We start from the raw sequence: 57671 nt of genomic DNA on the forward strand, positions 1-57671 counted from the left end.
CCGCCACCCCCTCCTCCTCCGTCGTCAACGCCGCCGGCGCCTTCGCCCGAGCCCTCCCCGACGCCGGTACCGAGCCAGACGGTGACGGAGTCTCTGAGCGAAGTTCCGTCGACGCCGGCCGCTCCCTCCCCCACCGTGGCTGAGAGCGTGACGGCCAGCGCTGAGGCGTAGCCCAAGTAAGTTCCTGCTCAGTCGTTGAGCCGGGCGGCCAACCAGTCCACCAGCGGCGCTGACCCTCGCCAGATCTCGCGGACCTCCTCGGCGAACGCCTCCACCCCCGTGGCCGTGACCTCGCGCATCGCGCTCAGCGACCGGTGCCGCAGCAGCCTGATCCGCGGATGCGCCTTCGTGAAACCTCGCGGCGCAGTGGCGAGGGTCTGCCCCGTGATCAGCCACCCGTCGCGCTCGAGGCCCTCAATCATCGCCTGGAGCTGGCCGCCCGAGCGCTCGTCGTCAATCGCGGCGCGGAAGCGGGCCAGCGCCTCCGGCTCCGCGCGGTAGAAGCCGCCCCCGGCGAAGGCCTCCTCGGCGTTGACCTCGACGTAGAAACCGCAGGCCGGCGCCATCGCCACGTACGCGCCCTGGTGGGTCTTGTAGGGCGACTTGTCCTTGGCGAACCGCACATCCTTGTGGGGGCGGTACACCTTGGCCTCCCCGAACTCCTCGGCCAGCGCGGCCACCACCCGGGACAGCGGGCCGCGCACCTCGTTGTCGTAGCGCGCCTTGTTGGCGAGCCAGAAGTCACGGGTGTTGTCGAACTCGAGTTCGCGGTAGAACTCGGCGGCAGGGAGGGGGAACGTGTCCATGTCCCAGATTCTGCCCCCTGGCCGGCCGACGGTGCCCTCCGGCGGTTCGATCACGCGCCGATCTGCGGCCCTACGGCCCCCCGAGGGATAGGGGACCACGTCTCAGCCCCCGTTGGAACGCCCAAACGCGCAATAAGTGCGAATGAACGCCCATCCTGCGTCGTTAATGCGTGGTTTTGCGCGCACTCGCGGTAGTATTGGCACGTTCAACGGCGCTGGGGCAATCCCGGCGCCACTTTGTGTGGACAGGAGCAATGTGTCGGACGACGTGACCATGGATGAGGACCTCACCCCCCAAGCGCGGATGGAGGGACTCCAAGATTCAGCAGACATCACCGTCTCCGGATCTTACGACGCCGACCAGATCTCCGTCCTCGAAGGCCTTGAGGCGGTGCGCAAGCGCCCCGGCATGTACATCGGTTCCACCGGTGAACGCGGCCTGCACCACCTCGTCTACGAGATCGTCGACAACTCCGTCGATGAGGCCCTCGCCGGGTACTGCGATTCCATCGAGGTTGAACTCCTCGATGGCGGCGGCGTCCGCGTCAAGGACAACGGCCGTGGCATCCCGGTCAAGGAACACCCCGTGGAGAAGATCCCCACGGTCACCCTCGTGCTGACAGTCCTGCACGCAGGCGGCAAGTTCGGCGACGGCGGCTACAAGGTCTCCGGCGGCCTCCACGGCGTGGGTTCCTCCGTCGTGAACGCGCTGTCGGAGCGCATGATCGTCGACGTGCGCCGCGACGGGTACCGCTGGCACCAGGAGTTCGAGTACGGCACGCCCGTCACGGAGCTGGAGCGGATGGAGGCCACGGACGAGACCGGCACCACCATCGCGTTCTACCCCGGCCACGACATCTTCGAGACCACGTCCTACAACTACGAGACGTTGTCCACCCGGTTCCGCGAGATGGCTTTCCTGACGAAGGGGCTGCGCCTCTCCCTGCTCGACCTGCGCGCCGAGCGCCAGGTGGCAACGGGCGATGACGGCGAAGTCGACACCCCCTACGACGAGTTCCTCTACAACGACGGCCTCATCGACTACGTGAAGTACCTCTCGGGCAGCAAAGAGGCCATCCACCCCACCGTCATCGACGTCGAGGCCCACGCCCCCGAGGCTGGCATGGGCGTCGAGATCGCGATGCAGTGGAACACCTCCTACGCGAGCAGCGTCTACACCTTCGCCAACACCATCAACACGCATGAGGGCGGCACCCACGAAGAGGGCTTCCGCGCCGCGCTGACCGGCACGGTGAACCGCTGGGGCGAAACCTGGGGCCTCATCAAGAAGCGAGAGGACCGCGTCTCCGGCGACGACATCCGCGAGGGCCTCACCGCCATCCTGTCGATCAAGGTTTCGGAGCCGCAGTTCGAGGGCCAGACCAAGACCAAGCTGGGCAACACCGAGGCCCGCACCTTCGTCCAGCGCGTCCTCAACGACCGCCTGGGTGACTGGTTCGAGCGCAACCCCGCCGAGGGCAAGGACATCGTCCGCAAGTCGCAGGCGGCGGCCGCGGCCCGCATCGCGGCCCGCAAGGCGCGCGACATGGCCCGCTCCCGCAAGGGCCTGCTGGGTGGCTCCGGCCTGCCCGGCAAGCTCGTGGACTGCCAGTCGACGGACCCCTCCGAGTGCGAGCTGTTCATCGTGGAGGGCGACTCCGCAGGCGGTTCCGCCCGCGGTGGTCGTGACCCGCGCACGCAGGCGATCCTCCCCATCCGAGGCAAGATCCTCAACGTGGAGAAGGCCCGCATCGACCGCATCCTTGCCAACAAGGAGGTCGAGGCCATCATCAACGCCCTCGGCGCGGGCATGCAGGAGGACTTCGACCTCAACAAGCTGCGCTACCACAAGCTGATCCTGATGGCTGACGCCGACGTCGACGGTGCGCACATCCGCACGCTGCTGCTGACGCTGTTGTTCCGCTTCCTGCGCCCCATGATCGAGGCCGGGCACGTCTTCCTCGCGCAGCCGCCGCTGTTCCGCATCCGGTGGTCGAACTCGGCGCACGAACTGGCCTACAACGACACCGAGCGCGATGCGCTGCGCGACGCCGGGCTCGCCGAAGGCAAGAAGCTGCCGCAGGTCAACCCCATCCAGCGCTACAAGGGCCTGGGCGAGATGAACGCAGATGATCTGTGGGATACCACGATGGACCCGGAGAACCGGATCCTGCTGCAGGTCACGCTCGACGACGCCGCCATGGCGGATCAGATGTTCTCGATCCTCATGGGTGAAGACGTCGAGCAACGCCGCACGTTCATCCAGCGCAACGCCAAAGACGTGCGCTTCCTCGACATCTAGCCGTTCCCGGCCGGAGCCCCCACACTTTCACACTCCCCTCAAGCCCCGAAAGGTTCACTGACGCATGGCTGACGACGTCGACAAGGACGAACTCAAGGCACCCGCGCTGGGCCGCATCGATCCCATCGACCTGCAGGTCGAGATCCAGAACTCCTACCTCGACTACGCGATGAGCGTCATCGTCGGGCGTGCGCTGCCCGACGTGCGCGACGGGCTGAAGCCCGTCCACCGCCGCGTGCTCTACGCCATGTGGGACGGCGGCTACCGCCCTGACCGCGGGTGGAACAAGTGCTCCCGTGTCGTCGGTGAGGTGATGGGTCTGTACCACCCCCACGGTGACTCAGCGATCTACGACGCCCTCGTGCGTCTCGCACAGCCGTGGGCCATGCGCCTGCCGCTCGTGGCGGGTCAGGGCAACTTCGGCAGCCAGGGCAACGACAAAGCCGCAGCCATGCGGTACACCGAGACCAAGATGGCCAACCCCGCCGTCGAGATGGTGCGCGAGATCGAGCAGAATACCGTCGATTTCCGTGCGAACTACGACAACCGCGAGCTGGAGCCGACGGTGTTACCGGCCCGGTTCCCGAACCTGCTGGTCAACGGCTCCACGGGTATCGCGGTGGGCATGGCCACCAACATCCCCAGCCACAACCTGCGTGAGGTCAACGACGCGGTGCAGTGGGCGCTGGCCAACCCCGACGCGTCGCGCGAGGAACTGCTCGAAGCCGCCATCCAGCGCATCCAAGGGCCAGACTTCCCCGGCGGCGCACTGATCGTCGGGCGTTCGGGCATCGAAGAGGCATACCGCACCGGGCGCGGCTCGGTGACGATGCGCGCGGTCATCGGCATGGAGGAGGACCGCAACGGTCGCCAGCTCCTCGTCATCACGGAGCTGCCCTACATGGCCAACCCCGACACGCTGGCGCTGCGCATCGCAGACCTCGTCAACTCTGGCCGCCTGACGGGCATCGCCGACATCCGCGACGACACGTCGGCGCGCACCGGCCAGCGTCTGGTGATCGTGCTCAAGCGCGACGCACAGCCGCGTGTCGTGATGAACAACCTGTACAAGCACACGTCGCTGCAGGACACGTTCGGCTGCAACATGCTGGCCATCGTCGAGGAGGTGCCCCGCACCCTTCGCCTCGACCAGTTCATCTCGCTGTGGATCAAGCACCAGCTCGAGGTCATCCGGCGCCGCACGCAGTGGCAGTTGGATGAGGCCGAGCGCGCCGCCCACCTCGACCGCGGCCTGGTCAAGGCACTCAACATGCTCGACGAGGTCATCGCCCTCATCCGCGCCAGCGCCACCGCTGATGCGGCCAACCAGGGCCTGCAAGAGCTGCTCGACATCGACGAGGTGCAGGCGCGCTTCATCCTGGACACCCAGCTGCGCCGCCTGGCGTCGATGGAAATCCAGAAGATCGTCGACCGCTTGGCCGAGCTGGAGCGTCGGATTGCCGACCTGAAGGACATCCTTGGCGACGAGGCCCGGCAGCGTCGGATCATCGCAAGCGAGTTGCAGGAGATCGTCGACAAGTACGGCGACGAGCGCCGCACCCGGATCGTCGCGGCTGATGGGGATTTTTCCGATGAGGATTTCATCCCCAACGACGACGTCGTGGTCACCATCACGCACGGCGGCTACGCCAAGCGCACCCGCGCGGATCTGTACCGCGTGCAGAAGCGCGGCGGCAGGGGCGTGCGCGGTGCGTCGCTGCGTGCCGACGACGAGGTGGCGCATCTCTTCACCACCACCAACCACCAGTGGATCCTGTTCTTCACCAACTTCGGCCGCGTATATCGCAGCAAGGTCTGGCAGTTGCCGGAGGCTGGTCGGGACGCGAAGGGCGGCCATGTCGCCGGGCTGATGAGCTTTCTGCCCGACGAGCGGATCGCCCAGGTGTTGACCATCGACTCCTATGAGGATGCGCCCTACCTGCTGCTGGCCACGAAGAACGGCCTGGTCAAGAAGACGGACCTGAAGGCGTACGACTCGCCGCGCCAGGCCGGCGTCATCGCGATCAACTTCCGCGAGCAGGGCGACGAGTTGATCGGCGCGTCGCTGGTTTCCGAGTACGACGACGTCCTGCTGATCTCGCGCAAGGGCCAGGCCATCCGCTTCCGGGCAGACGACGAGCAGTTGCGTCCGATGGGGCGCGCCACGTCCGGTGTGACGGGCATGAAGTTCCGCTCGGGCGACGAGTTGCTGTCGATGGCTGTGCTCCGCGCCGATGAGGATCAGTCTGAACAGTACGTGTTCACGGTCACCGACGGTGGCTACGGCAAGCGCACCTCTGTCAGCGAGTACCGCGTCCAGGGCCGTGGCGGCCTCGGCATCAAGGCCATGAAGCTGAACGAGGACCGCGGCAAGCTCGTCGGTGGCCTGATCGTCGGCGAGCATGACGAGGTCATCGCGATCAAGGTCTCCGGCCAGGTCACCCGCTCGGCCGTCTCCGGCGTGCCGGCGAAGGGCCGCGACACCATGGGCGTGAAGTTCGTCGGTGTCCGCGGTGAGGACGAGGTCAGTGTGATCGCTCTGTACCCCGAAACTGAGGTCACCGAGGACCAGGTGGCTACCGAGGAGCCGGCAGACGGTACCGTAGGGGAAACCGTGGTCGAGGAGGCGACGGAAGTGAGCCCGGAGGAGACCGTCGATGAGTGATGCGCCGCGCTGGCCCGGGGCCGACGGACGCCCCGGTCTTGACTTCTCGCCCTACCGGTCGGACAAGCCGGCTGAGCCGGCGAAGTCGTCGCAGTCGGCTCCTGAGCCGGACACCCGCGCACAGCGCCCCGTCGGGCCGCCGGCGGAGCAGGGCAAGCCTGCCGACGACGGGAACCCTGCGTCGGTGGCGCCCCGGGTCGCCGAGCGCGCGGCCCGTGCCGCCCAGGAGTGGGCGTCGATGCCGGTGACGCCGGCGTTCGGTTCCGCGCCGACGGCCCGCACCGCACCGGTGCCGCCGCCCGGCGCCAAGCAGCCCCCCATGCAGGGCCGCCCCGGCGGCCCCGCACCCCTCGGTGCCCCGACGCGGGGTGGCGCCACCGTCGTGCCCCCGGGCCGTCGTAGCGCGAGTCAGGCCGAGGACGCGGATCCGCTGCCGCTGGCTGAGGTCGCCGAGCCGAAGGTTGAGAAGGGTGCGGCGCCGGTTCGCACCACGCGTCGCCCGCGCCGCACCCGCAAGGCTCGCCTGCGGCTGGCACGGATCGACCCGTGGTCCGTCATGAAGACGACGTTCCTGTTCGCGATCGCCTTCGGCATCATGCTCGTGGTGGCCACGTTCGTGATCTGGTCCGTGCTGGCAGGGGCCGGCACGCTGGAGTACGTCAACACGCTGCTCAACCAGCTGCTGGGCGACCAGGACACGGAGTTCGACGTGACCCAGATCCTGAGCGTGAACCGCATCCTCGGGTTCTCCTCGATCGTCGCGGCCATCAACGTGGTGATCATCACGGCGTTGGCCACTCTGTTCGCCTTCCTGTACAACTTGGCGGCCACCGTGATGGGCGGCCTCGAGGTCACCCTCGCCGAAGACTGATCCCTGGTCCCTGGAGGACCTTCAGCCGCAACCGGCCGTGAGCACTTGGAAAGCCTCACGGCCGGTTTTGCGTCGTTTTCTCGGCGTGTCGCGCCGTGACCCCATCCAATTGCTCGTCGCTGGCCTGAGTTTGCAGGGAGCGGAAGTCATCCGCTACAGTTGGTCGTCGGTAAGCGGGCCTATAGCTCAGGCGGTTAGAGCGCATCCCTGATAAGGATGAGGTCGCTGGTTCAAGTCCAGCTAGGCCCACCAATCAACCCCTAGGCGACTAGGGGTTTCGTAATTTTCACTGGAAGTTGTACCGGATTTGTACCGGATGCGTCGCGGGAATTGGTCCGCGCGCGAGCCTATGACAGCCGCGTAGGCGCTCGGGTTCGCAAGCCCAACCGCCGGCACCGAGTACGAGACCATCTCCCCGGCCTGTAGCGCACTACAGCTGGATCCCCCGCCTAGGCCTCGGGGCCCACCGACGATACCCACGACGCGATCGCGTCTAAGGCCTTCGGGCCATGACTGCCGAGCTGGGCCGCGCCGAAGCGAGCCAACCACAACGTGAAGACGCTGCTGCCCTGCCTGGTCCGAGCGCGTGAACTGGACGCGACGACAGCGCGAGATATGAACCTTCTCGCGCTGGAGGTGTCTCGATGGGGTTCCTAAAGTTATGAGCGACACACAGACAGCACCAGTCACGGGTGCCCACTCATCGACAGATGACCATCTCGCAGACGCGGGGGGCCAAGGGCGGCGTTCCCTCTTCGACCTTCTGTACTCGGTCCGGGTGGAGTGTCCTCTGTGCGGCAGGGCCCACGGGCTGCCCCTGTACAGGGATGACCTCGAGAGGCTCGCAAATGCGGCGGGCGACGGGGCGCTCGACAAGCGACTGAGGCTCTGTCGTTCGACAGGCCCCCTTGTGCGCTGCCCGGCGTGCCTCGTGCGCTAGGGAGGAGAGGCTCCTTCTGCATGAACGAGCCCTGGTCGGGATCCCTGGCGCCGGAGATCTTGACGGAATCTGCATTGAACGCTTACCCGGGGCAGAGGTCTCAGGCGCACTCTGGTCATGCTGTTTTGACAAATAATAAGGAGAAATCCAGTGATTCGCATTTCCCATCGGGGATGGCTTCGGCCAGCCGCCCTCACCGTTGCTGCCGCGGCGGCATTGGCGTTGAGCGCCTGCGGACAGGGCGGAGCCATCGAACCGAATCCAGCACCTGGGCAAACCATCCCCGAGATGGCCGTGGATGGCGCCACCACCGCCGCCGGGGCGTCACAGCAGGCGGTGGCTGTTGCGGGAACCGTGTGGGTCGCCAACGAGGAGGGGGACTCACTCAGCGCAGTGGACGCCGCTTCGAGCGAGGTCGTGACCACCGTGACAGGACTGGAGAGCCCACACAACGTCCAGGTGAGTCCCGACGGCAGCACCGTCTGGGCCGTCAGCGGGCACAACAACGCGTTGGTGGCGCTGGACGCCGCGACCTACGAAGTACGCGGCACCGCACCCACGGGCGCGAGCCCCGCGCACGTGATCCTCGCACCGGACGGCCAGACGGTCTACGTCACCAACGCCGGCGATGCCACCTTGAGCGTCTACGACGCCGGCTCCTTGGAGCTGCGGGCCACCGTCGAACTCAGTGAGGGTCCGCACGGGCTCCGCCCCAGCCCGGACGGCTCGACCGTGGTGGTCGCCAACACCACCGCTGGGGCCATTGACGTCGTCGACACCGCAACCAACAAGGTCAGAGCCACCATCCCCGTGGGTGACTCGCCGCCGCAGGTGGCGGTGAGTCCGGACGGCCGGTTCGCATACGTGACCCTCATCGGGTCCAGCTCGGTGGTGAAGGTCGACCTCGGGGAGCAGAAGGTCGTTGGATCGGTCCCGGTCCCTGCACCACCCGTCCAGCTGTACCTCACCGCAGACGGGACGCGGCTGCTGTCTGCGGACCAGGGCACCGATGACGCTCCCGGTAGCACCGTGACGGTGATCGATCCCGTGTCGATGACTGTCGAGACCACCGTGCCGGCAGGGTCGGGCCCCCATGGCGTGGTCATCGAGCCCACCGGGCAGCGAGCCTGGGTCACCAACCTCTACGACGACACGGTCTCAGTGATCGACCTCGCCGAGAACGCCACCGTGGCGTCCGTGGCGGTCGGCGACAAGCCCAACGGGATCAGCTACAGCCCGCTGCCGCCGGCGGCTGGTCCGGCTACCGTCGAGATCAGCGTGCCGGAGTATCCGAGTGGCGGTGGGACTGGCCACGACCAGCACTGACAGGCCGGTCATCGCATCGTCGGCGAGGGCATGAAGGAATTGCACTCCCCACGGGGTGCGGTTTCTTGGGTTGCGGCGGCATGGCCGGTCGGTGGAGTCACCTGTTGGGTGCTTCGAGCCCTTGGTAATAGGCCCAGCGTTCGTCGATGTCTCGCTGCATTTGGCTGAGGAGGTGCTCACTGCGCCCAGGATCACTTCGTTGGAGCCGTGCGAATCTGGTCTGGCTCAGGGCGAACTCACGCACGGGTCGCGTGGGTGGTTTGGAGTCGAGGGCAAAGTCGGCGGGCCGGTCGTCGGTGGCTGGTCGGGCCCGATAGAGGGGCCAGTGGCCGCTGCTGACTGCAGCTTTCTGGTGCTGCAGAGACTGGCTCATCTCGATGCCGTGTTCGACGCAGCTGGCGTAGGCGATGACGAGGGACACTCCTGGCCATCGTTGTGCCTCCTGCAAGGCTCGCACAGTCTGGATTTCGTTGGCACCCAGCGCCACTTGTGCAACGTAAACGTCCCGGTGGGTCATAGCAAAGCGGCCGAGGTCCTTCTTCTGGGTGCCCTTGCCGCCTGAGGCAAACTTGGCGACGGCGCCACGCGGGGTTGCTTTGGAGGCCTGCCCGCCGGTGTTCGAGTAGACCTCAGTGTCGAGCACGAGGATGTTGACGTTGCGTCCGGAGGCCAAGGCGTGGTCCAGTCCTCCAAATCCGATGTCGTGGGCCCAGCCGTCGCCTCCGATGATCCACACGGTGCGATCGACGAGCTCGTCGGCAAGTCTGTGTAGACGAGCCAAGTCGGAACCTTCGGCGGGGGCGAGGTCGTTGATCCGGGTCTTGAGGCGCGAGATGTTGCGCCGTAGCCGCGACAGGTCCTCAGCGTCGGAGTCGGCGTCGAGGATGCTGGTTGCGAGATCGGTTCCCAGGGCGTCGCTGTTCTGCGCCAGCAGCTTCCGGGCCTGCTGGTGCTGATGGTCGGCGGCCAGGCGGATCCCGAGCCCGAATTCGGCGTTGTCTTCGAACAGGGAATTCGCCCACGCGGGGCCGCGTCCGCAGGCATAGGTCGACCAGGGGGTGGTGGGCAGGTTTCCTCCGAAGATGGAGGAGCAGCCGGTGGCATTGGCGAGGATCAGCCGGTCGCCGGTCAGTTGGCTGAGAAGCTTGAGGTAGGGCGTCTCGCCGCATCCTGAGCAGGCACCGGAGAACGTGAACAGGGGTTCCAGCAGCTGGGAGCCTTTGACGGTGTCGGTCTTCAGTGCGGAGCGGGGTGGCTGGGGAAGTTGAGGCGGTCACCGAGGGGTTCCATCAGCAGTGCCTTGTGGGATGGGTTGATCTTGTCGGCTACCGGGCACGCTTCGACGCAGAGGCCGCAGGCGGTGCAGTCCAGGGGTGAGATCGCGAGGGTGAGGCGATGGCCGAGCAGTTCGCGTGAGGTGAATCTGGTGGACGGGAAGTGTTGGGGGAGTGGCTGTTCTCCGGCTGGGTCGAAGATGGCCATCCGGATGGCGGCGTGGGGGCACACGATGGTGCACTTCCCGCAGCCGGTGCACAGGTCGGCGTCCCACACCGGTGCCTCGCTGGCGAGGCCGCGCTTCTCCCACCTGGCGGTGTTGGTGGGGAACATCCCGTCAACCGGCAGGGCGCTGACGGGCAGCAGGTCGCCGTCGCCGTCAAGCATGGGACCCGTGACCTCGCGAACGAACCTCGGCGCGTGCCCCGGCAGCGGCGCCATCCGCCGCACCGCGCCCTCGACCTGGACGGGGATGGTCACCTGCTGCAGGCCGCCGAGGGCGGCCAGGATGGCGGCCACGTTGTGGGCGACGACATTGCTGCCCTTGGATCCGTAGGCCTGAAGTGCGGACGTGCACAGGATCTCCTCGACGTCTGCGTCGGGCAGCAGGTCGACCAGCCTGAAGAAGCATGTCTGCATGACGGTGTTGATGCGGCCGGCGAGGTGGTTCTCGCGGGCGATCCGGTAAGCGTCGACCACGTAGACGCTCAGGTCGCGATCGATGATGTCCTGCTGGACCTCCCGGGGCAGGTGGGACCAGACCTTGTCAGCCGGATGAGGCGAGTTCAGGAGGACGGTTGCGCCTCGTCGGGCGGTGTCGAGGACCCGTCGTCGGGTCAGCAACGGGAACTGGTGGACGGCAATGAAGTCGGCCCGGTCGATCAGATAGGTCGATCGGATCGGTTCCGGGCCGAAGCGCAGGTGCGAGACGGTGATCGAGCCCGCCTTCTTCGAGTCGTAGACGAAATACCCCTGCGTGTGCAGATCGGTGTGTTTCCCGACCATCTTCACCGCCGCCTTGTTCGCCCCGACCGTCCCGTCAGAGCCCAAGCCGTAGAACACGGCCTGCAACGGCGCCTTGGGAACCGTGAACGACGGGTCGGGCTGGACAGACAGACCGGTCACGTCGTCGACGATCCCGACGGTGACATGCCGCCGTGGCATGGCGCGTAGAAGTTCGTCGAAGAGGCCCTTGACCATGGTGGGGTCGAACTCCTTGCCCCCGAGGCCGTAGCGGCCGCCCGTGACCGAGACGTCGCCGCGACCCCCTTCGGCGAGCGCGGCGAGGACGTCGGTGTACAACGGGTCGCCGACCGCTCCAGGCTCTTTCGTGCGGTCCAGCACCATCACCTGTCGCGCCGTCGCGGGGAGCGCCTCCAGTAGCTGGGCGGCGGGGAAGGGCCGATACAGCCGGATGGTGCACACGCCGACCTTCTCCCCTCGGGCGACAAGCTCCTCCGCTGTTTCGGTGGCGGCGCCGACCCCCGAGCCCATGAGCACCAGGATCCGCTCCGCATCCGGTGCACCGGTGTAGTCCACGAGCCGGTATCGGCGACCCGTTCTGCCCGCCAGATCGTCGAAGAGCGCCTGAACGGTCTCCGGGACGGCGTCGTGAAAGCGGTTCGCGGCCTCGCGGGCCTGGAAGAACACGTCCGGGTTCTGCGCGGTGCCGCGGAGGGTGGGGGCGTCCGGGCTGAGCCCGCTGGCGCGGTGGGCAGACACGGCGCCCTCGTCGACGAGGCCGCGCACATCCTCCCTTGCCAGGAGGTTGATGCGGTCGATCTGGTGGGAGGTTCGGAAGCCGTCGAAGAAGTGGAGGAACGGGACACGGCTGATGAGGGTGGCGGCGTGGCTCACGGCGGCGAAGTCGTGTGCCTCCTGCGCCGATGACGCGCAGAGCATGGCCCAGCCGGTGCCGCGGGCTGCCATGACGTCGCTGTGGTCACCGAAGATCGACAGGGCGTGGGTGGCGAGGCTGCGGGCCGCGACGTGGATCACGGCGGGTGTCAGTTCACCGGCGATCTTGTACATGTTGGGCAGCATCAGCAGCAGGCCCTGACTAGCGGTGAAGCTGGTGGCCAGCGTCCCCTTGAGGATTGCCCCGTGCAGGGCGCCGGCGGCACCCGCCTCGGATTGCATCTGCACCACCTCCGGCACGGCGCCCCACAGATTGGTCCGTCCTGCGGCGGACCAGGTGTCGGCCAGCTCCCCCATCGTGGAGGCGGGCGTGATCGGGTAGATCGCGATCACGTCGGAGAGCAGGTGGGCGATCTGCGCGGCGGCTTCGTTTCCGTCGACGCACGCGGTCTGCGGGGCAGTCGTCATGATGTCCTCCTGGGGAGTGGCCTGTGGTTGAGATGGTCTCAGGTGTCGGTGCGGGTCCAGACGGCGCCCCTCACATGCGATGAGCCATCGGGAGGAGGAACAAGACGACGTTGACCACGCCAAGGAACGTCACCAGGGCAGCCATCGGCACGAACGTGCTGGTCCGGCGCTTCGCCGTCTGGTAACGACGACGGGTGATGCGCCACGCGGTGTACAGGGAACCGGCGATGCCCAACGCGAGCAGGGCGAACTGCAGGATCTGGATGGTGAGGTTGCTGGCCAACGCCGGCGACTCGGCGCCGTAGGTGATTCCGAACAGCGCCGCGACCGTGGTGATCACCGATCCGCCCTCGGCCAGGAGGTGGAACAGGTTGTGGGAGATGTGGCCGGCGACGTCGAGCGGGATCAGGGCGTAGCCGAACCGGGCGAAGTTCTGCATGGTGGTCTCGAGGTTGCGGCCCGCCGCCAGCCGTGACGCACCAATGAGCAGCCCGACCGGGAGGCTGACCGCGATGGCGAATGCGACGGTGAAGATCAGCGCGTAGTTGCTGATGCCGGTGGTGGCCTCCAGCCATCCCAGCGCCGTGTTCCACACCTCCAGCATGGTGACGTTCTGGACGATGACGATTCCCATGATGGCCATCGCGAGGAAGGACTCCTCCACCGAGGGCTTGTTGATGAACCACAGCTCGCTGGTGGGCTTGCGGAGCCGCACCTGGATCGCGTCATTGGGGCACGCCTTGATGCAGTTGGCGCACAGGTTGCAGTTGGCGTTGGTGTCCATCGTGCGGGGGAACGTGAACAGGGGGCAGCCAGCGACCTTGTCGTTGCCGTTGTAGCAGGCTGCGCGCGCCTTGCAGGTGCGGCAGATGGCTGAGTCGGCGCGAAGTTCGACCATGCCGGTGCGGGCGTAGTTGCCGGACAGGCCGCCCAGGAAGCATAGGTAGCGGCAGAACGTGCGTCGTTGGAACAGGGCGCCGGAGACGATCACGGCACTGGTGAGGAGCAGCAGCAGGACACCGGAGCCCCACGGTGATTCCACGATGCCCCACACATGATCTGCCCAGGTGATGAGCAGGAAGGAGGCGTCGATGATCCAGATGCCGTACTTCTTCAGGAAAGCGGGGACCGGCTGGTTCACGCCCACCAGCTTCTGGACCTGGTCCGAGAGCCATCCGAACGGGCACACCGCGCACCAGAACCTGCCGAGCAGGACGAACACGATCGGGATCAGCGGCCACCACAGCACCCACATCAACGCGGTGCCGGCGTTGTCGTGGGCAGAGTCGGGGCCCACCAGCAACTGGTACGCGACCAGGCCGAACACCATTGCTACAGGGACTTGGATGATGCCGGGGTACAGCCGGCTCCGCAGCATCCGCGCCACCCACGGGATGCTCATCAGGTTCCGACCCGCCGGCGGGGGAGTGAGGTCCGGCTTCTCGTCGAGATCGACGAAGACCGGACCCGGCCTGTCCCCGGGCTTCTCGCCGAGGCCTTCCAGATTCGGCACTGTGGGAGTGCTCATGCGGACTCCTTCGCGAACGTCTCGGTGTCGGTGGCAAGTGCCGAGAGTCGCGCGACCCGGCGGCGCTCGCGGTCGGGGGCCTTCCTGCGACGCAGTAGCGCGGCGTACACCAGCACGGCGCCGTTGAACACCATGAACCCACCCAGGACCGCAGCCCGAGGCCGCTCAGGAGCAGGCGCCTCACCGTGCTCGTCGGCGGCCCCGACGTGCTCCTCAGCTGCGGCCTCACCGTTGCCGCCCGCCCGCTCTGACGTCGCAGCGTCGTGGTCCTCGCGATGATCAGAGTGCTCGACATGCTCAGAGTCCAAGCCGGGGATGGATTCCGGTTGCGGTGTGGCAGTCACGGTCGCCGAGGGTATGGTGCCTTCGGCTACCGTCTCATGCCCATGCCCAACCGTGTGCTCGCCTGCCTCGCTGGAAGATTGGCTGCTGGTAGCCGGGGTTGCAGTGGGAGGTTCAGGCGCTTCGTTTGCCACCGCGAACGGTGCGAGACTGAACATCGCCCACACGATCACGGCGATGGCGGGTGCTGTGCTTAGGGTGCGTCTCATTAAGGAGTTCCTCCGGGTGGATGACCGCCCCATCTTGGCGAACCACCAGTACCCCAAATCGCCAAATTCCGGTTCTGAAGGGCATCTTGAGAAGACCTTGACCAACTCTGTACCTCTACTGCCTACAGAACCCGGGACTTGACCCCCGCGAAGTGTGGGATGGCGGGGCAATCCACCGGCAAGGGAAGAGCCCGTTGGACACAGCGCTGGAAGCTGACCAGTGACGCACGATCTGCGAGCCCTTCAGGACGAGCTATAGGCCACCGAGGAACTCCACAGTCTGGGGACTACCCTGCCGTCCCGCTGCGCAACCGGAAGGCGGCCAGTTCGTTCCCGTCGATCCCGTAGCAATGCTCAGGGGCCGGGTAGGAGCCGTCGCGCACCTCGTCGGCGAACGCGCGCAGACCGCCGACGGCCCGACTGTGCAGGTCCGCGTACCTCTTCACGAAGCGGGCCGAACCGCCGGTTCCCAGCCCCAGCAGGTCGTGGAACACCAGCACCTGGCCGTCGGTGGCCGGCCCGGCGCCGATGCCGATGACGACGATGTCGAGCATCTCCCTGATGTCGGCCGCCACCTCGGCGGGGATCGCCTCGAACACCACGGCGAAGCAGCCGACGTCCTGCAGCTTCCGGGCCTCATCGGCGACCCTCAAGGCACTGGCAGCGGTCCGCCCCTGTGCCTTGAACCCACCCAGAGCAGTGGCGGTCTGCGGGGTCAGCCCCACGTGGCCCATCACCGGGATCCCCGCGGCGACGATGGCGGCAGCGCGCGATGCGGGCATGGCGCCGCCCCCCTCGAGCTTCACCGCGTCGCTGCCCGCTTCCTTCATGAAGCGCAGGGCCGTGGCCACCGCCTGTTCGTCGCTGACCTCGTAGGAGCCGAACGGCAGGTCGGCCACCAGCAGAGGAGTGGTCAACCCGCGCCGCACCGCTGCGGTCAGCACAAGCATCTCGTCCACAGTCACCGCGGCAGTGTTCTCGTGACCGAGCACCGTCATGGCGCCGGAGTCGCCCACCAGCACGACGTCGACCCCGGCCTCCTCGGCCGCCAGGGCCCCCGGGTAGTCGTAGGCCGTGACCATGACGATGCGCTCACCATCGCGTTTCATGGCCGCCAACGACGGTGGGGTCACGCGGCGGCGGGCGGCGTCGTTCTGCGGCGGGCGGCTCGACATCCGTGCCTCACTGTTCTTCGGTCAGGAGGGTCGCGACCTCGGCGTCCACCGCGATCATCGCGTTGGTGCCGCGCTCCACATGCACGACGACGGGCTCGTGCTGCGCGATCTCCTCTCGGCTGTACTGGCCGTACGAGATGACGATGATCGTGTCGCCCCGGTGCACCAGCCTGGCGGCGGCGCCGTTGACCTTCATCTGGCCCGTGCCGCGTTCACCGGCGATCGTGTAGGTCTCGAAGCGGGCGCCGTTGTCCACGTTGACCACGCTGACCTGCTCGAACTCGAGGATGTCGGCGGCCTCCAGGAGGTCCGGGTCGATCGTGATGGAACCCACGTAGTGGAGATCGGCGTCCGTGACCGTGGCGCGGTGGATCTTGGACTTCAGCATGGTGCGCTGCATCAGGAGGGCTCCTCAGCGGTGGATCGGGGGGGCGATGGGCAGGTTGTCGATGAGCCGCACCCCGCCCACCTTGGCGGCGACGACGGCGAGGCTGGGGCGCTGCAGATCAGAGGCGGGGGAGAAAGTCTCGGGGTCGACCAGCGCGAGGTATTCGGGCTCCACGCCGCGCTTCCGCATCGCGGCGACCCCGGCGGCTTCGGCTGAACGGGTGTCCCCACCGTCGGCGACCTCGGCGGCGACAGCGTCCAGACCGGCCTTGAGGGCGAGGGCCCGCGGACGGTCCTCGACGGCGAGGCGGACGTTCCGGCTGGACATCGCCAGGCCGTCGGCTTCGCGCACGGTGGGCGCGGTCTTGATCCGCACCGGCAGGCCCAGGTCGGCCACCATGCGCCGCACGACGGCGACCTGCTGGGCATCCTTCTGCCCGAACCACGCCACATCCGGCGCCACGGCCAGCAGCAGCTTCGTCACGACGGTGGCCACGCCGTCGAAGTGCGAGGCCCCCCGGTGCGCGCCCTCGAGGGGCTCGCTGACGCCACGCACGTGGACGGTGGTGGCGAACCCGGCGGGGTACATCTCCGCGGCATCGGGGGCGAAGAGGATGTCGGCCCCCGCGCCGGCCGCGAGTTCCGCGTCGCGCCCCTCGTCGCGGGGGTAGGCGATGAGGTCGGCCGAGTCGTTGAACTGCGTCGGGTTCACGAACAGCGAGACCACCACCGTGTCGCAGGCCGCACGCGCCGCCGACACCAGCGAGAGGTGACCGGCGTGCAGGGCGCCCATCGTGGGGACGAAACCGACGCGCTGCCCGTCGCCGCGGGCCTCTTGCAGGGCGTCGCGGAGGTCCGCGACCGTACGGATGATCCTCATGCGGGGTCCTTCCGGTGGGCGAGTCGGTGGGTGGCGCTGACGAGGGCGTCGAACAGCTCAAGGTCCTCGGGTGCCCGCTCGGCGACGGCGGTGCGCTGCCTGGCGACCGTAACGGCGTCGCCGCGCGCGACGGGGCCGGTGAGCGCCGCCGGCGCGCCGTCGGTGGCCCAGTTCGCGACCGTGGCCCGCACCATCGGCAACAGGCGCTCCCGCGGCAGGCCGGCCGACGCGGCGAGGCGCTCGGCGAAGTCCTCCAGCGTGAGGAGGAAGTTGGAGGCGATGGAAGCCGCAGCGTGGTAGGCCGCCCGGTCGTCGTCGCGGACGCGGACGGGCACCATGCCCAGCGCGGTCGCGAGGCGTTCCGCGACCTCCAGAGCGCGGGCCGTGCCACCGTCGACGGCGGCCGTGGCGCCCGCGAAGTCTGCGCCCGCCCCGGGCACCGTCATCAGCGGGTGGAGGCCGAACGCTTCGTGCGGGTGCAGTAGGGCGAGTGTGGTTGCGCCCGAGCAGTGACCCACGCGGCGCCCTGATCGCGGCGTGATGGCGGAGGCGGCCGCAGCGATCTCGCGATCCGGCACGCACAGCAGCACGATGGGGGCCTGCGGATCCGCCCCGCGCCCCAGCGGCTCCCCGACCGTGCAACCTGCCGAGGCCAGCGCCTCCGACAGCGCCGAACCGAGCCGTCCCCTGCCGACGATGGCGACGGCGTCGCGCGGCAGGACGGCGTCCTTCATCGGCTGGTTCTCCTTCGATTCCCGGGCAGTGGTGACGACTGTAAGCCACTCGGCGCCCGGTGGAAAGCACCAGCTACTGATCCCTGCCCATTCTGAGATGCCGGTGGGACTGAGGGGTCGAGGTCGTCGGAGCCGGCCTGACCACTAGGACCGTGGGCCCGGGGGTGCCGTCGATTCACGGACCACCAGTGTGGTGGTCAACTCTATATGGCGTGCTTCAGGCTGTTTCCCGCAGTGAATGAGGTAAGCGGTCTCCACCGCCCGGCGTCCCATGTCAGCGAGAGGTTGACGTACCGCGGTCAACGCTGGTGTCGCCCACGACGCCAAGAGCGTGTCGTCGTAGCTGATCACGCTCAGGTCGCCGGGGATGTGGACGCCGGCGGTGTGCGCTGCCCGGAGGACGCCGACGGCCTGGGTGTCGCTGCCGGTCATGATGGCGGTGGGACGCACGACGGCGCTCAGCCACTCGCCGGCGACGGTGTTGGCCTCGGCAGCGTCGAAACGGACCCGTCGGATCCACTCATCCCGGACGGGGGAGCCGGCGTTGCGGCAGACGGAAAGGAACCCGTCGATTCGGGCCGAGGCGCTCAGTGAGCGGGCCGGTCCGGACATGACGGCGATGTCCCGGTGGCCCAGCTTCAGTAGATGTTCGGCTGCCGAGCGCCCTCCCAACCAGTTGGTCGCGCCCACCGAGATCATGTCCGGGTGGGCCGAATCCAGGGGGTCGATGACCACCATCGGCAGCCTCGCCTCCACCACGCTCGAGTAGGCGTTGCCGCGAACCCCAGCGGTGAGCACGACGGCACCGATCCGGTTGGCCGACAGGAGACGTTGCGTCAGCGCCGCGGCCGTTGGAGTGCCGTCGGGATCAGTGCTTCTGTGTGTGCGTTCGACGACCAGGTCCACCCCCAGTTCCTCCGCGGCCTCCGTGGCACCCCGAAGGACCTCCATTGCGTAGGTGCTCGTGATCACATCAGCCAGGAAGGCTATCGACGGGCGGCCGGACTCGGGTGCCTTCCTGCTGGTTTCGTACCGTAGCTCCGCAATGGCGCGCTCCACCCTCTCCCGTGTCGCAGTCGCAACGTCGGGCCTGCCATTGGCCACCTTGGAAGCGGTGGCAAGCGAGACCCGCGCGAGGGCCGCCACTTCCGCCAGGGTGGCCTTGGCGTCGGTGTGTGGGTGGGTCATGGGCATGCTCCTCGAAAGTTTCGACCAGTCTAGCCCCATGTCCCGAGCGTCTACGGCGCTCTCGGGATGGGATGAGATTTTCAGTCGCCGAAGTGTTGCACTCCGCGGATCCACGTTGTAAGCTGGCGAAAGTTTCGGATACCAGAAGAAACTTTAGAAGGAGAACTCAATGTTGAGGTCCAAGAAAATCCTCGCCGTCGTCGGCTCCCTGGCGTTGCTGGGGGCAGGTTGTTCCGGCGGAGCGCAGCCCGGTGGCACCGAAGACACCGCTGACGCGAGCGCGCCGGCAGGCAAGGGCGGGGTTGCCGCCAGTGCCTGGGCGGTCCAGAGCTCGCAGTCCGATTCGTTCATCGCAGCGGTGGACCGCTGGAATGCGGATCATCCGGAAGCGCAGATCGATCTTCAGGTGATGCCTGACAACGGCTACAAGGACAAGGTCCGCGTCGCGTTGGGCGCAGGCGAAGCCCCCACCCTCATCTACGGCTGGGGCGGCGGCGGCCTGCGTGACTACGTCGATCAGGGTCTGGTGGAGTCCCTGACAGAACTCACAGCCGACGAGTACCCGGAGATCATCGACCGCTACCTCCCTGCCGCCATGGGCGCGGCCAGTGTCGATGGTGACGTCTACGGTGTCCCCGTCAGCAACATGCAGCCTGTCGTCTTCCTCTACAACAAGGAAGTGATGGGCAAGCTCGGTGTCGAGCCCCCCGAGACGTGGAGCGAGCTCATGGAGTTCGTCGACGTCGCCAATGAGGCAGACATCGCCCCCTTCGCGCTGGCCGGCCAGAGCAAGTGGCCCCAACTTCCCTGGTTGGCCTACCTGATCGACCGTCAGGGTGGTCCGGAGGTGTTCCAGGCCATTGAGGCCAATGAGCCCGACGCGTGGAAGGACCCCGCGATCCTCGAGGCCGCCACCAAGATCCAGGACCTCGTCCAGGCAGAGGGCTTCGTCTCGGATTACGCAGCCATCTCCTACGAGAGCGGCGCGGCTGATGCGTTGGTCTACACCGGCAAGGCAGCCGCCATCCTGATGCTGAGCAACGCCTACTCCAACATCGGCAAGGCCGCGCCGGAGTTCGTCGAGTCCGGGAACCTCGGCTTCTTCACCTTCCCAGAGGTCGAAGGTGGCGCGGGTGATCCGGCCAACGTCACCGGTAACCCCGCCAACCTCTGGTCCGTCACCTCCGCGGCGTCGGAAGAGGAGAAGAAGGTGGCGCTCCAGTTCCTCGATGAGCAGGTCATGAACGACGAGTATGTCGACGAGATCATCGGTCGCTCCGGCGTCCCCGGCGTGAAGATCGTCGAGGAGAAGCTGGCCGACTCCGATGACGAGTTCTCCAAGTTCGTCTTCGACATCGTCGCAGAAGCTACCTACTTCCAACTCTCACTGGATCAGGCGCTCTCGCCGGAGCAGGGTCAGGCCCTCAACACCGCGCTCGACCAGCTCTTCCTGCTCCAGACCACGCCGGAAGAGTTCGTCGAAACGATGAACGCCACCATCCGGTCATGACGATGTCCGCCACTGTTTCGGAGCCGGGAGCCAGGGGGAGGGCCCGACGCGTCACGCGTTCGGGGCCGAGCCTCTGGCTCCTGGCCCCGGCCGCCGGCCTCTTCGTCCTGTTCGCCATCGTGCCACTGTTCGGAGCCGTCTGGCTTTCGCTGACCAAGTGGAACGGGCTGGGCACGCCCGCTTGGGCGGGCTTCTCCAACTGGGAGGCCATCTTCAAGGATCCGGTGACGTGGGGAACCGTCGGGCTCAGCTTCAAGGTCATGATCGGTTCCTGGCTCGTGCAGACCCCGCTCAGCCTGCTGCTCGGCGTCTGGGTGGCCAGGGAAGGCCGCAGCCGGGCCTTCGTGGCCGTGATCTACTTCCTGCCGCTGCTCCTGTCGTCGGCTGCCGTGGGTCTGACGTTCAAGAATCTCCTCGACCCCAACTTCGGGCTCACGGCGATGGATGGGCTCGGCCCCCTGTCCCACAATTGGCTGGGAGACCCGAACACGGTGCTGTGGGTGGTGATCTGGATCATCGGCTGGCACTTCATTCCGCTCCACACGCTCCTGTACCAGGCGGGGGTGCGGCAGATCCCGAAGGTGCTCTACGAAGCGGCGGCCACTGACGGGGCCAGCGGCCTGCGCCAGTTCTTCTCCATCACGCTGCCCCAGCTGAAGTACACCATCGTGACGTCATCAACCCTCATGTTGGTGGGCTCACTCACGTACTTCGACCTCATCTTCGTGCTCACCGCAGGCGGCCCTGGCTACGCGACGCGCATCCTGCCGCTCCACATGTACCTCACAGGCTTCCAGGCCGCAGACATGGGCAAGGCAAGCGCCATCGCGGCCCTCCTGGCCTTCATCGGTCTGGTGCTGTCCCTCACCCTCACCAAGGTTTCAGGTTTCACCAAGATGCAGAGCCAGCAGGCAGGAATGTGACCATGACTGCAACAACGCTTGAACAACCCGGTGCGACGACGAAGACCAGCCGACGCGGGTCCAGTCCCACAAGGAGGGGAACCCGGCGCTTCCTGCCTGGCCGCGTGCCTGGGTGGGTGGGCGCGGTGCTGTGGTTGGGCGTCGTCATCGTCCCCATCTACTGGGTCCTCATGACGAGCTTCCGCAGCCAGCAGAACTTCTTCGTCGACAAGCCTCTGGACCTTCCTTCGGATCCGTCGCTGGCCAACTACGGCCTGGTCTTCGAGATGGGGTTCGCCCGCTACTTCCTCAACTCGGCAGTGGTGACCGTCGGAGCCGTGGCCATCACGATCTTCGTCTCGCTGCTCGCCTCGTACACGATCGTGCGCAACAACACCCCGTTGTCGCGGCGCTCCCTCAACCTGTTCCTGCTGGGGCTGGCGATCCCCGTGCAGTCAGCCATCATCCCGATCTTCTACATGATCACCCGCATGCAGTTGTACGACACCCTGCTGGCGATCATCCTCCCGTCGGCCGCTTTCGCCATCCCCATCACCATCATCATCTTCACCAACTTCCTCCGCGACATCCCCTCGGAACTCTTCGAATCCATGCGGCTCGACGGAGCAAGCGAGATCAAGATGCTCTGGCGTCTGGTGCTGCCACTCAGCGTGCCGGCCATCAGCACGACCGCCATCTACAACGGGGTCAACGTGTGGAACAACTTCCTGTTCCCCCTCGTGCTCACCCAATCCCCGGAAACGCGGGTGCTGCCGCTCGCCCTGTGGACCTTCCAGGGGGAGCTGACCATCAACGTGCCCGCAATGATGGCAGCCATCGTCCTGTCCGCGCTGCCGCCCCTGACGCTCTATGTCGTCGGTCGACGACACCTCATCGCCGGCATGACCGCGGGCTTCGGCAAGTAACTCCACCACACCTCACCTAAGGAAACCCATGAGCACCCCCCAGCTTCCAACCTCGGCATCCTGGCCCATCGCCGCTGCCATGTTGCCGTTCCCCGATTCGCAGGAGGCGGACCCGGCCACGTGGCGCGCCCAACTTGATCAGGTGGCACGCGAAGGGTTCACGGAAGTCGACCTCACCGACAACTGGCTGCGCATCGGAGACCTCGAGGAGGACCGTCTCCAGCAACTGGCGGACGTCTTGGCCAGCGTGGGGCTGAACCCCATCGCCGTGTCCGCGATCCGCCGCAGCGTGATCGACCCGGAAGCCGGCGACGCCAACCTCGCATACTCGCACCGCGTGCTGGAGGCCGCCAAGGTGATCGGGTCCAAGGTGGTGTCCTTCGGCCTGCACCGCCCCCTGACCCCAGAGCAGCGCGAGGCGTTCTGGTTCTGGACGGCTCCGGGACCCGTGGACTCCACCGACGAGGAAACCTGGCAGCAGGCAGTCACCAGACTCCGGGAGCTGGGCTCGCACGCCGCGGAGCTCGGCCTGGAGATGTCGCTGGAGATGTACGAGGACACCCTTCTCGGCACCTCAGAGTCCGCCGTGCGGCTCGTGCAGGACATCGACCTGCCCAACGTGGGGCTCAACCCGGACCTGGGCAACCTCTACCGGCTGCACCGCCCGATCGAGGATTTCCTCACCGCCGTCGAGCGTTGCATGCCGCACGCCAACTACTGGCACGTGAAGAACTACTTCCGAAGCGAGGACGCGGCCGGCAACGTCGTCAGCCTCCCTGCCCCCATGGCCTACGGCAGCGCCAACTACCGGCGCGCGATCCAACTCGCCGTCGAAGCGGGCTTTGACGGCCCCTTCTGCGTCGAGCACTACGGAGGCGACGGGTTGTCTGTGTCCGCGGAGAACCGCGACTACATCCGCCGTATGCTGGCCGTCTCCCTGAAGGAGCCGATGTGAGCGACGTGATTGCTGTTCTGGGGCTGGGCGCGATGGGGCTGCCCATCGCGGCGCGACTGGCGGAGCGGTGGGAAGTGCGCGGGTTCGACGTCTCCGCCGAGCGACGCGAGCTGGCCGCCGCGGACGGAGTGCTGCCCGTCACCACCGTGCGCGCGGCCGTCGAAGGTGCCACGCAGGTGGTCGTCGCCGTGCGTGACGGAGCACAACTCGAAGCCGCCCTGTTCGGCGACGACGGTGCAGGCGACTCCCTCGCCCCCGGCGCAGCCGTCATCATCACCTCGACGGTGGGCTCGGCCGTCGTCAACGGCGTGGCCGCACGGCTCGAGGAGAGGGGCGTCGGCACCATCGATGCCCCGGTCTCGGGCGGCGCCGTGCGCGCACGGGCGGGTGACCTGCTCATCACTGTGGGTGGTCAGCCCGATGTGCTGAAGCGGTCTGACGAGGTGCTGGGCGCCATGGCGTCGACCCTCGTGGTGATGGGTGGAGTGGGCGACGGACAGAACATGAAGGCCGTCAATCAGCTGCTCTGCGGAATCCATACCGCCGCCGCCGCCGAGGCGCTGGCCATGGCCGACGCGATGGGGCTTGATCTCGACCGCTGTATAGAGATCCTCAACAAGGGTGCTGCGGCGTCGTTCATGCTGGCTGACCGCGGTCCCCGGATGGCGCAGCAGTTGAGGGGCGAGAAGCCTGAGCTGCGCTCCCGAGTCGACGTCATCGCCAAGGACATGGGGATCGTCGGCGACCTCACCCGCGGCCACCAACTCCCCACCGCGGTCGCGCAGGCGGCCGAGAACCTGTACCGCATGGCGAAGAAGGCCGGCCTCGACGGCGAGGACGATTCGGTCATCGCCGCCTTCCTGACCCACGGACCCACCCACTGACAAGGAGCTTGACCATGGATATCCACGTCTCGAAACACGGCACAGATGCCAACGACGGCACGGCCGATTCTCCCCTTGCCACCATCAACGCCGCGGCTGCCCGCGCACTGCCCGGCGACACCGTCGTGGTCCACGAGGGCGTCTACCGCGAATGGGTCAATCCGCCGCACGGCGGGCTGAGCAACAACCGTCGCATCACGTTCACCGCGGCTGCGGACGAGCATGTGGTGCTGACCGGTTCCGAGCAGATCACCGAGTGGGAACCGACAGGCGACGGCGTCTGGCGCACGGTCGTGGACAACGCCATCTTCCAGGGCTTCAACCCGTACGCAGAGATCATTGCGGGTGACTGGTTGCTGCGCCCCGCGCAGGACGATCCCGATCTGCACCTGGGCGAGGTGTATCTGAACGGCACCGCCCTGCTCGAGGTGGCCTCCATCGATGCCGTCGCGAAGCCTGGACCCCAGGAGACCATCGTCGATGACTGGACCGGCATTCCCCAGGCCGGTACCGAGGCGCCGAGTCGCATGGTCTGGCATGCCGAGGTCGCCGATGAACACACCACCATCCACGCCCACTTCGGTGACGCCGACCCCCGTAGCGAAACCGTCGAGATCAACGTGCGCCGCTCGGTCTTCTACCCCGAGGTCAACCACGTCGACTACATCACGGTGCGTGGCTTCGAGATCCGTCACGCGGCCACCCCCTGGGTGCCCCCGACGGCGGACCAGCCCGGCATGGTCGGCCCGAACTGGGCGAAGGGCTGGATCATCGAGGACAACGTCATGCACGACTCGAAGTGCTCCGCGATCTCCCTGGGCAAGGAGGGCACCACCGGGCACAACTTCGCCACTGTGCGAAGGGACAAGCCGGGCTATCAGTACCAGCTGGAATCGGTCTTCGTTGCCGAGGACTACGGCTGGAGCAAGGAGCGGATCGGCTCCCACGTGGTGCGTCGCAACACCATCTACGACTGTGGCCAGAACGGGGTCGTCGGGCACCTTGGTTGCGTGTTCTCCACCATCGAGGACAACCACATCTACAACATCGGCATCCGCAGGCAGTTCTACGGGCACGAGATCGGCGGCATCAAGCTCCACGCCCCGATCGACGTGCAGCTGACCGGCAACCACATTCACGACTGCTCGCTCGGCCTGTGGCTGGACTGGCAGACCCAGGGCACCCGCATCTCGGGCAACGTGTTCCATTCCAACAGCCGCGACTTCTTCGTCGAGGTCAGCCACGGTCCCTACATCGTGGACCACAACGTGTTCGCGTCCCCAGTCTCGCTGGAGAACTTCAGCCAGGGCGGCGCCTACGTCGGGAACCTGTTCCTCGGCAGCCTGCGGATCGAGCCGGTCCTCGACCGTGCGACGCCGTACCACCGTCCGCACAGCACGCGGGTCTCCGGCTACGCCGTGATCGTCGGGGGCGACGACCGCTTCATCGGCAACGTCTTCGGCGGCGACCCGCAGCGCGAGAACTACCGGACCGAGCTGCCGGAGGCCGCGAAGGTGGGCTATGGCACCGCGGTCTACGACGGGCACCCGGCCAGCTTCGAGGAGTACCTGGAGCGGACCGAGACCCGATCCGGTGACCACCGCCGCTTCACAGGTATCAAGCAGGCCGTCGTCGCTCGCGACAACGTCTACCTGGGGGCCGCGCGGTACTTCGAGGGCGAGTCGGACCCGGTGCGGATCGACGGCGGGCACATCGACCTCCGGGTTGGCGCCGACGGTGCGGTCACCGTCGTCTCAGACCTGCCGGCTGATGCGAGCCGGAACGAAGTGGTCCGGAGCTCCGAGTTGGGTCGCGTCCGTTTCGTCGATGCCGACTTCGAGGCACCCGATGGTTCCGAGCTTGTGCTCGCGCCCGACGCGGTGAGCGCCGTCTCGTCGTTGCCAGCTCGTCACCACACCACCGTTGTCTGGCCCCGGAAGGAGTCACAGTCATGACCACCATCTACAACGACCCCGCGGAATTCACTGACGAGGCCGTGGCAGGATTCGTCGACCTCTATGCCGATCGTGTGCGCGCCGTCACGGGCGGCGTCGTGCGCGCCCAGCGGCCTGCCAAGCCCAAGGTTGCAGTTCTGGTGGGTGGCGGTTCAGGACATTACCCCGCCTTCGCCGGCGTGGTCGGCCCCGGTTTCGCCGATGGTTCGATCATCGGCAACCTCTTCACCTCGCCGTCGGCCTCGCACGCCTACTCGGTGGGTCGCGCCGCACACTCGGGCGCCGGCGTCATCTACACCTACGGCAACTATGCAGGCGACGTGATGAACTTCACCACTGCAGGGGAGCGCCTCCAGGCGGAAGGCATCGACGCGCGGCACGTCATCGTCACCGACGACGTGGCCAGCGCCGGTGCCCACGAGAAGGACAAGCGCCGCGGTATCGCGGGCGATTTCGTGGTGTTCAAGGTGATGGGTGCTGCCGCGGAGCGCGGCCACGACATCGACGAGGTCGAGCGCCTCGGCAACCACGCCAACGAGCTGACCTTCACCGTCGGGCTCGCGTTCTCCGGCTGCACCTTCCCGGGAGCGGATCATCCGCACTTCACCGTCCCCGAGGGAAAGATGGGTTTCGGGCTGGGCATCCACGGCGAGCCGGGGCTCAGGGACGTGGACTGGCTGCCGGCCAACGAGTTGGCGGACCTGATGGTCGACCGGCTGCTCGAGGAACGGCCCGACGGCGCGTCGGGCCGCGTGGCCCCCATCCTCAACGGTCTGGGCTCCACGAAATACGAGGAGTTGTTCCTCCTCTGGGGCATCGTGGCGGCGCGGCTGCGCGACCACGGGCTCGAACTGGTGGCCCCCGAGGTGGGCGAGCTGGTCACGAGCCTCGACATGGGCGGTGTGTCCCTGACCCTGTGCTGGCTCGACGACGAGCTCGAGGAGCTCTGGCTGGATCCGGCTGACACCCCGGCGTGGAAGCGCGGCAGCCTCGCGCCTGAGGGGTGGGCCACGGGCGATGCGCCAACGGCCGAGCAGGCAGACGCGGTGGAGGTGCCGGTGGTGGGCTCCGACGCTTCCCGCGCGGTGGCCGAGACCGCCGTCGCCGCTCTCGAGCGCATGAAGCGCGCGCTCCACGACGCCGAGGACGAACTGGCCCGCATCGACGCCGTAGCCGGTGACGGCGACCACGGCCGCGGCATGGTGCGGGGGATCGACTTCGCCACCGACGCAGCCCACGCGGCACTGGCCGACGGATGGGGCGCCGCGGGCGTCCTCGCCGCGGCGGGCGACGCTTGGGCGGACAACGCCGGCGGCACATCGGGCGTGCTGTGGGGTGCCGCGCTGCGGGCCCTCGGCGCGGCGCTCGGCAATGAGGAAGCAGTGGATGCGAGCAGGCTCGCGGACTCCGTCGAGGCCTACGTCGGGGCCATGACAGCCCTGGGCAAGGCCGACGTGGGGGACAAGACCATCATCGACGCAGCCGTCCCCTTCCGCGACTCGCTGGCCGCAGCCGCCGAACAAGGCAGGAACGTGGCCGACGCCTGGGCGGAGGCCACAGCGGTGGCACAGGAGGCCGCCGACGCGACCGTCTCACTGAGCCCCCGGAAGGGCAGGGCAAGGCCGCTCGCCGAGCGCAGCGTCGGCCATCCGGATCCGGGCGCTGTCTCGTTCGCGCTATGCGTTCGGGCTGTCTCGGATGCGCTCAGGAAAGAGGAGTGACATGGGATACAGGATTGTGCTGGCAGCAGACCAGGCCGGGGTGGGCTACAAGGACGCCATCGCGGCCCTGTTGGCCTCAGATGACCGCGTCGATCAAGTGATCGACGTCGGCGTGAACGCCGACACGGACCCGACCGCGTACCCGCACCTCGCGGTCGAGGGCGCACGCCGAATTGCGGCAGGAGAGGCCGACCGCGGCATCTTCGTGTGCGGGACTGGAATGGGCGTCGCGATCGCCGCCAACAAGGTGCCGGGAATCAGAGCCAGTACGGCGCACGACCCCTACTCAGTCGAGCGCCTGGTGAAGTCAAACAACGGGCAGGTGCTGTGCCTCGGCGAACGGGTCATTGGACGCGAGCTCGCCCTCAAGTTGGTGTCGGAGTTCCTGGCTCACAGTTTTGATCCGGAGTCTCCGTCGAATGCGAAGGTGCAAGCCATCGATTCATACGAGCACCCGTAGTTCTCCGTCAGCCGGAAACAGAGGGCCACCCGCGGTAACGCAGGGGGCCCTCTGGTGTTCCTCAGTAACAGGGCAGTTCAGCTGAGCCGGGTTCATCCCATGGGACTGACCAAGCTCTCTGCATGGAGCAGCGGCCGGGAGAAGGGGATGTCCCGGCCGCTGCTGATTCGGTTGTAGAGCCTCAACCGGGATTACTTACTCGCCGATCTCGTTCTCGAGGTCGGTCTGTGCCTGGTCGAGGGCTTCCTGGACAGGCGTGTCGTTCTCGTACACCTCGTTGAGCGTGACCGTGCGGAACCAGTTGTCCACTGCGGGCAGGTTCGGGTTGGCGAAGGAGTTGAAGTGACCGATGCCGTCCTTGACGGAGTTCAGCACGTCGAACAGGTTCGTGGTGAAGTACTTGTTGAACTTGTTCTCCGGGTTGTGGGTCACGGCGTCGTCTTCCCAGACCGACATGTTCACGGGATCGAAGCCGAGGACTTCCCAGACCGCGACGTTGGCGGGGAGGGACAGCTTGGCGAAGGCGTTGAACTCGGTGGCCAGTTCGAGGTTCTCCGACTTGGCGGACACGGCGGTACCCGTGCCACCGCCACCGATGGTGAGCGTCTCGGAACCCTCGATCTGAGGTGCCGGTGCGATGGCGATCTTGCCGGCGAGGTCAGGCATGTAGTCGACGAACCTGGAGGTGTACCAGGCGGGGTAGACGATGGCCGCGTAGTCGCCGTTGTTGATGGCGCCGTAGGCCTCCTCAGCGTCCGGGCTGCCACCCGCGATCGGGCTGAGCGCCCCGGACTTCTCCATGTCGGCCATCAACTCGAGCGCCTTGACGGCCTCGGGGTTGTTCACGGACACCTTGCCCATGCCGTCGTCCTCGAACACCTGACCACCCATCTGGGCGGTCACGAGCGGTTCGACGAACCACACGCCGGTGTTGGCGGTGCCGAAGGCCTTGTCGGTGGCCTCGTGGTACTTGACGCCGGCTTCCTTGAAGTCGTCCCAGGTCTTGATCGTCGTGTAGTCGATGCCCTGGGCTTCCAGGAGCTCCTGGTTGTAGAACGCGACGAAGGCGCCGACGTGGGTCGGGTATCCGTAGATCTTTCCGTCGCGGCTGTAGAGATCGAGACGGGCCTGGACGATGTCGTCGATGTAGGGTTCCGCCGCGGCGGAAAGGTCAGCCAACGGAGGGTTGTCGCCCTTCACGAAGTTCGAGAACTTGTTGACCTCGATGTCGACCAGGTCAGGCATGCCCTGGCCGGCGTTGGCCGCCAGCAGCAGCTTGTCGTGCATGTCCTGGTACGGATAGACCGTGATGTCGAGGTCGATCGCCTTGTCAGGGTTCTCCTCGTTCCACTGGATGGCCATCTCGTCGTAGACGGCGGCGTGAAGTTCGGCGAACACCCACATGCTGAGCTTGGTTGCGCCTTCAGGTGCGGGCGCGCCGCTGACGACCTCGCCCGAGGCCGACGGTTCCGACGAAGTGCCGTCACCCCCGCCGCCACAGGCGGCCAATGCCACCACCGATAGACTGACTGCAGCGAGTGTCGCTGCAAATTTGCGGATTCTCATGTGTCCACTCCTTTGTGTTGTTCCTACTAATTGCGGGGATGTCTCTCTGTTAGCCCTTGATCGAACCTGCCGTCATTCCTTCGATGAAGAATCGCTGGAATGCCAGGAACAGCAGGAGGATCGGGATCAGGGAGAAGAACGCTCCGATGATGAGCAGTTCATAGTTGTTGCCATACGGGGTCAACAGCGTGTTGAGGCCGATCGGCAGGGTGAACTTCTCGGCGGAGCGCAGGACCAGCAGTGGCCACAGGAAGTTGTTCCAGATCATCATGCCGTTGAGGATTCCCATGGCCGCGAATGCCGGCTTGGAGATGGGGACGATGATTCTGAAGAACATTCCGAACTCGGAGACGCCGTCGACGCGGCCGGCCTCCAGCAGTTCGCGGGGAATGCCGATGAAGTACTGACGGAAGAAGAAGATGGTGACGGCCTGCGCCAGGAACGGCAGCACGACGATCCAGTACTGGTCCGCGGCGTTGAAGTTGTTCACCTGGACGTAGAGGGGGAGCATCAGCATCTCGAACGGGATGGTCATCATGACCAGGACGAGGATGAAGCCGACGTTCTTGCCAGGGAAGTCGTACATTGCGAAGCCGTAGGCGACGAAGGAACTCACGAGGAGGGTCCCTGCGACCTGCACCACAGTGAGGATCAGGCTGTTCCAGAACCACCGGAAGTACAGCCCCGAATCGGTGAAGAGCATTTCGTAGTTGTCGAAGCTGAGGTCCGCCGGATCGACGAGGAAGGAGATGCCATTGCGGATGATCTCCCCGCCGTCCTGGAAGGTGCCGATGACGATGGCGGCCAGGGGGATGAGCGAGATCAGAGCGATCACCAGGAGGAAGGTGCCCTGGAGGATCGCAGCGGCCCGACGGCGGGGCTGTTGCCTCGGCTCCTCGCCCAGGGCTTCAGCCATCCGGGTCGAATCAGTGGCTGTGGTCATCTCAGGCCTCCTTCTTGAAGGTGCCGGTTGCGGTCAGTTGCGTCAGGTTGATGACGAGCACCAGCGCCAGGAGCACCACGCCCACCGCGGAGGCGAAGCCCAGGTCGTTCTCCTGGATGCCCTTGCGGTAGAGGTACCCGACGATGGTGAGGCCCTGGTTGTTCGGCGAGCTGTTGCCCGCGTACAGCATGAAGCTCTCGAGGAACATCGCGAGGCCGCCGTAGACGCTGATCGTCGTGACGTACACGATGGTGGGCTTCAGGCCCGGAAGGGTCACGAAGAAGAACTTCTGGATGGCGTTGGCGCCGTCGATGGAGGCCGCTTCCAGATGTTCTTCGGGAATGGCCTGCAGGCCGGCGAGGAAGTACATGGTGTTGACGCCGGTCCAGCGCCACAGCGCCAACAGCAGGAGGGCCGACAGACCGGTCAGGTCGTTGCGCAGCCACCGGACGGGCCCGAAACCGAGGAAGTCCGCGACCTGGTTCATCATGCCGGTGTCGCTCTCGGAGAACATGAGACGGAAGATGATGCCCGCAACGACGACCGACGTGAGCGCGGGCACGAAGAGCGACGCCTTGAAGAAGTTCTTCAACTTCTTGCTGCCGAGCTTCCTGTTGATGACCACCGCGAGCAGCATGGGGATGGGGATGAGCAGCACGAGGGTCAGCACCATGTAGCGGAGGCTGTTGAACAGCGCCTTCCAGAAGATCTGGTCTCGCCACAGCCGCTGGTAGTTGCGGGCGCCGATGAACTCGGCCTGGCCGTACACCACTTCCTGGAAGCTCATGATCACCGACTGGATGACAGGGATGAGCCAGAAGACCGCCACCGTGAGCAGGAAGGGCAGGATGAACAGGTATGGAGCCAGGCGCTTGGAATAGAGGAGCTTGGTCATTCTCAGTGGTCCTCCTTGATCGTGACCATCGGCCCTTCGGCTCTAATGGCCTTGCCTTAGGGCCGCCGGCGCGTGACACCACTGTCCACGTGACCCCGTTTGTTTTGAGTAACAACTAACTGGGTAGAGGCTAATGGCCGCGGGTGTGACCGGTCAACGTTTCCCGCGAAGCGTTCCGTGATTGTTATGAAAACGTCAGTGGGCCCGAGGGGGAATCCCCTCGGGCCCACTAGGCGGCTCACTTGGTGGTGAGAGTGATCATCGTCCAGGAAATCGGCGGCAGAGTGACGGTGAGCGTCGTGCCGTCCAGGCGCGCGGATTCGTTCGGCAGGACCCCGACGCTCGAGTCGTCTTCGGCGCTGGCCTTCCAGTTGTGATCCTCGTGGTGCAGGGTCACGGCCTCCTTGATGGTGCAGCCTGAGGGGATCTCGATCTCTGCCGGCACCGATTCGGTGGTGTGTCGGTTGACGACGAAGATGGCCGCGTTGTCGTCGGCCCAGGTGGCGACAGCGTCGACAGCCTGGACGGCACCGAACTGTTCGCTCTCGATGGTGGGGCCGTCGATGATCACGCGCAGGACATCACCCTTGGCGTTGGCCGAGGTCAGGGCGAAGGGGTGGAAGGTGGTCTGCTTCCAGACCGGTCCTCCCGGCTCCGCCATGATCGGGGCGATGACGTTGACCAGCTGCGCCTGGTTGGCGGACCAGACGCGGTCCGTGTGACGCAGGAGCGAGATCAGCAGGTTGCCCACCACCACGGCGTCCGCCACGGAGTAGTTGTCCTCCAGGAGCCGCGGCGCTACGGGCCAGTCGTCTCCCGACGGCGGCTTCGACGGATCCCTGTCGAGGTACCAGACGTTCCACTCGTCGAAGGAGATGCCGATCTTCTTGTCGGTCTTCTTTGCCGTGGCGACCGAATCGATGGTGGCGCCCACCTGGTTGATGAAGCGGTCCATGTCCTCGGCGCTCACCAGGAACTCCTGGAGACCGGAGTCCTTTTCCCAGTAGTAGGCGTGGGCGGAGATCATGTCCACCTGGTCGTACGCCTCGGTGAGGACTGTGCGTTCCCATTCGCCGAACGTGGGCATGCTGCGGCTCGAGGACCCGCAGGCCACCAGCTCCAGGTCCGGGTCGATCATGCGCATGGCGCGGGCGGCCTCTGCGGCGATGCGGCCGTACTCGTGAGCCGTCTTGTGGCCCATCTGCCAGGGGCCGTCCATCTCGTTGCCGAGGCACCACATCTTGACCCGGTACGGATCCTCGGCGCCGTTGGCCTTGCGCTGTTCAGCCCAGTCAGAGCCGCCCGGCACGTTGCAGTATTCGAGGACGTCCATCGCCTCGAGGACGCCACGGGTGCCCAGGTTGATCGCCATCATGGGCTCGACGTCGGCCTTCTTCGCCCAGGACATGAACTCGTCGGTTCCCACCTCGTTGGGTTCGAGGCTGTGCCACGCGAGGTCCAACCTCTTGGGGCGCTGCTCAACGGGGCCGATGCCGTCCTCCCAGCGGTATCCCGAGACGAAGTTCCCACCGGGGTAACGGACGGTGGACACGCCCATTTCGCGCACGAGCTCCAGCACGTCGCCGCGGAAACCCTCGTCATCCGCCGTCGAGTGACCCGGCTCGTAGATTCCGGTGTAGACGCAGCGCCCGAGGTGCTCGACGAAGGACCCGAAGGTGCGCCGGCGCACCGGTCCCACTGTGAACGCGGGATCGATCTTCAACTTGGCTTTCATGACCCTCCATGGGACTCGACTTTTGTTGTGTGGATATACAAAGACTGCCATATCTACGGTGCTGCTGAGCGAGTCAGGAGTTTCGAGGACGATGAAAACACGTCAGGCGTCGCTGGACGGACCTGTGAGCGGCAACCGGCCCCAGTGGCATCAAAGCCAGTTGCTCGGGAAACGGGCCGGTGCTAACGTCAAAGAAAGTTAGGTGAGCGCAAGAAAGTCTCCTTTTCCCTTTCCTGGCAGCTCACGGCAAGCAGGCAAAGGAGCCGGATGCCGTCCCAACCGCAAAAGCGTGGTGCCCCAACCCACGACGCCCAGCCCGCTTTCGGCCTGCCCATCGCGCCCAGCAGGGGCCATTGGCGGCCGCTGGGGATCCGCGACGTCGACATCACGGGCGGATTCTGGGCTGACCGGCAGTCGCTGAATGCCTCCACGCTGATCGCCCACGCCCATGACTGGATGGAGAAGGTGGGGTGGATCGCGAACTTCACCTGGGCGGTCGAGGGCACCCTGCCCGAGAAGCGCCGGGGCCGGGAGTTCTCGGATTCCGACGTCTACAAGCTGATGGAGGCCATGGCGTGGGAACACGGCCGCACCGGTTCGGCCGAGATGAATGACCGCTTCGAGTCCCTCGCCCAGCGGATTCTCCCCGCCCAGGAGGAGGACGGCTACCTCAACACGAAGTTCGGGCGGCCAGGGCAGGAGCCGCGGTACAGCGACTTCGAATGGGGGCACGAGCTCTACTGCTTCGGGCACCTCATTCAGGCCGCCGTCGCCCGGGCGAGGACGTTCGGCCGGGACGGCTTCGTCGAGATGGCCATCCGCGCGGCAGACCACGTCTGCCGGGAGTTCGGCGAAGAGGGCAGGGACGCCATCCCCGGGCACCCCGAGATCGAGGTCGCGCTGGTGGAGCTGGGCCGGCTGCTGGGTGACGATAGGTACGTGCGGCAGGCGGCGCTCTTCGTCGAGCGACGCGGGCACGGTCGCCTGGCCGACATCGAGCTGGGGCGCAGCTACTACCAGGACGACGTGCCGGTGCGCGCGGCCACCGTCGCCAGGGGGCACGCCGTGCGGGCGATGTACCTCGCCGCAGGCGCGGTGGACGCCGCCGTCGAACTCGACGACGTGGAACTCCTCGAGGCCGTCAAGCTGCAGGTGGTCAACACCGTCGCCCGGCGCACCTATGTCACCGGTGGCATGGGTTCCCGCCACACGGGCGAGGCGTTCGGGGAGGACTTCGAGCTGCCGCCGGACCGGTCCTACTCCGAGACCTGCGCGGGCGTCGCGGCGATGATGGTCAGCCAACGGCTGCTGTTGGCCACGGGTGAAGCCCGGTTCGCCGACCTGATCGAGCGCATCCTCTACAACATCCTCGCCACCTCCACGGCCGAGGACGGGCACAGCTACTTCTACGCCAACACGCTCTACCGACGCTCGCCCGGGTCGCCGCCGGAGATGGACGTCCCCAGCCCCCGGGCCGATTCGTCCCTCCGCGCGCCCTGGTACGACGTGTCCTGCTGTCCCACCAATGTCTCACGCACGCTCGCCTCGCTCGGTTCGATGGTGGCCACGACGGACGACGGTGGGGTCCAGATCCACCAGTACCTGCCGGCCCAGATCCGGGCCGTCGTCGACGGCGAACCGGCCGAGCTCGAGATGTCGACTCGCTATCCGGAGGACGGCGTCGTCCGGGTGGCCGTCCGCCGGGCTCCGAGCTCAGGGCTGCGGGTCGAGTTGCGGGTTCCCGAGTGGGCCGGCGAGGCGTCCCTGGACGCCGGCTCCGGTCCTCGGTCCGTCGGGCCCGGCTACGCGGTGGTCGAAGCGGTGCGGCCGGGCGACGAGATCGTCCTCACCCTGCCGATGCAGGCGAGGTGGATCTTCCCGGATCCGCGGATCGACACGATCACCCACCAGGTGGCCGTCGCCAAGGGCCCCAGGATCTTCGCGCTCGAATCCACGGACCTCGGCGCCGAGGTGGCCCGGGCCCAGGTGGATGTCAGCGCCGGGATCGTCGACGGGGCGGAACCGTCCGTCACCATCCGGCTCACCGAACCGGCCCACGCGGAGTGGCCCTACGGGGAGGCGCCCCCGGAGGATGCCGGGGAGCTGCGGCAGACCGTGCTGATCCCCTATCACCGGTGGGGCAACCGGGGACCCGCCACAATGAGGGTCTGGCTGCCCCGGGCTGAGTAGCGCCGCCGTGTTCGGGACAGCCGAGTCGGCCCGAAACGACGTATCCCCACCGCGGTTGCGGTGGGGATACGTGTATCTGGGCCGACCAGGCCGGAGATTGGTTACCGGATGGCGGGGGAGCCGAACAACACGATGTTGTTGAACACCCACGCGTTCTCCTGGCTGAACCGATAGCCACCGGAGGCCCGCGGTGTGGCGGTGTAGACCGTCACAAGGGCGTACGAGCGGCAGCCGTTGCGGCCGGTGCTCGGGGTGTCACACTCGGTCCTCCAACGTCGTCCGTCCGTGGCCGTCCAACTGCCCGTGTTCGCCAGCGGGTTGGTGGCCCAGGCCTCGCGGGTCATGAACGGCAGGTACGTCAGGTTGTTGAACGCCCAGCCGTTGGTCCGGATGAACGCGCCGTCCTTCATCACCACCACGGTGGCCCAGATGTCCGTGCGGCAACGCTCGGTCTGCGAGTAGACCTCGCAGGTGGTGTTCCATTCGCGCCCGTTGAGCTTGTGCAGGCCCGGCATCGTGTACGGGGCCGTGCGCTGGAACTTCGCGGGGGCGGCGACGGTGGCCGTCGTCACCCGGACGACCCCCGAGGTGGAGCCGATGAACGACGATGAACTCGGCGTGAACACAGCGCTGAAGCTGTAGGTCGTGCCGGGGTTCAGGCCCGTCGCGTTGAATGTCGCGATGCCGTGCTCCACCTTCACCGGTGCACCGATGGTGGTGTTACCGCGTCGGAACTGGACGGTGCCCACGGCATCGTCAGGCAGCACCGTGGCGGTCAACAGCACCGAGTTCTGCGTCGGTGTGCTGGCGACCAGTGTGGTCGTCGTCTCCCGGGCACGCGAGTCCACGTAGGTGTGGGTCCACGAGGTGGTGACACCGTCGGTGATGACGTAGCCGGGGAGGGCCTCGGCGGTGATGGTGACCTCGCCGGCGGTCCGGTTATGAGTGCCGGCCGCCGTCACGACGCCGTTGACCAGGAAGCGGACTCCGGTGACGTTCGGGATCGTCAGGGTGCCGCCGTTGCTCCCCGCGACATCTGCGAAGGTCGGCGCAGTGACCTGGGTGACCACGATCGGTGCCGGGGCCTCCGTGGTGACCTGGACCTGGTTTGAGGTGGAGGTCGTGAAGAGTGCCGGGTTGGTGGGTGTGAACACGGCGGTGAAGGTGTAGTCGGTTTCCGGGTTGAGTCCGGTGGCCGTATAAGTGGCGACTCCATCAACCACGGTGACCGCGCTGCCGATGTTGGTGGTGCGGTTCTTGAACTGGACGGTGCCGATGGCACCGGTGGGTGCGACGGTGGCGGTGAGGGCGACGCTGTTGTGGGTCGGGGTGCCGACCGCCAGGGTCGTCGTGGTGGTGACCGCGGGTGCGGCCGTGGTGGTGACCTGGACCTGGTTGGAGGTCGAGGCGGTGAAGAGTGCCGGGTTGGTGGGTGTGAACACGGCGGTGAAGGTGTAGCCGGTGCTGGGGGTGAGTCCGGTGGCCAGGTAGCTGGCGGTGCCGCCGACGACGGTCACGGGTGTGCCGATGTTGGTGGTGCCGTTCTTGAACTGGACGGTGCCGATGGCACCGGTGGGTGCGACGGTGGCGGTGAGGGCGACGCTGTTGTGGGTCGGGGTGCCGGCCGTCAGGGTCGTCGTGGTGGTGACCGCGGGTGCGGCCGTGGTGGTGACCTGGACCTGGTTGGAGGTGGAGGCGGTGAAGAGTGCCGGGTTGGTGGGTGTGAACACGGCGGTGAAGGTGTAGCCGGTGCTCGGGGTGAGTCCGGTGGCCAGGTAGCGGGCCGTGCCGCTGGTGACCGGGACGGGTGTGCCGATGTTGGTGGCGCCGTTCTTGAACTGGACGGTGCCGATGGCACCGGTGGGTGCGACGGAGGCGGTGAGGGCGACGCTGTTGTGGGTCGGGGTGCCGGCCGTCAGGGTCGTCGTGGTGGTGACTGCGGGTGCGGCCGTGGTGGTGACCTGGACCTGGTTGGAGGTGGAGGCGGTGAACAGTGCCGGGTTGGTGGGTGTGAACACGGCGGTGAAGGTATACAGCGTCTCCGGGTTGAGTCCGGTGGCCGTATAAGTGGCGACTCCGTCAACCACGGTGACCGCGCCGCCGATGTTGGCCCCGTCCTTCGTGAACTGGACTGTGCCCGCAGCGGTGTCGGGCGCAACGGTTGCCGTGAGCGTGACGCTGTTGAACGTCACGTTGCTCGCCGCGAGGGCGGTTGAGGTGGCACCTGCCGGCACCGCCTTGGTCGTCACCTGGACCTCACTGGAGGTGGAGGTGGTGAACAGCAGCGGGTTCGTCGGAACGAAGACCGCAGTGAAGGTGTAGTTCGTTTCCGGGGTCAGTCCGGTGACCGTGTAGGTGGCGGTGCCGTTGACGAGGGTGACCGGCGAGCCGATGTTGGTGGTGCCGTTCTTGAACTGGACCGTGCCGATGGCGTTGTCAGGCGCCACGGTGGCGGTTAGGGCGACGCTGTTGTGGGTCGGGGTACCGGCCGTCAGAGTCGTGCTCGTTTCCACCGCAGGGGCCAGCGTGGTGACCTGCACCTGGTTGGACGTCGACGGGGTGAACAGCAGGGAGTCAGACGGGCTGAAGGATGCCGTGAACGTGTAGAGCGTCGCGGGGGTGAGCCCTGTCGCGGTATAGGTTGCGATTCCGTTGACCACCTGGATGGGGGAGCCCAGTGGCGTGGTGCCCCTCCGGAACCTCACGGTGCCCGAGGCGTCCTCGGGGGCGACGGTGGCAGTCAGTGTGACGGTGGTTTGGGTGACGTCGCTGAAGGCCAGCGTCGTCGTGGTGGTGACAGCAGGTGCCCGGTCAGTGGTGACCTGGAGCGGGGCGGATGTCGACGCGGCGAACTGCAAGGGATTCGTCGGCGAGAACACCGCAGTGAACGTGTATTGCGTCTCCGGCGTCAATCCTGTGACCAGCAGCGAAGCCTCGCCGTTGACCAAGGCTGTGACCGCGCCGATCGGCTGGCCATTCATCGTGAACTGGACTGTGCCGGCGGCGTTGGCGGGTGCGACGGTGGCCGTCAGCGTGAGGCTGTTGTGCGTCAGGAGACTCGCGGTCACGGTTGTTGTGGTGGACGTCGGCGGCGCGACCGTCGTGGTGACCTGGACCGCGTTTGAAGTGGAGGTCGTGAACAGGGCCGCGTTGGTGGGTGTGAACACGGCGGTGAACGTGTACCCGGTTTCGGGGGTGAGCCCGGCGGCCAGGTAGGTGGCGGTGCCGTTGACCACGGTGATGGCGCTGCCGATGTTGGTGCCGTCGCGCTTGAACTGGACGGTTCCGACGGCGTTGTTCGGGGTCACGGTGGCGATGAGCTCGACGCTGTTGTGGGTCGGGGTGCCGGCCGTCAGGGTCGTCGTGGTGGTGACTGCGGGTGCGGCCGTGGTGGTGACCTGGACCTGGTTGGAGGTGGAGGTCGTGAACTGGGCCGGGTTGGTGGGTGTGAACACGGCGGTGAAGGTGTAGCCGGTTTCCGGGTTGAGTCCGGTGACGGTGTAGGTGGCGGTGCCGTTGGTGACGGTTACCGGTGTCCCGAGCTCGGTGGTGCCGTTCTTGAACTGGACGGTTCCGACTGCCGTGTTCGGTGCGACGTTGGCTGTCAGGGTGACGCTGTTGTGAGTCAAGGCGCTAGTCGCCAGCGTCGTGGCGGTGGCCGTTGCCGGCGGGACTTCGGTGTACGGCAGGTTGACCGAGCGGAGCACGGGGGTCGCGTTCGCGTCGGTGGTGCCCAGGGTGGCGCGGTACTGGAGGTACCGGCCGGTCAGGCCCATGGAGGCGCCGTCGGCGATGGGCGCGTATTGCGTCCAGGTCTCGTCGGGTGTTGCGGTGTTGCCAGCTCGGATCTCGAGGTTGAGCGAGGTGCCGATGGGCAAAGTCGCGTCGTAATCGAAGGTGCCCCACTCAGCGGGCGCGCCCGCGTCGTGGATGCGGGACTCGAAGACGCCGTTGGTGACATACGGCGGCCACATTGTGAGCGAGTTCACGACGACGGTCGGTCCGCCGGTGTTGTAGTCGCTGGCGACGGGGCGCATGGTGCCCTCGATGGTCACATTCTGAGTGCTGACGACCACACCGTCGACGGAGAAAACCACCTGGTTGGGCAGCCAGTCGATGCGGTACGTGTGCTCGCTGCCGATCAGCGACCCGTTGAGCTGCACGTTGACCTCGGTGCCGTTGTTCGTCCGGGCGTAGACGGCTGTCCCCCCGGTGTTATGGGTGCTCAAGACGGCCCACTTGTTGGTCTCGTTCATGTCGACGCCGAAACCGACGTGCTGGAAGCCAGCAGCGCCGAAGGTGGCGACGAATTCGATGGACCTTCCCGGTCCGTACATGGCGTCAGGGGTGCCGTAGGCGAGGAGCGCACCGTCGACGGTGGCGACACCGCCGGCGACGGTGGCCGTGCCCCCGGTCCAAGGCGTGGTGTTCCAGCCCGTGGGCACAGTGGTCCCGGAGAAGCCCTCCACCAACGCCGGCGCGAGGGTGACTTCACCGCCGGACTGGTTCGTGACAACGGTTCCGACGTGGGTGCCCGCGGTGAAGTTGGCGACCGTGGTGTCGGTGGCCATGGTGGGCGCCGCGGCTGTGGTGACCTGCACCTGGTTGGAGGTGGAGGTGGTGAACAGTGCCGGGCTGGTGGGGGTGAACACCGCCGTGAAGGTGTACAACGTCTCCGGGTTGAGCCCGGTGGCGGTGTAGGTGGCGGTGCCGTTGACCGCGGGCACGGGGGCGCCGATGTTGGTGGCGCCATTCTTGAATTGGACGGTGCCGGCCGCGGTGTTCGGTGCGACGGTGGCGCTGAGCTCCACGCTGTCATACGCCGGGGTGCCGGCCGAGAGCGTGGTCGTCGTTGTGGTGGCCGGCTCTGCAGCCGTGTAGGGCAGGTTTACGGAGCGCAGAACGGGGGTTACGTTCGCGTCGGTGGTGCCCATGGTGGCGCGGTACTGCAGGTAGCGGCCGGTCAGTCCGATGTCTGCGCCGTCGGCGATGGGGGCGTACTGCGTCCAGGTCGCGCCAGGCGTTGCGGTGTTGCCCGAGCGGACCTCCAGGTTGAGCGAGGTGCCGAGCGGCAGTGTTGCGTCGTAATCGAGGGTTCCCCAGGTGGAGGTTGCCCCTGCGTCGTGGATGCGCGACTCGAAGACGCCGCTGGTGGCGTACGGCGGCCACATGGTGGCGGAGTCCAGCAGGAGGGCCGGTCCGCCCACGTTGAGGTCACTGGCCACTGGCCGCATGCTGTCGGTGATGGCGACATCCTGGGTGTGGACGATGACGCCGTCGACCCAGAAGACCACGTGGGTGGGCAACCAGTCGATGCGGTACGTGTGCTCGCTGCCGATCAGGGACCCGGCAAGGGCCGTGTTCACGGCCGTGCCGTTGTTGTTCGTGCGCGCGTAGAGGGTGTTCGTGCTCGTGTTGGTGCTGAAGATCGCCCACCGGCCGACATCATTCATGTCGACGCCGAAACCGACGTGCTGGAAGCCAGCGGCGCCGAAGGTGGCGACGAATTCGACGGACCTGCCCGGCCCGTACATCGGGGTGTTCGGGCCGTAGGCGAGGAGGGCGCCGTCAACCGTGGCGGTTCCGGTGCCGACAGTGGTGCCCCCACCGGTGGCCCACGCAGTGGAGTTCCAGCCGGTGGGCACAGTGGTGCCTGAGAAGCCCTCATCCAGCGCCGGCGCGAGGGTGACTTCACCGCCGGACTGGTTCGTGACAACGGTTCCGACGTGGGTGCCAGCTGTGAAGTCGGCGACCGTGTTGTCCGTGGCCATGGTGGGCGCCTCGGCCGTGGTGACCTGCAGCGGCGCCGAGGTGGAGGCCGTGAACAGGCTGGCGTTCGCCGGCGTGAAGACAGCGGTGAACGTGTGGTTGGTCGACGGCGCGAGACCGGTGGCCGTGTAGCTTGCGCTGCCGTTGACCACCGTCACCGGTGCGCCGATGCTGGTGGCACCGTTCTTGAACTGGACGGTGCCGGCCGCGTCGTTCGGGGTGATGGTGGCGGTCAGTTCGACGCTGTTGTAGGTGGGAGTGCCCGCCGCGAGCGTGGTGGTGGTGGTCGTGGCCGTCGCACCTTCCGTGTACTGCAGGTTGACCGAGCGCAGCACGGGGGTTGCGTTCACATCTGTGGTGCCCAGGGTGGCGCGGTACTGCAGGTAGCGGCCGGCCTGGGCCACGGCGGCGCCGTCGGCGACAGGCGCGTACTGCGTCCAGGTGCCATCAGGGGTTGCGGTGTTGCCGGTGCGGACCTCGAGGTTGAGCGAGGTGCCGAGGGGCAGGGTGGCGTCGTAGTCCAGGATGCCCCACGTCGCCAGCGCTCCGGCGTCGTGGATGCGCGACTGGAACACGCCGGCGGTGACGTACGGCGGCCACATGCGGACGGAGTTCACCTGCAGTGTGGCGCCGGCGAGCAGGAAGTCGCTGGCCAGCGGGCGCATGTTGCCCGTGAACGTGGCTGTCTCGGTGGCGACCACGGTGCCGTCGACGGAGAAGACCACCTGGGCGGGCAGCCAGTCAATGCGGTAGGTGTGTTCGCTGCCCACCAGGTTGGTACCGAGCGGGACGTCGACGGGGTTGGTGCCCGTCTGCACCCTTGCGTGCACCGTGGTGGTGGTGTCCTTGGTGCTGAAGATCGCCCACCGGGCGACGTCGTTCATGTCCTCGCCGAACCCGACGTGCTGGTTGGGGGCTGCGCCGAAGGTGGCGACGAACTCGATCGACCTGCCCGGCCCGTACATGGGCGAGGTGGGGCCGAACGCCAGGAGGGCCGAATCGACGGTGGCGGTTCCGCCGGAGACGGTGGTGGCACCGCCGGCGTTCCACGGTGTCGAGACCCAGCCGGCGGGCAGCGTGGTCCCAGCGAACTCCTGGGCGACGGAGGGAGCCAGCGTCACTTCGCCGCCGGACTGGTTGGTGACCACGGTGCCGGTGTGGGTGCCCGCGGTGAAGTGCGCGACCGTGTCGTCGGTGGCCATGGTGCCCGGTGTCTGGAACGACAGGGGGGCGGAGGCCGTCGCCGGGAAGGTTGCGCTGTTGGTGGCGGCGTCGGCAGAGACCACGCGGTAGTAGTACGTGGTCGACGGTTCGAGGCCCTGAAGCGTGATGGCATGGGCGGTCACCAGCGAGCTGGATTCGGCGACCTGGTTCAGCGAGGCCGCGGAGGTGCCGTAAAGCACCCGCGTGGTGGCCGGCTCGTCAGTGGCCCACGTGATCTCTGCCGTGCCGTTGGTGCCTGGGGTGGCCGCGACGTCGGTGATCACCGGTGCCGTGGTGTCCTCACCGTAGGAAGCGACGTAGGAGCCTGCGGCAGCCGGGAAGAAGGCATACCGCACGCCCTTGATGGTCTGCTCTGTGGTCTGTACGGGCTGACCGGCCATCGTCAGGGCCTCTAGGGTGCCCTGGGCGCCCTCCACCGGGAGCATGGCACGGAGGCCGTTGGCCCCCGAGGCCACGTCGATGGTGAACGAGAGCTGGCCGGAGGCGAACGCGAGGTTCGTGAACGACGAGGCGTTCCTGCCGTCGGTCCACGTCAGCAGTTGCTGGGCGGAGATGACCGGCACGCCGCGGGCCTTCGCCGCGGCAACGATGTTGGCGTTGATGGCTTCGCTGGAGCCGTCGGTGTGGATGTTGGCCACGAAGGCCCCGTAGTAACCCTCGGCGCCCAGTGCGCGGTCCATGAGCGTCTCCGCGGTGTACGGGTAGGACTGGCCGGACTCGTCGGTCATCTGGGTGGTGGCCTGGTACACGTCGATCAGCTGGCCGTCCGCGTCGGCGAACCGCTGGGCGAAACCGGAGCCGGTGAACATGCCGGGGGTGTTGTCGACCCATTCCGGTGGCCAGAAGTAGTAGTTGGTCTCGAGGTTGACCCCGGTCTTCAGGAGTTCCTCCGGCACGTCCGTCCAACCGATCCATGCGATGCAGTGGTTCCTGCTGGTGTTGGGCGGGATGAGGCCCGGGTAGGTGCTGGCGAGGGCCGCGTTCTGGGTGGCCAGGATGGTGGCGAACTCGGCTGCGCTCGGGCTGGTGCAGTTGGTGTTGGGGTGCAGCGCGATCTCGAAGCCCATGGCCTCGTAGGCGAGGGCCTGGGCCGGCGTCATGTGCGAGTTGGCCGGGTAGATGTAGGCGGTGGAGCGGATGCAGTCCCAGTCGCCGATGGAGCAGTTGGCCGTCGACGCAGCGATCTCCTGATCGAACCGGCCGTCGACGCTGCCGCCGTTGTGGTTGTCGGCGGTCATCACGATGGCCGCCTTCTCGTCACGCGGCAGGTACCAGAGCCTCGGCAGGGGCATCGCGTCGGCAGTTGCGGAGGTGATCAGGTTGGCGAGCAGCCGCTGCTGCTCGTCGGCCTGCGGCACCGCGACGCGGCTGAGGTCCACCCAGTCCGGTTCCGCGCCGCCGTAGAAGAGGTCGTTGCCGCGGTTGGGGCCGTCCTGGCCGTCGCGGTTTTGGTTGATCCATGCGGGGTTGCCCTGGCGCGTCAGCACCACGGATTCGGCGAGGTCGAAGGTGAACGCGGAGGCGGAGCCGCCCTGCGTCCCCACCGTCCGCGTCGTGACGGCGGGATTCGTGGTTGCGGCGGTGGCCGAGCTGTACAGACCCGCGACGACGCGGGTGCCGGCCGCGGCCGTGTACCGGTCCGCCGTGCCGTGGAACTGCATGGTCATGGCGGCGATGCCGGCCCCCGGCGAGGACGACGTGTCGACCTGCAGGTAGGCGTTGGCCAACGTGCCCACCGCGGGAACCAGGCCGAGCAGCGGCGCCAGGGCGGGGTCTGGGCGCATGGCGACCAGGTCGCCTCCTGCGTTGACCCAGGCGGTGATGGCGTCGACTTCGGCCGTGGTGAGGGAGGTCTCGCCCAGCACCAGAGTCTGGTAGTCGGCGAGGCCGGCGGTCGTGAGGCTGGCGCGGGACCCGACGGCGAAGAGGTTGAGGCCCTCAGCGCGCATGATCTCTGCGAGGTAGGTGCCGTGCGAGCCGGTCCCCGTGACCACCAGGACGGGCCCGCCAGGGCCGGTGTTCGGGTCCGGGCGGTCTGCGGGCGGGGTGAACGTGGTGAAGTTCCAGGTGACGTCTGCGGCGAGGTCGTTGCCGGCGAGGTCTTGGATGCCGGTGGCGCCACCCCGCACGGTGACGCTGTAGGTGGTTCCGGCGGTCAGCGACTCCGTGGGGTTCAGCACCACGGCCCGCGACGCCTCGTTCCAGGTCACGGCGGCGGGGACGGTGACGTTGCCCGGGCCGCGCAGCAGCACCGTGGCGGTGGTGACCGACGCGGGGTCGAGCCGCTCGCTGAAGCCGACGGTGACGTTGGTGCCCAGCGAGACGTCTGTCGCGCCAACCCCGGGGGAACGGGAGATGACGGTGGGCGCGGTGACGTCCGGGCCGACGACGGCGGTCTCGGCGAACCACACGTCGACCAGGTAGTTCGAGCTCCCGAACGTCTGGGTCGGGAAGCCTCCGGGGCCATACAGGTAGACGCCGTTGGCGCCGTCGGTGCCATCGGCCAGTGCGGTCAGCGGCGGGCTGGAGATCGCCGTCGTGAACGGCATTCCTGTCGCGTAGTTGCCGTTGGGGGCGTGATACGAGCCGACGTAGGTGGTGTTGGCCGTGATCGGCACGGGGTTGTCGAAGTACGCCTGCTGCCAGCCGGTGGCTGTCTCAGCGGCGAACGTCACGGTGGCGAGCGGGACCCCCGCACCCGTCCACAGCGTGCCGACGTGGGTGCCGGTGTTGCCGGTGGTCTTGTAGAAGCGGAGGCCGGTGATGTACCCGTCGATGTCCGAACGGAACTTCATGCCGAGCTCTGTGGCCGCTGCATCGTTCTCCTGGGTGCCGGTGACGGCGGTCCCGAAGATCGAGCACGGTGTCGCCTCTTCGCACACCTGGTCGGCGGTGCCGAAGGTGCGCGACGTGACGGACCCCAGGTTGACGGAGTCGTCGACGGCGCGTGCCTGGATGGTGATGTTGCCGGCAGTGGGCTTGTTGAAGGAGTGTTGCCAGGTGGTGGTGCCGGTGGCGCGGTTCCAGGTGGCGCCACCGTCGACGGAGACCTCCACGGCCGCGACGACACCGTCGGTGTCAGCAGCGGTGCCGGTGACGTTCACCGTGCCGCCGGGCAGTTCGGCGCCCTCAGCGGGCGTGGTGATGCTGACCGTCGGGCCGGTGGCGTCCGTGGAGGAGGTGGGCATGACCAGCCCGCTCTGGAGCGAGGTGGGGAGGGCGCCCATGTCGGCGAGCAGGTTCGCCGTTGCCTGCTGCTGTGTCGCGTTCTCGGTTGCCTGCGGCGTCGACGTGCTGGAGTCGAGACCCCAGGGCCACTGGACGGTGCCGGCGCCGAAGACGAGCGCGCCCGAGTCGGCGCGATAGAGGCTCATGTTGTGGAACTCGCCGTTGATCTGGGTCGACGACAGCAGGATCCGGCCGTCGGGGTAGTACTGGTTGAACTCGGCCTGTTCGGGGTCCCACTCGTAGCCGACGGTGCCAGGGGCCAGGGTCGCCTCGGCGTTGCCGGTGAGGCTCGCCACAGCGGTGTTGCGCCAGAACCGCAGCGGGGCGAAGCGGGCCGGGACCTTCATGGCCACGGTGTCGTCGCGCCAGCTGATCTGGCCGGTGAGGGAGTTCTCTGGCGTGGAACCGGGCGCCTCGCGCCACAGGCCCGTCCAGATGTCGCTGGGGTCGCACTGGTAGTTGTTGTAGCAGTTGTAATGCTCGTCGGAACCCGCGGCCGCGCCCTCCTTGTAGGTCACCTGGGTGCGGAAGTCGTCCTCCCAGCGGATCTTCCAGTAGACCTCGTTCGCGCTGAAGAACGCCAGGTTGGTGCCGGCGTCGCGCGCTGCCTCCACGGAGTCGCGCTGCTCCTGCGACCAGTACTCGTCGTGCCCGACGGAGAGGAAGGCGTCGTGGTTCTGGATGAGGTTCCCACGGCGGGCTGTGTCCACGTTCGTGGTGTAGCTCACGTCGTAGCCGTTGCGCTCTAACCATCGGAGCAGGGGGTACTCGGAGTTGAAGAGGTAGTTCTCGGGCTCGGTGCCGCGGGTCTGGAACGGGCGGTTGAAGCTCACCTTGTGGGCGTGCTGGGTGCCGCTGTAGCCGTAGAGGTTGTAGTTGCCGTAGGCGTTGTAGGACTGCCACGTAGTGGTGGAGGCCTGGAAGAACACCTCTGAGGTGCTCGCGTCGTCACGCACGATGAAGGGGATGTGGCTGGCGAGATCTCCGCCCACGTCCTCTCGGGTGGGGCGGGCGATGTAGATGCCTGACACTGCGTCGGAAGGCACCGCCCACGCGGCTGACTGGCTCCAGTTGCCGCAGTCGAGCAGGTTCACCGGGGCGGGTTCGGCCAGCTGACACTCCGGCTGGTTGACCAGGGTGGGGTTGTTGATCGTGGCGACCTTGCGGGCACCGTCCCCGTCGTACCAGCCCAGCCGGTAGATGTCGATGCGGTAGTCGGTGGAGGGTGTGTCGATCTTGAAGCCGACGGTGCCGCCCACGTTGACGCTGATGTCGGTGGCGAAGCCCTGGATGGTGTCTGACCCGGACCCCTCGACGTCCCACTCAGTGGCGGGACTGCCGGGCAGCTGGTTCTCAGCGACGATCTGGTCGCCCGGCGCAGCCACCACCGGGCTCGGTGGGGCTGCCCAGAGTTGGGCCATCAGTACGGTGGCGATTCCAATCGCGATCCTGCGGCTGTGCCGTACGGGACGAGGATGTGTCGGCGTTGACATCGGTGTCTCCCTCAGTGTGCCCGGCTTTCGCGAACCCTTACCGCAAGCGAGCCAGGAATGCAATCATGGCACAACAAATCCGTATTGCATGCTCTAGTGAAAGTATTTGTCGCGCTCTAAGTGGCTATGGCTAGCGGCGGAACTGGCCCGGGCGCTGTCAGGGGCACATTGACCTCGACCGGGAAGAAGAAAAATACCACGTCGTAGTTTTCTCGGGCAGCACCCAGGACGGTCAGGTGAGGGCAACTGCCGGGACGCGGAATCCATAGGATGGTCCAGTACCCCTTCGAGAGCGAGGCGCCACCCATGGCCACGACCATTCATCTGCGGGCCGACGGCGTCTCGCTGTTGCTCACCACCGACGGCGGGCTGCCTGAAGTCAGGCATTGGGGCGCCGACATCGGCGAGGTCACCGCAGAGGATGTGCAGACCATGCTGGGTGCTGCCGGCTACACGGCCGAGCACAACGCCATCCTGGCGCCGCTGCGCGTCGGGCTGCTGCCTGAGGCGCGTCATGGCTGGATGGGCACCCCCGGCCTGGTCGGCTCCCGCGACGGCCGCGCGTGGACCCCGGCCTGGGAACTCGCGGCGATCACCTTGGACGGCGCGGACCTGACCGACGGCTTCACCGCAACCGGTCCGGCCGCGGTGGAGTTCACCGCCACGGCGCCCGACGCAGGGCTGACGCTGACACTGCGCGTCGAGCTGCTGCCTGACGGGCTCGTCCGGGCACAGGCCACCGTCGGCAACACCGGTGAGGACGCCTTCACCGTCGACCAGCTCAATCTCGCGCTGCCCATCCCCAACCGCGCCGCTGAGGTGCTCGACTTCGGCGGCCGTTGGGCGTCCGAACGAGTGACCCAGCGCTTCGACCTCACCATCGGCACCCACCGCCGGGAAGGGCGCCGCGGGCGCACCGGGCACGACGCCGCCTACATCCTGCACGTGGGCGAGCGTGGTTTCGGCTACGACGGCGGCGAGATCTGGGCCGTCCACACCGCCTGGAGCGGCAACCACGTCCATTACGTCGAGCGCGTCATGCCGGGCGTCCAGGTGCTGGGCGGCGGCGAACTGCTGCTGCCCGGCGAGGGTCGCCTCACGGCGGGGGAGAGCTACACGTCTCCCTGGGTCTACTTCAACCACGCGGCCGGTCTCGACGCGCAGGCCTGGCGCTTCCACCGGTACCTCCGTTCGCTCCCGGTCCATCCGGACAGCCCCCGGCCGGTCACCCTCAACTCGTGGGAGGCCGTCTACTTCAACCACGACGCCGGGCACCTGCGGCGGCTCGTCGACCGGGCCGCCGACGTCGGCGTCGAGCGCTTCGTCCTCGACGACGGCTGGTTCGGCGCCAGGCGCGACGACACCGCGGGCCTCGGCGACTGGGTGGTCAGCGCCGACGCCTACCCCGAAGGGCTCCATCCCCTGGTGGATCACGTGCGGGAACGCGGCATGCAGTTCGGCCTCTGGTTCGAGCCGGAGATGGTCAACCCGGATTCCGACGTGGCGCGTGCCCATCCCGAGTGGATCCTCCAGCCCGAAGGTCGCCTCCCCGGCGAGTGGCGCAACCAGCAGGTGCTGAACCTCGCCGTCGACGGCGCCTACCGCCACGTGCGAGACCAGGTCTCGGCCGTCCTGGCCGAGTACGCCGTGGACTATGTGAAGTGGGACCACAACCGCGATCTGGTCGACGCCGGTTCGGCCGTGGACGACGGCCGCCCGGGCGTCTCCGCGCAGACCCGCGCTTTCTACCGGCTGCTCGACGAGCTGCGGGAACTGCACCCGGACACGGAGTTCGAGTCCTGCAGTTCCGGCGGCGCCCGCATCGATCTCGAGGTGCTGCAGCGCGTGGAGCGGGTCTGGGTCTCGGACAACATCGATCCCCACTCGCGCCAGCGCATGCTCTGGTGGACCGGCCAACTCCTGCCCCTCGAGCTGATGGGCAGCCACATCGCGTCCGGCCAGTCACACACCACGGGCCGCAGCCACAGCATCGAGTTCCGCGCCGCCACCGCCCTCTTCGGCCACCTGGGTATCGAATGGGACCTCACGCAGGCCACCGAAGAGGAGTTCAGCGCGCTGCAGCTCACCATCGGCTTCTACAAGCAGGTACGTGAATTGCTCCACACCGGCCGCCTGGTCCGCGTCGACATGGGTAGCCCCCACCTCCTGCTCAAGGGTGTGGTCACCCCGGCGCGGGCGTTGTTCTCCTTCGCCGTGATCGACGAGCCGATGATGCCTGAGCTCGGAGAGATCCGGCTCCCGGGGCTGGAACCCGAATCGCGCTACAAGGTCTCCCTCGTGGGCCTCGGCTACGAGCTGGGCGTCATGACCGGCCGCCAGTTGGCCACCGTCGGCATCCGGCTGGCCGGCCGCTTCCCCGAGGTGGCACTGCTGATCGACGTCGAGCGGGTGTGAGGGAGCCCATCGCCCTGTGGGGGGACAGGGCGATGGGCTCGTTCAGGGGGAGGTGCGCTCAGGCACCCACGACGCGGGTCGCGCCCGCGAACGGCATGGAGTTGAGGGAAGCCACCCGAACGCCGGTGCTCGGGTTGGCCGCGTCGACGATCTGCCCGTTGCCGATGTAGATGCCCACGTGGCTGATCGGACTGTAGTAGAACACCAGGTCGCCCGGCTGGAGTTCGCTCTTGGCCACGCGCTTCCCCACGGAGATCTGCGCACTGGAGCTGCGCGGAAGCGTCACGCCCACCTGCTTGTAGGCCCAGGAGGTCAGGCCGGAGCAGTCGAACGTGGACGGACCCGCGTTCGCGTACCGGTAGGCGGAGCCCACCTTGGTCAGCGCCGCCTTGGCCGCCTGCTGGCCGACGGTGACGTCGGGGAGGGGTTTCTCGACGGGCACCCAGCTGAGCGCCGGGGCCGGAGCCGGAATCCTGGTCACCGCGGGCACGCTCGCCGTGGAGAACTGCACGATGTTGTTGATGACCCAGGCCTTCGCTGAGGTGTAGGTGCCCGTGGCCGTCTCGATGGTGGTGGTCACAGCGTAGGAGCGGCAGGCCCCGCGTCCGGTGGCGGCGGTGTCACACTCGGTCTTCCAGCGGCGGCCGTCCTTGCCCACCCAGTCGCCGGCGTTGGCGAGCGGGTTGCTGCCCCAGGAGGCGCGGTCCGACGGCAGGTACGTGAGCGTGTTGAACACCCAGCCGTCGTGGGTGACGAACCTGCCTTGGTGGCTGACGACACTCGTGGCCCAGATGTCGGTGCTGCATCGCACGACCTCCGGAGAATACATTTCACAGTTGGTGCGCCAGTAGCGGCCGTTGACCAGGTGGTGGCCGGGCTGCGTGTAGACGCTGCCGCCGGCCGCCTGCGCGTCGCCGCCGTAGGCCACGCTCAGCGTCACGGCCATGACGGCCGCGACCAGGAGGTGGATCGCTCGCTTCAACATATCTGTGGGGTGCCTTCCGAATGACTGACCCGCAGATAGTAGGCACCCGAACCTGAGAAATCCAAATCTGGTTCTCAGGAACATCTGTTTCACGAAAGGAACTAGCTGCTCGTCAGAGCATGTTCAACTGGCTCTCACTGAAGAACTCTCAGGACGTCATTCAGCAGCAGGGGGTTTCGCGCATCACGGCTGCGTGGCCCCGTCCCCGGCGTACGATGTCACATGGAGTCCTACTGGTTTGCAACTCACCCTCCGAAGACTGATTTCACGGCCGCGTTCAACGCCGGCGCCCACTACGACGTCGTCGTCGCGGGTGCGGGGCTCACCGGCCTCACCACCGCACTCCTCCTCGCACGCACCGGGCTGACTGTCGCCGTCCTGGAAGCACGCAGCGTCGGTGCCGTCACCACCGGCAACACCACGGCGAAACTCTCTCTGCTGCAGGGCCTGTCCCTCAGCGGCATCCGTTCCCACCAGAGCGAGAAGGTACTCCGCGCCTACGTCGAGGGCCAGCGCGAAGGCCAGGCCTGGCTGGTGCGCTTCCTGGAGACCGAGGGCGTCGAGTTCCAACGCCGTACGGCCTACACCTACGCCACCACCTCCGACGGCGCGGGCAAACTGCGCAAGGAACTGGAGGCCTGTCAGGCCGCCGGCCTTGATGAGGTCGTCTGGACCGATCAGACCGAGCTCCCGTTCGCCACCACCGGAGCCCTCACGATGCTGGACCAGGCGCAGATCCACCCCCTCACCGTCCTCGACGCACTCGCGGGTCAACTGCTCGCCCACAACGGCGTCGTGTTCGAGAACACCCGGTTGCTGAACGCTGAGGGCGATTCGCCCGTGAGGGTCACCACCAACCGCGGTGAACTGACGGCCGGCCGGGTGGTGCTGGCTACCGGCACCCCGCAGCTCGACAGGGGCGGCTACTTCGCCAAGCTGGTGCCCTCGCGCTCCTACGCCACCGCGCACCGGGTCTCGAGCGGTCACATCCCGCAGGGCATGTACCTCAGCGCCGACAGCCCCACCCACTCGCTGCGCACCCTCGACGACGGCCCGGAGCAGCTGCTGATGGTGGGCGGTCATGGCCACACCGTCGGCCGCGCAGATTCGGAGGCGGCCGCGCTGCAGAGCCTCGTCGCTTGGGCCGACTCGGTCTTCCCCGGCCTGGAGATGACCCACTCCTGGTCGGCACAGGATTACACCACCGTGGACCGGGTGCCGTACGTGGGGAAGCTGCCCGGCGGGCACGGCGACATCTTCGTGGCCACCGGCTACAACAAGTGGGGCATGACCAACGCTGTGGCGGCCGCGCTGAACCTCAGCGCCCAACTGCTGGGCGGTTCCATGCCCTGGGCAGAGACACTGACGGACCGCGGCACCTCCGCCAGCGCCGTCGGCGAGGCGTTGAGCGCCAACGTGAAGGTGGCCGGGCACCTCGCCAAAGACTGGCTCCGCGGCGAACTCAGCTCGCTGCCCGACGACCCGCCCGGCGAGGGCAAGGGCGTCGTGGGCCGGCTGGACGGGAAGCCCGTGGCGGCCAGCACCGTCGGAGGCGTCACCTGCCGGGTCTCCGGGGTGTGCACCCATCTGGGCGGCATCGTGCATTGGAACGACGCGGAGAAGTCCTGGGACTGCCCGCTGCACGGGTCGCGGTTCGCGGCAGACGGCACCCTGCTCGAAGGCCCGGCGCTGAAGGACCTGGGGAAGGCCTAAGCTTCGCCCGCCTCCGGGTGCGGCACCCCGCGCACCTTGTGGGCCGACGGCACGACGGGCACCTCGACAGCTTCGGGGTGCCCGTTCTCGTCGTGGCCCTTCCCGAACGGAAGGACGTGCATGATCGCCACGAGGATGGCGCCGGCGACGATGCCGATGACGGCCGAGAAGAAGGTGTTGATCAACCAGCCGAGGAGACCACCGCCGACGGCGGCCTCGAGGTCGTGCACGAAGTTGTAGATGGGGTGGAACCCGAGGTCGTGCATACCGACGAGCAGGATGTGGCCGCCCACCCACAGCATGGCGGCGATGCCGACGGTGGACAACACGCTGAGCACCACGGGCATGGCCTTGACGAGGCCCTCACCGAGGCGCTTCGAGTTGGGCTTCGCGGCGAGGTGGAGGCCCAGGTCGTCCATCTTGACGATGATGGCCACCACGCCGTACACCAGCACGGTGATGGCCAGTGCCACTGCCACCATGGAGGCGGCCCGCATCCAGAAGCCGAGATCCGTCACCTCGTTGAGTGAGATCACCATGATCTCCGCCGACAGGATGAAGTCGGTGCGGATGGCCCCGCTGACCATGGTCTTTTCGTGGTCTGCCCCCTTGACCAGCGCCGGGGCCTTCTTCGCCTTGGAGTGGCCGGTCACTGATTCCCAGATCTTCTCCACGCCCTCGTAGGAGAGGTAGAGGCCGCCCAGCATCAGCAGCGGTGTCAGGGCCCAGTTCGCGAACTGGCTGAGCAACAGGATGGCGGGGAGGATGAAGACCAGCTTGTTGACGATGGAGCCCTTGGCGATCCGCCAGATCACCGGCAGTTCCCGATCAGGGGAGAAGCCCTGGACGTAGCGGGGGGTGACAGCCGTGTCGTCGACGACGACGCCCACCGCCTTGCTCGAAGCCCTCGCGGCAGCCGCGGCCACGTCGTCGACGGAGGCGGCCGCAGCACGCGCGATCGCGGCGATGTCGTCCAGGAGGGCTGCGAGTCCGCCGGCCATGGGTGCTCCTACTTTCGGGGTCAGTGACACCGCATTCTAGGCGGGTCAGTGTGTCAGCAGCGAGACCCAGCGCTGCAGGGTCGGCTCGAGGCGGCCGTGGATGCGTAAGGTGGCGACGTCGTCGCCGCGGGTACTGCCGTCGTTGGCGATGATGACCTCCTTGCCGTCGCGGGCCGCCCGGCGGGCGAACCGCAGGCCGCTCATCACGGTGAGGCTGGAGCCCAGCACGAGCAGCACGTCGGACTCGTCGAGCAGCGCGTTGGCGGCGGCCACGGTGTCGCGGTGGGCGTTCTCGCCGAAGAAGACGACGTCCGGCTTCAGCATGCCGCCGCACGTGGGGCAGCCGGGATAGACGAAGTCCTGGGTGCGGTCCACCTCGGCGTCGCCGTCCGGGGCGGCCGCCGCGTCGGAGGCGAGCTGCTCGAGGTGGGCGGCGAACGAGGGGTTGAGCTGGAGGAAGAGCTGCTGCAGCTCGTGGCGGCTGATCTGCCGCCCACACTCGAGGCAGAGGACCTGCGCCAGGTTGCCGTGCAGATCGAGGACGGGGTGCGAGCCGGCCTTCTGGTGCAGGCCGTCGACGTTCTGCGTCACCACCCCGGTGAGCGGGGTGAGCCGGCCCATCCGGGTGAGCAGATGGTGTGCCTCGTTGGGCTCGGCTGAGGCGAACGAATACCAGCCGACGGTGGAGCGCGCCCAGTAGCGACGCCTGCTGAGATCTGAGCCCACGAATTCCTGGAACATCATGGGAGAGCGGGGCACCGCGTCGCGGCCGCGGTAATCCGGCAACCCGGAAGCGGTGGACATGCCCGCCCCTGTCAGCACCATGGTGGGACGCCCGCGGAACAGGTCGACGGCGGCCCGCAGGTCGTCGTCGTGCGACTGGCGCCCGAAACTCCCCGTGCCCGGGCCCCAGGCGCCCGTGTTCGGGAGCACGACGGGGCCGTCAACCGCGGTGCGGAACCAGCCACCGACGTCGCGAGGGGTCATGGCTCAACGATAGTGGCCGACCCGCAATGTGCGGGTCGGCCACCATGGCTCAGAGTGGCGTCGGTAGACGTCACAGGGGGTTGCGGTCGTCAGAACGCACGTCCTCCACGGAGCGCTGCGTCTGACCCTTCACCTCATCGACGGCGTGCTGGGCATCGTCCTTCACGTGGCCGGTGCCCTCCTGGGCCGCCTCCTTCACGGAGTCAGCGGCCAGCTGCGCGGACGGCTTCAGGTTGTCCATGGCGTCCTGCGCCATGACCTTCGCCTCGTCCATGAGCGGCTGGGCCTTGTCCTTGGCCTGGCTGGCCAGCTCCTGCTCCGTGCGGGTGGAGGGGATGAGCCCGCCGATGAGCGCGCCCAGCCCGAAGGCGATCAGCCCTGCGGAGATGGGGTTGCCCTGCGTGGAGCGCCGCACCTTGTGTGGGGCCTCCTGCACCTTGTGCGTGGCGTCGTCGACGGCGTGGGCCATCGTGCCTCGCGCGTCGCCGAGCCTGTCCTTGGCGTCGCCCATCATGCCCTCGTCGTACGGGTCGTAGGGGGAGCCGAACACGCGCTCCTTGAGGCCGCGGGCGCTGCCCTTGACCTTGTCCATCTGGCGCTGCGCCACCCGTGCCGGGTTGGCGGAGTCTGCCAGTGCGTTCACGTTGTTGCTGAGGTCGGTGCGGGTCCGCTCGATGTCGCGACGGATCTCTTCGGGGTTGTCTGTCATCGGTTCTTCTCCTCATGGCCGGTTGCGGCGGCGGGAATCTTGCTGACGGTCTCAGTGGTCTTCGGCAGACCCTTCATCTTGGTGAACTCGGACTTGCCGGTCATGGCCAGGATGAGGGCGATCACGAGATAGATCACGCCCACGATCAGGCCGGACCAACCCACTGCCGGCTCCGCGTAGCTGCCGATGAGGATGGCGATGCCCCACCACGCGGCCAGCGACAGGAACAACAGACCGAGGTAGCCGGTGACGGCGGCACCCGAGAAGAAGCCTGCGCCCTTCCCGGCGCGGGTCGCCGACTGCTTGAGTTCGACCTTGGCCAGTTCCACTTCCTGACGGATCAGGGTCGAGGCGTTGTCCAGCGCGTCGCTGGCGATCTCGCCCAACGACCGCGGGTCCGCGTCTCGGCGGTACTGGCCGGCCTCGTCAAAGGCTGTCGCGGGCGCGTGGTCACCAGGCTGCGGAGCGATGTCGTCCGCATGGTGCACGCGCTGCGCCTGTTCGGGGGTGTGACTCATAGGTTCCCCTGCCACGGGTTGGGCTGCGCCCCCGGCCCGGTGGACAGGGTGGGGGGCACTTCGCGGCCGTAATCGGACGTCAGGGGCGTCTCGGCCGAAGTCGTCAGGGCATAGCCCTGGGCGTCACTGCGCGGATAGTAGCCGCTGGTGTCGCCGGCGAGCCGGGGCACGTCGTCATCCGAAGCCGCGTCCTTGAGTCCGCGGGAAAGGCGTCCGACGACGAGGCCGGCGCCGGCCGCGATGGCCAGGAACGTCCACGGGTTGCGCGACGCGTAGCGGCGCACGCTGGTCATGACCTGGTCGGGGTCGTTGTCCCGGAGCCACGAGGACGCACGGCGACCCCAGTCGTGTGCGTCACCCGCGAAGTGGGTGAGCGGGCCGTCGGTTTGGGTGTTCGCCGACATCACACCGAGTTCCTCGGTGAGCGCGTCGACCGTGTCCGCCAGCTTGGCTTGGAGCGTGTTGGCCTGGGACCGGAGTTCGCCGACACCCTCATCAAGGAGACGTCTGCCCTGGAACTTGGCCTCCTGGGCGACCTGCCCTGCTTCGAACTTGGCGGTGTCGAGGACGTCGCGCCCGGCCTCCGCGGCCGTGTCCTTGACGTCGCGGGCAGGGCCCTTCAACGAGTCTGCGGCCTGTTCGGTACGTCCTGGCGTCGTGGCGTCGGCGTCGAACCCGCGGTACCCGGAGTCAACGGGGACCTGGGGCTCGGTGGGGCGAGGCTCGAAATCGTGGGAGGACATAGGTGGGACTCCTCTCGTAGTGGTGCGCGGCTGAAGAGCCGTACAACGACGCTAGTTGGCTGCGGCCTCGACTGACAGGCCCCTAAAGGTGTGAATTCAGGGGTGGGGTGGGAGTAAAATCGCGCCCGCCCTTTCTCACCAAGTCGGCCCGATGCGGATATCTCCCAGGGGGTCGTCTATTTTTCTCCTATGAGTGCTGAGACAACCAGGCCCAGGAAGTTCTCCTTCGGGCTGCTGCCCCAGATCGTCGCCGCCATCGTGCTCGGCGTGCTGCTGGGCACCGTGTTACCTGACTGGGTGACGCGCATCTTCGTGACGTTCAACGGACTGTTCGGACAGTTCCTCGGATTCGCCATCCCGCTGATCATTCTCGGCCTCATCGCCCCCGCCATCGCCGACCTCGGCCGCGGCGCCGGTAAGTGGCTGGCCATCACGGCCGGTCTGGCCTACCTCTCCACCCTGCTGGCTGGTTTCATGGGCTACGCCGCCTCCATGCTGGTGCTGCCCAGGGTGCTGCCGGCCGACGGCGCGCAGTCCCTCACCAACCCTGAGGAGTCACTGCTCGCTCCCTTCTTCGAGCTGCCCATCCCGCCGCTCTTCGGCGTGACCACGGCCGTCGTGCTCGCCTTCGTGGTGGGCATCGCGCTCACGGTCGTGGAGGGCGGCGCACTGCTGCGCGGTTTCCGCGAACTGCGTGACCTGGTCAACTGGGTGATCGCCAAGATCATCATCCCGCTGCTGCCCATCTACATCTTCGGCATCTTCCTCAACATGACCCAGGGCGGTCAGGTGGCCACCGTCATCGTCACGTTCCTCGGCGTCGTGGTGTTCGTGTTCATCCTCACCTGGATCATGCTCGTGCTGCAGTTCCTGGTGGCCGGCGCCGTCGTCGGCCGCAACCCCTTCCGGATGCTGCTCAACATGCTGCCCGCCTACGCGACCGCCCTGGGCACCTCCTCGTCGGCCGCCACCATCCCGGTGACGCTGCGCTCCACGCTGAAGAACGGCGTGTCCCAGCCGGTGGCGGCCTTCGCCGTGCCGCTGTGCGCCACCATCCACCTGGCCGGCTCCATGATCAAGATCACCTGCTTCTCGATCGCCGTCATGATGCTGTCCGGCAGCGCCATCCAGCCCGGTCTGATGATCGCGTTCATCTTCATGCTCGGCGTCATGATGGTGGCAGCACCCGGCGTGCCGGGCGGCGCGATCATGACGGCTGTCGGCCTGCTGTCGTCGATGCTGGGCTTCACCGACGCCCAGGTGGGCCTCATGATCGCCACCTACATCGCCA

The 57671-nt window shown here is 67.2% G+C and carries 37 protein-coding genes and 1 tRNA gene (1 of these 38 running past the window's edge); 17 read left to right on the forward strand and 21 right to left on the reverse strand.

What is annotated here, in order from left to right; translation table 11 throughout:
- Window positions 1–188: 188 nt before the first annotated feature.
- Window positions 189–806 (reverse strand): DUF2461 domain-containing protein, encoded by a 618-nt coding sequence (locus C3E87_RS09540; protein ID WP_076062084.1) that lies wholly within the window; start codon window positions 804–806, stop codon window positions 189–191.
- Window positions 807–972: 166 nt separating this feature from the next.
- Between C3E87_RS09540 and gyrB the strand changes: the two genes are divergently transcribed.
- From gyrB to C3E87_RS09565, 5 genes are all read left to right on the forward strand, one after another.
- On the forward strand, window positions 973–3108 hold the full coding sequence (gyrB, locus tag C3E87_RS09545) for a DNA topoisomerase (ATP-hydrolyzing) subunit B (RefSeq protein WP_369819268.1): 2136 nt from the start codon (window positions 973–975) through the stop codon (window positions 3106–3108).
- A 64-nt stretch (window positions 3109–3172) separates the two neighbouring features.
- A complete protein-coding gene (gene gyrA / locus C3E87_RS09550; RefSeq protein WP_076062086.1) occupies window positions 3173–5773 on the forward strand; it encodes a DNA gyrase subunit A in 2601 nt (866 codons plus the stop codon).
- Complete coding sequence (locus tag C3E87_RS14745) at window positions 5766–6644, forward strand: DUF3566 domain-containing protein (protein ID WP_083665536.1); 879 nt, start codon at window positions 5766–5768, stop codon at window positions 6642–6644. Before gyrA ends, C3E87_RS14745 begins: the two co-directional genes overlap by 8 nt.
- 175 nt (window positions 6645–6819) lie before the next feature.
- Window positions 6820–6896, forward strand: a tRNA-Ile gene (locus C3E87_RS09560).
- A gap of 976 nt (window positions 6897–7872) precedes the next feature.
- Window positions 7873–8910, forward strand: coding sequence for a beta-propeller fold lactonase family protein (locus C3E87_RS09565; protein ID WP_143570978.1), 1038 nt, complete (start codon window positions 7873–7875; stop codon window positions 8908–8910).
- Between the two features lie 97 nt (window positions 8911–9007).
- Here C3E87_RS09565 and C3E87_RS09570 read toward each other — a convergent pair whose 3' ends face one another.
- The 9 genes from C3E87_RS09570 to C3E87_RS09610 form a co-directional block, all read right to left on the reverse strand.
- Window positions 9008–9691 (reverse strand): thiamine pyrophosphate-dependent enzyme, encoded by a 684-nt coding sequence (locus C3E87_RS09570; RefSeq protein ID WP_198928273.1) that lies wholly within the window; start codon window positions 9689–9691, stop codon window positions 9008–9010.
- A 455-nt stretch (window positions 9692–10146) separates the two neighbouring features.
- On the reverse strand, window positions 10147–12510 hold the full coding sequence (gene nifJ, locus C3E87_RS09575; protein WP_198928274.1) for a pyruvate:ferredoxin (flavodoxin) oxidoreductase: 2364 nt from the start codon (window positions 12508–12510) through the stop codon (window positions 10147–10149).
- 70 nt (window positions 12511–12580) lie between these two features.
- Window positions 12581–14038 (reverse strand): 4Fe-4S binding protein, encoded by a 1458-nt coding sequence (locus tag C3E87_RS09580; RefSeq protein WP_083665537.1) that lies wholly within the window; start codon window positions 14036–14038, stop codon window positions 12581–12583.
- A complete protein-coding gene (locus C3E87_RS09585) occupies window positions 14035–14382 on the reverse strand; it encodes a hypothetical protein (RefSeq protein WP_076062088.1) in 348 nt (115 codons plus the stop codon). Before C3E87_RS09585 ends, C3E87_RS09580 begins: the two co-directional genes overlap by 4 nt.
- A 494-nt stretch (window positions 14383–14876) precedes the next feature.
- On the reverse strand, window positions 14877–15764 hold the full coding sequence (gene panB / locus C3E87_RS09590; protein WP_076062090.1) for a 3-methyl-2-oxobutanoate hydroxymethyltransferase: 888 nt from the start codon (window positions 15762–15764) through the stop codon (window positions 14877–14879).
- A 7-nt stretch (window positions 15765–15771) separates the two neighbouring features.
- Entirely contained in the window at window positions 15772–16164 is a 393-nt protein-coding gene (panD, locus tag C3E87_RS09595; protein ID WP_076062093.1) for an aspartate 1-decarboxylase, read from the reverse strand.
- 12 nt (window positions 16165–16176) lie between these two features.
- On the reverse strand, window positions 16177–17031 hold the full coding sequence (gene panC / locus C3E87_RS09600; protein WP_076062095.1) for a pantoate--beta-alanine ligase: 855 nt from the start codon (window positions 17029–17031) through the stop codon (window positions 16177–16179).
- Complete coding sequence (locus C3E87_RS09605) at window positions 17028–17765, reverse strand: Rossmann-like and DUF2520 domain-containing protein (protein WP_076062097.1); 738 nt, start codon at window positions 17763–17765, stop codon at window positions 17028–17030. Before C3E87_RS09605 ends, panC begins: the two co-directional genes overlap by 4 nt.
- A 144-nt stretch (window positions 17766–17909) precedes the next feature.
- Window positions 17910–18953, reverse strand: a complete 1044-nt coding sequence (locus C3E87_RS09610) for a LacI family DNA-binding transcriptional regulator (RefSeq protein WP_083665538.1) — start codon at window positions 18951–18953, stop codon at window positions 17910–17912.
- Window positions 18954–19122: 169 nt separating this feature from the next.
- Between C3E87_RS09610 and C3E87_RS09615 the strand changes: the two genes are divergently transcribed.
- The 8 genes from C3E87_RS09615 (at window position 19123) to C3E87_RS09650 (ending at window position 28266) form a co-directional block, all read left to right on the forward strand.
- Complete coding sequence (locus C3E87_RS09615) at window positions 19123–20463, forward strand: extracellular solute-binding protein (protein ID WP_076062101.1); 1341 nt, start codon at window positions 19123–19125, stop codon at window positions 20461–20463.
- Window positions 20460–21386 carry a carbohydrate ABC transporter permease gene (locus C3E87_RS09620; RefSeq protein WP_083665539.1) on the forward strand — a complete coding sequence of 309 codons (927 nt, stop codon included), beginning with the start codon at window positions 20460–20462 and terminating at the stop codon, window positions 21384–21386. Before C3E87_RS09615 ends, C3E87_RS09620 begins: the two co-directional genes overlap by 4 nt.
- Before the next feature lie 104 nt (window positions 21387–21490).
- Window positions 21491–22291: a carbohydrate ABC transporter permease gene (locus C3E87_RS09625; protein WP_233120775.1), complete on the forward strand. Its 801-nt coding sequence runs from the start codon at window positions 21491–21493 to the stop codon at window positions 22289–22291.
- Between the two features lie 28 nt (window positions 22292–22319).
- On the forward strand, window positions 22320–23246 hold the full coding sequence (locus tag C3E87_RS09630) for a sugar phosphate isomerase/epimerase (RefSeq protein ID WP_076062107.1): 927 nt from the start codon (window positions 22320–22322) through the stop codon (window positions 23244–23246).
- Window positions 23243–24130, forward strand: a complete 888-nt coding sequence (locus tag C3E87_RS09635; protein WP_076062109.1) for an NAD(P)-dependent oxidoreductase — start codon at window positions 23243–23245, stop codon at window positions 24128–24130. The genes C3E87_RS09630 and C3E87_RS09635 overlap by 4 nt, the downstream gene beginning before the upstream one ends.
- 14 nt (window positions 24131–24144) lie before the next feature.
- On the forward strand, window positions 24145–26085 hold the full coding sequence (locus C3E87_RS09640) for a right-handed parallel beta-helix repeat-containing protein (RefSeq protein WP_076062111.1): 1941 nt from the start codon (window positions 24145–24147) through the stop codon (window positions 26083–26085).
- Window positions 26082–27806, forward strand: a complete 1725-nt coding sequence (locus C3E87_RS09645; RefSeq protein WP_076062113.1) for a dihydroxyacetone kinase family protein — start codon at window positions 26082–26084, stop codon at window positions 27804–27806. Before C3E87_RS09640 ends, C3E87_RS09645 begins: the two co-directional genes overlap by 4 nt.
- A 1-nt stretch (window position 27807) precedes the next feature.
- Window positions 27808–28266: a ribose-5-phosphate isomerase gene (locus C3E87_RS09650; RefSeq protein WP_076062115.1), complete on the forward strand. Its 459-nt coding sequence runs from the start codon at window positions 27808–27810 to the stop codon at window positions 28264–28266.
- Between the two features lie 195 nt (window positions 28267–28461).
- Here C3E87_RS09650 and C3E87_RS09655 read toward each other — a convergent pair whose 3' ends face one another.
- From C3E87_RS09655 to C3E87_RS09670, 4 genes are all read right to left on the reverse strand, one after another.
- The gene (locus tag C3E87_RS09655; RefSeq protein WP_076062117.1) at window positions 28462–29832 is read right to left on the reverse strand and encodes an ABC transporter substrate-binding protein; all 1371 of its coding nucleotides are present in this window, start codon (window positions 29830–29832) and stop codon (window positions 28462–28464) included.
- Between the two features lie 49 nt (window positions 29833–29881).
- A complete protein-coding gene (locus tag C3E87_RS09660) occupies window positions 29882–30775 on the reverse strand; it encodes a carbohydrate ABC transporter permease (RefSeq protein WP_233120776.1) in 894 nt (297 codons plus the stop codon).
- A 1-nt stretch (window position 30776) separates the two neighbouring features.
- A complete protein-coding gene (locus C3E87_RS09665; RefSeq protein ID WP_076062119.1) occupies window positions 30777–31670 on the reverse strand; it encodes a carbohydrate ABC transporter permease in 894 nt (297 codons plus the stop codon).
- 238 nt (window positions 31671–31908) lie between these two features.
- Entirely contained in the window at window positions 31909–33405 is a 1497-nt protein-coding gene (locus C3E87_RS09670; RefSeq protein ID WP_076062121.1) for an alpha-N-arabinofuranosidase, read from the reverse strand.
- Between the two features lie 267 nt (window positions 33406–33672).
- On the opposite strand from C3E87_RS09670, the gene C3E87_RS09675 reads away from it, so the two are divergent.
- Window positions 33673–35595 (forward strand): glycoside hydrolase family 127 protein, encoded by a 1923-nt coding sequence (locus C3E87_RS09675; protein ID WP_076062123.1) that lies wholly within the window; start codon window positions 33673–33675, stop codon window positions 35593–35595.
- A gap of 101 nt (window positions 35596–35696) precedes the next feature.
- Here the strand turns inward: C3E87_RS09675 and C3E87_RS09680 are convergent, their stop codons facing one another.
- Entirely contained in the window at window positions 35697–47237 is an 11541-nt protein-coding gene (locus C3E87_RS09680) for a N,N-dimethylformamidase beta subunit family domain-containing protein (protein ID WP_076062125.1), read from the reverse strand.
- A gap of 378 nt (window positions 47238–47615) precedes the next feature.
- On the opposite strand from C3E87_RS09680, the gene C3E87_RS09685 reads away from it, so the two are divergent.
- Complete coding sequence (locus C3E87_RS09685; RefSeq protein ID WP_083665541.1) at window positions 47616–49724, forward strand: alpha-galactosidase; 2109 nt, start codon at window positions 47616–47618, stop codon at window positions 49722–49724.
- A 58-nt stretch (window positions 49725–49782) separates the two neighbouring features.
- Here C3E87_RS09685 and C3E87_RS09690 read toward each other — a convergent pair whose 3' ends face one another.
- Complete coding sequence (locus C3E87_RS09690) at window positions 49783–50709, reverse strand: C40 family peptidase (protein ID WP_143570979.1); 927 nt, start codon at window positions 50707–50709, stop codon at window positions 49783–49785.
- Window positions 50710–50931: 222 nt separating this feature from the next.
- On the opposite strand from C3E87_RS09690, the gene C3E87_RS09695 reads away from it, so the two are divergent.
- Complete coding sequence (locus C3E87_RS09695) at window positions 50932–52422, forward strand: FAD-dependent oxidoreductase (protein ID WP_076062129.1); 1491 nt, start codon at window positions 50932–50934, stop codon at window positions 52420–52422.
- Here C3E87_RS09695 and C3E87_RS09700 read toward each other — a convergent pair.
- From C3E87_RS09700 to C3E87_RS09720, 5 genes are all read right to left on the reverse strand, one after another.
- A complete protein-coding gene (locus C3E87_RS09700; RefSeq protein ID WP_083665543.1) occupies window positions 52419–53423 on the reverse strand; it encodes a DUF808 domain-containing protein in 1005 nt (334 codons plus the stop codon). The genes C3E87_RS09695 and C3E87_RS09700 overlap by 4 nt on opposite strands.
- A 45-nt stretch (window positions 53424–53468) precedes the next feature.
- Complete coding sequence (locus C3E87_RS09705) at window positions 53469–54410, reverse strand: Sir2 family NAD-dependent protein deacetylase (protein WP_076062131.1); 942 nt, start codon at window positions 54408–54410, stop codon at window positions 53469–53471.
- A 70-nt stretch (window positions 54411–54480) separates the two neighbouring features.
- Window positions 54481–55119, reverse strand: a complete 639-nt coding sequence (locus C3E87_RS09710) for a DUF3618 domain-containing protein (protein WP_076062134.1) — start codon at window positions 55117–55119, stop codon at window positions 54481–54483.
- Entirely contained in the window at window positions 55116–55637 is a 522-nt protein-coding gene (locus C3E87_RS09715; RefSeq protein ID WP_083665544.1) for a phage holin family protein, read from the reverse strand. The genes C3E87_RS09710 and C3E87_RS09715 overlap by 4 nt, the downstream gene beginning before the upstream one ends.
- Window positions 55634–56380, reverse strand: coding sequence for a DUF883 C-terminal domain-containing protein (locus C3E87_RS09720; RefSeq protein ID WP_076062136.1), 747 nt, complete (start codon window positions 56378–56380; stop codon window positions 55634–55636). Before C3E87_RS09720 ends, C3E87_RS09715 begins: the two co-directional genes overlap by 4 nt.
- 189 nt (window positions 56381–56569) lie before the next feature.
- On the opposite strand from C3E87_RS09720, the gene C3E87_RS09725 reads away from it, so the two are divergent.
- Window positions 56570–57671 carry the 5' portion of a dicarboxylate/amino acid:cation symporter gene (locus tag C3E87_RS09725; RefSeq protein ID WP_076062138.1) on the forward strand. 155 nt of this gene lie beyond the right edge of the window, so only the first 1102 of its 1257 coding nucleotides appear in the window; it begins with the start codon at window positions 56570–56572; the stop codon falls past the right edge of the window.

Source organism: Tessaracoccus sp. ZS01 (assembly GCF_022342445.1).
In the GTDB taxonomy this organism is placed as follows: Bacteria; Actinomycetota; Actinomycetes; order Propionibacteriales; family Propionibacteriaceae; genus Arachnia.

Bases quoted from the DNA above. Each gene is read 5' to 3' on its own strand.
- C3E87_RS09540 (WP_076062084.1), bottom strand. From the start codon at position 806: ATGGACACGTTCCCCCTCCCTGCCGCCGAGTTCTACCGCGAACTCGAG.
- gyrB (WP_369819268.1), top strand. From the start codon at position 973: ATGCGTGGTTTTGCGCGCACTCGCGGTAGTATTGGCACGTTCAACGGC.
- gyrA (WP_076062086.1), top strand. From the start codon at position 3,173: ATGGCTGACGACGTCGACAAGGACGAACTCAAGGCACCCGCGCTGGGC.
- C3E87_RS14745 (WP_083665536.1), top strand. From the start codon at position 5,766: ATGAGTGATGCGCCGCGCTGGCCCGGGGCCGACGGACGCCCCGGTCTT.
- C3E87_RS09565 (WP_143570978.1), top strand. From the start codon at position 7,873: ATGGCCGTGGATGGCGCCACCACCGCCGCCGGGGCGTCACAGCAGGCG.
- nifJ (WP_198928274.1), bottom strand. From the start codon at position 12,510: ATGACGACTGCCCCGCAGACCGCGTGCGTCGACGGAAACGAAGCCGCC.
- C3E87_RS09580 (WP_083665537.1), bottom strand. From the start codon at position 14,038: ATGAGCACTCCCACAGTGCCGAATCTGGAAGGCCTCGGCGAGAAGCCC.
- panB (WP_076062090.1), bottom strand. From the start codon at position 15,764: ATGTCGAGCCGCCCGCCGCAGAACGACGCCGCCCGCCGCCGCGTGACC.
- panD (WP_076062093.1), bottom strand. From the start codon at position 16,164: ATGCAGCGCACCATGCTGAAGTCCAAGATCCACCGCGCCACGGTCACG.
- panC (WP_076062095.1), bottom strand. From the start codon at position 17,031: ATGAGGATCATCCGTACGGTCGCGGACCTCCGCGACGCCCTGCAAGAG.
- C3E87_RS09605 (WP_076062097.1), bottom strand. From the start codon at position 17,765: ATGAAGGACGCCGTCCTGCCGCGCGACGCCGTCGCCATCGTCGGCAGG.
- C3E87_RS09610 (WP_083665538.1), bottom strand. From the start codon at position 18,953: ATGACCCACCCACACACCGACGCCAAGGCCACCCTGGCGGAAGTGGCG.
- C3E87_RS09615 (WP_076062101.1), top strand. From the start codon at position 19,123: ATGTTGAGGTCCAAGAAAATCCTCGCCGTCGTCGGCTCCCTGGCGTTG.
- C3E87_RS09620 (WP_083665539.1), top strand. From the start codon at position 20,460: ATGACGATGTCCGCCACTGTTTCGGAGCCGGGAGCCAGGGGGAGGGCC.
- C3E87_RS09630 (WP_076062107.1), top strand. From the start codon at position 22,320: ATGAGCACCCCCCAGCTTCCAACCTCGGCATCCTGGCCCATCGCCGCT.
- C3E87_RS09640 (WP_076062111.1), top strand. From the start codon at position 24,145: ATGGATATCCACGTCTCGAAACACGGCACAGATGCCAACGACGGCACG.
- C3E87_RS09645 (WP_076062113.1), top strand. From the start codon at position 26,082: ATGACCACCATCTACAACGACCCCGCGGAATTCACTGACGAGGCCGTG.
- C3E87_RS09650 (WP_076062115.1), top strand. From the start codon at position 27,808: ATGGGATACAGGATTGTGCTGGCAGCAGACCAGGCCGGGGTGGGCTAC.
- C3E87_RS09655 (WP_076062117.1), bottom strand. From the start codon at position 29,832: ATGAGAATCCGCAAATTTGCAGCGACACTCGCTGCAGTCAGTCTATCG.
- C3E87_RS09660 (WP_233120776.1), bottom strand. From the start codon at position 30,775: ATGACCACAGCCACTGATTCGACCCGGATGGCTGAAGCCCTGGGCGAG.
- C3E87_RS09665 (WP_076062119.1), bottom strand. From the start codon at position 31,670: ATGACCAAGCTCCTCTATTCCAAGCGCCTGGCTCCATACCTGTTCATC.
- C3E87_RS09670 (WP_076062121.1), bottom strand. From the start codon at position 33,405: ATGAAAGCCAAGTTGAAGATCGATCCCGCGTTCACAGTGGGACCGGTG.
- C3E87_RS09675 (WP_076062123.1), top strand. From the start codon at position 33,673: ATGCCGTCCCAACCGCAAAAGCGTGGTGCCCCAACCCACGACGCCCAG.
- C3E87_RS09680 (WP_076062125.1), bottom strand. From the start codon at position 47,237: ATGGCCCAACTCTGGGCAGCCCCACCGAGCCCGGTGGTGGCTGCGCCG.
- C3E87_RS09685 (WP_083665541.1), top strand. From the start codon at position 47,616: ATGGCCACGACCATTCATCTGCGGGCCGACGGCGTCTCGCTGTTGCTC.
- C3E87_RS09690 (WP_143570979.1), bottom strand. From the start codon at position 50,709: ATGTTGAAGCGAGCGATCCACCTCCTGGTCGCGGCCGTCATGGCCGTG.
- C3E87_RS09695 (WP_076062129.1), top strand. From the start codon at position 50,932: ATGGAGTCCTACTGGTTTGCAACTCACCCTCCGAAGACTGATTTCACG.
- C3E87_RS09700 (WP_083665543.1), bottom strand. From the start codon at position 53,423: ATGGCCGGCGGACTCGCAGCCCTCCTGGACGACATCGCCGCGATCGCG.
- C3E87_RS09705 (WP_076062131.1), bottom strand. From the start codon at position 54,410: ATGACCCCTCGCGACGTCGGTGGCTGGTTCCGCACCGCGGTTGACGGC.
- C3E87_RS09710 (WP_076062134.1), bottom strand. From the start codon at position 55,119: ATGACAGACAACCCCGAAGAGATCCGTCGCGACATCGAGCGGACCCGC.
- C3E87_RS09715 (WP_083665544.1), bottom strand. From the start codon at position 55,637: ATGAGTCACACCCCCGAACAGGCGCAGCGCGTGCACCATGCGGACGAC.
- C3E87_RS09720 (WP_076062136.1), bottom strand. From the start codon at position 56,380: ATGTCCTCCCACGATTTCGAGCCTCGCCCCACCGAGCCCCAGGTCCCC.